This window comes from Bacillus cereus group sp. N6 (assembly GCF_016483705.1).
Lineage (GTDB): Bacteria > Bacillota > Bacilli > Bacillales > Bacillaceae_G > Bacillus_A > Bacillus_A wiedmannii.
The window spans coordinates 1-48096 of the sequence record NZ_JAEHBI010000042.1 but is presented as its reverse complement, the minus strand read 5'-3'; the positions used below and the strand labels follow the sequence as shown (position 1 = coordinate 48096).

Below are 48096 nucleotides of genomic sequence, written 5' to 3'. Positions count from 1 at the left end.
ATTTTTTTTCATGTTTTCAAATCGGAAACATGTATTTGGCCTGCTTTTTTGTCTGAAAAAGCTGAGTAGTTACGTTTATATTTCCAATCGACACGTCTTTTTGATAATCATTTATCACTAATTCTAATACATTCATAAATCTCTCTTTATGCAATGCTAGTTCCGTATCACTATATACTAACGGATTCGCATCAAAATGAATCATTAGCTCATTTTGATCAAAACGTTTATATACATTTATCGATAAATCATCGACTGGTCCTGCTGATAAATTATGTGTAATACCACGATTCCCAGCAAAATTAAGCCCATAATCAAAAGGCATCACATTCACTAACGGCCCGTATAACCTTTGATTTTCACCTAGTAACTTTAAGTCTCTTCTTAATTCCTCATGACGGTATTTATGATGACGACGTACTTCTCGAATCTCTTTAGAAACTTGCTGTATGCATTCCGCAAGAGTTATATTTGGAGTTACTGTAATACGAAGTGGTACTAAATTCATTACCATGCTCGGTGTATAAATAGATGCAGAACCGAGACGCCCCATCATTGGTAAACCTAAAACAATATCATTTGCACCTGTTAATTTATGCATGTAAATACTTGTTACAGCTACAATAAATTCCGGCCAACTTGTTAAAGAAACATTAATATCTTCTAGTAAAGTTTTCGTGCTAGAACTGGATAAATAAGCTGTTTCTCGTAAAAATCCATTTGATGTTCTCGGCGCTCGTTCTGCTAAACTTATGACATCCGGTTCATCTGCAAATTTTTCTAACCAAAAAGTACGATCTTCTTGAAATTGTTTAGACTCACGATACTCCATATCTTCTTGTACAATTTTTGCAAGAGAACCAAATGGCTTTTCATTCTTTCTTGTTTCTTCTATAAGTGATGTACACTCTTTCGCTACCTTTTGGCTTAGAAGTGAAAATCCATAGCCATCCATCACAATGTGATGGATGCGCTGATACCAAAAGAAACGATTATTTTCAACTTGAATAAGTGCTTCAGTAAATAAAGTATCTCTTTTCAAATCGACTGGCATAGATAAATCATTTTTCATCCATACTTTAGCAGCTTCTTCAGGATTTTCTTCTTTACGAACGTCAATAAAATACATATGAAACTGTAATTCTTCAATAACTTGCCATGGACCAATTTCATCCTCTTCGAAGCGAACATGTAGTGCTTCTGCTTCTGTTACAACTTTACGTACTGCTAATTGGAAAATTTCTTGATTAATATTTCCGTTTATTTCAACATATTCCCCAGTATTATAAATCGGATTAAGCGGATCTAATTGCTGTGCAAACCACATACCAGTCTGCGCAGATGATAACGAATGACGAACCTTTTGACTATTAGGCATTCTTTACTACCCCTTTATTATGTAGTCTATTTGTTACAGCACCTGTGCTGTCTGTGAAGATAGTAAACTGTACCAATCGGAAACAGTTGGACGTTCTGCTAAATCTGCAAAAGTTATTTCTTTCCCTTCACGACGCCACATCTCTACTAAACTCATAATTCTGACCGAATCAAGTCCTCTATTTAGTAAGTCCTCATCAATATCAATACTCTCTACTGGCTCACGAAGTAGTTGTGCAACTAGTTCATGCACTTCCTGTAAAGTGATTCCTTCACTCTCATCACTTTTTACACTTTGTAAATCTTTTAACAGTAAGTTTGTTGATGTCGTTACTGCACATCTATTAGATGCATACTCCAATGCTTGTTTATGATGGTCTATTGAAAAATCAGCAACTGCATCTGCTACAAAAAATGATTCTATACCATCCATAAATGCTTCGCAAGCTGTTAAAAGGCAGCCGATATGCGCATAAATACCGCAAATAATAAGTTGATCTCTTCCCTGTTCATTTAAAATTTCTAATAGATTTGTCTTTTTAAATGCACTATATCTCCATTTTGTTAAGAATATATCATCTTCATTAGGAGTAAGTTCATCGACAATTTTCTTTTTATCTGGTCCAGCAGGAATACCGTCACCCCAGAAGTCTTGTAATAATCCACGTTGTTCTAACGTTTGTCCACCTGGTTGTGCAGTATAAACAACTGGTATACCAAGTTCCTTACATTTTTCTCTTATCACCTTAATATTTGAAATGAGTTCTACTTTGGGTGATTCTTTATCGCTATATGCATCAAGAAAATATTCTTGCATGTCATGGATTAAAAGAACCGCACGTTTCGGATCTGGCATCCAGTTCACTTTATTTTTTGGTAGTTCTGATTCAACTGGCATTTTGTATACTGAAATAGATGGGATAGCCATCTAATCACTTCCTTCCAATTTTTATTTTTTTATCGCTTTACCGTAATAAGTTTTTCCGTAATGACTTTACGTAACTCTTTTTTGCTTACCTTTCCAACACCTGTTTGCGGGAATGAATCAATAAATTCAATTCGATCTGGAATCTTATAAGCCGCTATACCCCGTTCTCTTAAAAACATTTTTAATTCACTTACTGTCGGAGCTTGTCCACGAGCTATTACAAACGCACAAGTACGTTCTCCTAAATAATCATCAGGCATTGATACGATGGCTACATCATGTACTGCATCATGTGCTAATAAATGATTTTCAACTTCTTCCGCAGCAACTTTCTCGCCACCACGGTTAATTTGATCTTTATCCCTACCTTCTACAATGATGTAACCTTGTTCATTTACTTTTACAAGATCACCTGTGCGATAAAATCCATCCTTTGTAAATGATCGTGCATTATGCTCTTCTGCTTTATAATAGCCACGAATTGTATAGGGCCCTCTTGTTAATAAACTACCTACTTCACCAGGTTTTACATCGTTATCATTTTCATCAACAACCCGTACTTCATCGAATGTAGACATCGGTCTACCTTGTGTATGAATAATGATTTCTTCCGGATCATTTAATCTCGTATAATTTACTAACCCTTCTGCCATACCAAACACTTGCTGTAACGTACATCCAAATGTAGGGCGAATACGCTTCGCAACTTCGGCACTAAATTTCGCACCACCTACTTGAATCACTTCTAGGCTCGATAAATCGTTATTACGGGAAGATGCAGCATCAAGCCAAATCATTGCTAATGGTGGAACGAGCGCTGTAATCGTTACTTTTTCTTTTTCTATAAGAGCAAATGCCTCATCTGGGCTCCCTCCAGTTGCTAACACTACTTTTCCACCCGCATAGAAAGTTCCAAATGTCCCTGGAGAACTCATCGGGTAATTGTGTGCTACTGGAAGAACTGCCATATAGACACTTTCTGCATTTAAATTACAAATTTCAGCGCTAACACGTAAACTATAAATATAGTCATCGTGTGTTCTAGGAATTAATTTAGAAAGTCCTGTTGTCCCTCCTGATAATTGGAGAAACGCAACATCACTTGGCTGAACTTCTGGTAATGGAACGGGATCTATATACAGATCACTTATGTTCACAAACTCTTCTTCTTCTCCCACTACAATTACATGTTGTAAAGTTGGTACTTTCTCTTTCACTTCTCTTGCTAGTTTTCGATAATCAAAGCCAAGAGCCTTATCTGAAATAACGTAAGCACTCGCCTCACCAAACTCACAAAAATAACTAATTTCACTGCTTCGATGTGAAGGTAGTGCAAAAACAGGAAGTGCTCCAATTCGAAATAGCGCAAAGCATATTTCGAAAAACTCGATAATGTTGGGTAACTGTATTACAACCCGGTCCTCTTTCTTTATTCCTAAATTCAGTAAACCTGAAGCTAAGCACTCTACTTTTTTATCAAGCTCACTATACGTTATATGCGTATTACCACTTACAACTGCAATTTCATCTCCATGCTTTTCAGCACGTTCTCTTAACAACGAACCAAATGTTTCTCCAAGCCAACATCCTTCTTCTCGATAACGATTTGCAAATTCTTCTGGCCATTCCGTGAAACCTGCTAACATTCTTTCTTCCCCCTATTTTTCATTCAGCGAATTATCACTTAACCCTAGAGCCTTCAGCATTGTTTGGAACTTAGCTGATGTTTCTGCTAACTCATCTTCTGGTTTTGACTCAGCAACAACTCCCGCTCCTGCATATAAACGAAGTGTATTTTCTTGCACTTCAGCACAGCGAATTGTAACAATCCATTCACCATCTCCATTTAAATCGCTCCATCCTAGCATTCCTGTAAAGAATTCACGGTCAAATGGTTCAATTTTTTGAATCGCCTCTCTCGCTTCTTCCATCGGTGTTCCGCAAACTGCTGGCGTAGGATGAAGAGCAATTGCTAATTCCAAAGAAGTAGTATTCGGATCCTTTAGTTCACCTTTCACTTCAGTAGACAAATGCCACATCGCTTCACTATGAATAACGGATGGTTTTTCCGGAACATGTAATGTATGACAGTATGGACGAAGCGCAGCAGCAACCGCTTCCACTACTACCGCATGTTCATGTAAATCTTTCGGAGAAGAAAGTAATTCCTCTACTCTTCTCTTATCTTCTACTGGATCATCACTACGTGGTCTTGAACCAGCTAACGGATTAGAAATAACTTGCATACCATTACGTGAAACGAGTAATTCAGGACTTGCTCCAATTAATGTTTTATTACACTCGTTTTCATCTTCCGGTAAATTCACAGCAAATGTATAACCACGCTTATTATGCTCTGCTAATTCTCGAAGAAGTTTTTGCTTATCAATCTTTTCGGAAGATTCAACATCTAATGATCTGGATAGAACGATTTTCTTTAAATCGCCGTCCTGTATTTTTTTGATCCCTTGCTTTACACCATTCATATAAACTTCAGGATCTGGTACAGGCGTCATTTCAAATGCCAGTTTCTCATTTCGTTTTATCTCATTTGTTGTCTCTAACTGTAAACGCTCAGTAATTCTACTATGTTCTGGTACGATAAGTTGAACTTCTTTTCTACGATCAAAAGGCAAAGCACCAACAACGATAGGATTCGGATTTCCAGCTTGTTTTGCATTACGTAATACCGCTTGTACAAGTTCTATAAAACTTTCAATTTCATGATGTTTTACTGTAGTAAACTCTCCTTCTGTCAATATCGTTCGAGTTGGTGAAGCAAAAAAGAACGAAGATTCAGTTTTATAATCTTCTAATAATTTTTCCGACAGTTCCTTTACGGCTATAAGTTCATTCATAGTATTAAAACCTCCTGAATTTTTTATTAAACTCCTAATGTAGCTCCGCCATCGACACATAAATTGTGCATTGTAATATGACTCGCTTTATCAGAGGCTAAAAACAATACTGCTTCAGCAATTTCTGAAGGTTGTGCGATTTTTTGTAACGGAATACCGAGTCTATATGTATTTTGAGAACCAGCAATTATATTTTCAGCTCCATTCTCATCAGCCCATAATAATCTTTGCATTTCAGTTTCAGTAGAACCTGGAGAAACTAAGTTACAGCGAATATTGTATGCTGCAAGTTCTAACCCTAAACATTTCATAAACATCGTCGTTGCAGCTTTTGATGCAACATACGCAGCCATCTCCATTCTCGGAGTATTTGCCGCATTTGAGCCAACTGTAACAATTGCCCCTGACTTTCTTTGCATCATATATTTACTTACTGCTCGGCACATATAGAAAACTCCTGTAGAATTTACAGAGAATGTTTTATTCCAATCTTCATCACTTAAAGAGTGAATCGCTCCCATACGTAAAACCCCTGCAACATTTACTAATATATCTATCGGTGCTATATCATTTTCAATCCGTTCTACTACTTCTTCAACAGCGGCACTATCACTCACATCTAAACGAAACGTTTTCACACGTGTTTCATTTAATTCATTTTGATTTAAGAGTACGTTTAACCCCTCTTCAGTTTGATCAGCCCCAATAACTGTAGCTCCTCTTTCTAAAAACATGTTTGCTACAACACTACCTATACCTTGCGCTGCACCAGTTACTAAAACCGTTTTCCCATCAAATTCCCCTATGTTCATTTCCTCTATCCTTTCATATAAAAATTAATCCAGTTTAACATCATTAATGATAACGATTTTCATTATCACTGATGATGTAAAAAATAATACACTTACTAAACTAATTGGTCAAGTGTACTTTTCATCAAAATATTATTCATTGATAATGTTTTTCATTTAACATTCTTACAGCTAAATGATAATCTTTCTCAATAAACTTGTCAACCTATTTTTATTTTTCAGATAAAATATTTTGGTGATTCTCAATACAATTACATCTAAAAGCATTAATAAGTACTTACATTACACATTTAATTCATACTCCTCTTTTTAAACTTGTAGAAGACTAACTGTAGATACCTTCATTTACAAAGCCTTATCAAAAGCTCAAGTATATATTTTCTCAACATTTTTCTGAAAATACCGAGAAAATATATCTTGCAATTATTGATGTATGTCTTGTTTATATTTTAAGATTTAATACGTATTTCGGATATAATGTATCATTTTTTAATATTCCAATATAATCCAATTGGGTATTTCACTCGCTTTTTTGTCTCGAAAATCCCAAAGATTATATAACCTCCTTGCAATCATTCATAAAAAAAACACCCTATTTAATAGGATGCTTTTTCGTATTTATAGTGTGATAGAAGATTTATATACTTATGCTACGCTGCTATACTCTTCTTCTTGTTCTTTTTTCTGCTTAGGTGCTTGAATTAAAATTGCGATAACAAATGATACGACACATAATACACCGATCACCATGAAGGTTGGTTTGAATCCACCTAGAAGTGCACCGATAAAGGAACCTGCAAGTGCTCCAAATCCAAATCCTTGATACACAATTCCGTAGTTCTTACTATGGTTTTTCATACCGTAGAAATCACCAACGATAGCTGGGAAAATAGTGATATTTCCACCAAAGCAAAACGCTACGCTTGCTACACATACGAAGTAGATACCATAATTTAAATCTACGAAACTTAAAACCAAGACTGAAGCTGCCATAACAACAAATGTACCAGTAACGATTTTTAAACGGCCGATTTTATCTGATAACGGTCCTAAAATAATACGACCTAATGTATTGAAGATTGCAACCATAGCCACCGCATTAGCTGCTGTCGCTGCGCTAAGCTCTACAAGTTGAACACCAATGTCTTTTACCATACCAATTAAGTATAAGCCACTCATACATGATGTAAATAACATAATAAATAATAAGTATACTTGTTTTGTGCCTAACATTTCTTTCGTTGTATATTCCTGAGTTTTTGTTTCATGAACTGCTCCTTGATCTGCAGCTTGATGGATTAAACAAGCGCCAAATACAATCATAGCTGTAACAATTAAACCCCAGTATATAAATGCTTGTGATACACCAACTGATTCAATTAACTGTGCGTTAACATATTTAAAGATTAAGCTACCCGAACCATATGCAGAGACAGAAATACCAGCAATTAAACCTTTACGCTTTGGAAACCACTTTATTAAATTGGATAGTGAAGTGATATATGCTGTACCATCTGCATAACCTACAACAACCCCTGCTAGTACATAAAGCAATATTAATGAGGAAGCTTGTGAACTAAGTATTAATCCTAGTCCTAATGCTAGTCCAGCTATCATAATAAGTTTACGAAGTCCCCATTTTTCTTGCAATTTACTCGCAAATAAAGTCGAAAACGCTAAGGAAAGACTAGTAATTGAGAAAGTTATAGCAACTGCGTTAAGACTCCAACCGTATTTACTAACTAAAGGCTGATTAAATAAACTCCATGTATAAATCGTTCCAAGTCCCATTTGTACTATGACTGTACCAAGGACAACAAGCCATGGATTAACATTTGATTTTTTCATACCTTTCCGCCTCCTCTTTCTATTTCAATGCTATTCGCTAAATTTTCTTTTTTTATGTTCATATTGGCCACCTCATTTGATTTAACACCTTCATTGTATAAGATGTTTCCGTTTATGTAAGCACTTACAAGATAGAGCGTCAAAAATATGGAATCAGTTACAGAAAACGAAGGACGAAATACAAAAACGAATTATTAAATACGTAAGTAGCTATTATAATGTTTTGCATCAGTACGACTTACAGCTGTTTTATCATCTCTCTTTATAAAAATTATGCCTCAAGTTATACGATACCTATATTGCAATATTTTGATTTCCTTATACAAACAGAAAAAAACTATTTTCACACTACAATGCACTTTATTTTTTATAAAATAAAAAATATTTTATTGATAAACAAAACTAAATATTCACTAATATATCTATACGTGGTTTAATATATATAATAAAAAATATTTCTGTCTTTAATGAGGAGGTACTATGAAAGCAAACGTAGGGGATACTATACTTTTTCAACGAAATAATTTAAAGATTACAGGATCTGTATTAAAACTTTATACTGAATCGGTCTTAGTTGAAATTACAAATGTAAGCGGTGGTACTTTTGAATTTGATCGAACGATTGTAAATCATAAAAACTATAAAATTTTAAATACGAATACATAAAACAACAAAAAATAGCCCCTGCTCACCAGCAGGGGCTATTTTATATGAAAATACTTCATTAGTTTATATATCCTAAAACACTTACAATCTTACTCGCTTTTAAATTATTAATATGATAATAAATTTCTAAACCTCTTCTCTCAGCTCGTAACACTTTACCTTTCATTTTTGATAAATGTTGCGAAACAGTCGATTGTGGAATATTTAGTAATTCTGTTAATTGTGTTACATTACAAGTTTTTCTCGTACTTAATTCATTTACAATTTGTAATCGGATTGGGTGCGCCATAATTTTCAAAATATCTACATCTTCTTCTGAAACTAAACTTTTTCTCATTTCACTCGTATATGTTGTCATAAGACATTCCCCTTTTATATGAATTCCTCTTATTTAGATCTATTTCCAAAATATTTAAAACTCCGATGTGAAACCTTTATATAAAAATAATAGAATTTTAAATTTTTAAAAACAGAACGAAATACAATTCACTTTATTTATTTGGTACATACACATAATACAATGTTAATATGTGCTCTATGTGAAGTTAGCATATATTTATAATGAAGATTTTTCAAACAATTCACATCTAACTATATACTCCCTCCTAACACTATCCAGTGATTTTAACATATTTTAGGCGTTTGTATATACTATCTACAAAATAAATGTTGTTTAGGGGGATTTCAAATGCCAACAATGTTACAAGAAGAAGTTGAAGAAGCTCGTGAAACATATGTCAGTCGTATCATATTAGTCAGTGGATCAGCTTTATTTTTAGTAGGTGGTGTTATATCGGCAATTTCGGCTTTTAAAGCTTATAATCGTTTGGAAAATACACCGCCTTCTCCAGATAACTCGTAGGTGAATTGTTTTATATTGAATAACAAACAAATGCCACCTCTATTAAGAGATGGCATTTGTTTTATCATAAGTTCTATACTAGAAACCCGCAAAGAATGCTTTAAGTATGAACTACACTTGAACTTACTTCACCACAAACCTCGTCTGACTACACCCATCCTTCTGCTTCGTTACTTCTAATACAGCCGGCATTGCGTTTTTCAGCTCTTGAACGTGTGAAATGACACCGATAAATCGGCCTGATTTTTGTAAGTCAATTAAGGCGTCAACTGCTTTTGTTAATGATTCCTCATCTAAAGAACCAAAGCCTTCGTCGATAAACATCGTTTCGATGGAAATACCGCCTTCATACGCTTGAATGACGTCTGCCATTCCGAGCGCTAAACAAAGTGATGCATTAAATTTCTCGCCACCAGATAATGTTTTTACATCGCGTGTTTGGCCAGTATATGCGTCGTATACATCTAAGCCTAATCCACTTTGACGATTTCTCTTTTCAACTCGTTCACTTCGTTTTAAATAAAATTGTCCATTTGATAATTTACGTAAGCGTTCGTTTGCAATTTGAACAATTTGTTCTAAATACTCAATTAAGATGTAACGTTCAAATGATATACGGCTTTCGTTATCGCCTTTCATTACTTCATATAAGTCAACAAGTTCCTGGAAAGCTTTTTCTTCCTCATGAATTTGTTCATCAATACGCCTAATATTTTCATGTAAATCAGAAATATATGTTACCGCATTTTGCGCACGTTGACGTTTTTCTTTAATGATATCAAGATTGATTTCTAAATCTTTTATATGTTCACCTAAAGCTGTAATATCCATATACTCTTTATCTTTTAATTCAGCACGTAACTCTTCAATTTGTTTTGCAAGTACTTCAAGAGATGAATAATAGCTTTGAATTTCTTTTTGTAACATATCCCTCTCAGCATCACTTAATTTAGCTTCTTTATACGTAATTTGATCGGTAAATCCGCTCTGCTCAAGCTCTTTCATAAAGCGCGTAAACGTCTCTTCTTTCTTCAATTTTGTACTTTCAAATTGATTAGAAGCACTTTCCTGTTCTGCTTGAATACGTATATTTTCATTTTGCCAATGTTGATACGCTTCCTGCACTTTCTTCCATTCGTCCTCCATTAATTTGAGTTCATGCATAGCTTGGTCAAACTGGACTTTCCAAGCTTGGACTGTTTGTAAGTTTTCAGGAATATTTTTCTTATCATGTTCATATGACGTACGAAGCTGCATACACTCCATTTCTGTACGGTGCTGTACTGTTTCTACCTCACGCTTTTGTTTCTGAAGTGCATCTACTTTTTCTTCTACACTCTTTATATTCACAGCAGTTTGCTTACGCGTTTCTTCACTCGCTTTTAGCGTATTTACTTCAGTTGCTAATTGTTTTCCTTTTTGAACAAGTGCACTGTATGTTTCAACTAATTCCTCTGAGCGATAGCCTCGCTTCTTAACCTCCTCTATTACCTGTTCATATTGTAGGTGATAGAAATTCCATTTCTCCTCTAATTGAACATGTAATTTTTCAGCAACATTTTTCTTTTCTCTTAAATCATTTAACTCTTTTTCATCGATCGCATTACTTTGCTCTGTAGCTTTTTTCGGATGGTTCGTACTACCACATACTGGACAAGATTCGCCATCATGTAGATGAAGAGCTAATATACCAGCTTGTTCACTTAACCAGCGACGTTCCATATTTTCATATGCGTTAACTGCCAATCGCATCTTATTATATGCCGCTTCTTTTTCTTTCTCGAATTTTTGCTTTTCTTGCCAAACATCATATGCTTGCTTTAAAACTTTGGCATCTTCTCGCATATTCGTTAGTTCCTCTACTTTAGCTACATATTGCTCAAGTGCTCGTTCTAATTGCTGTAATTCATCAGACATTAGCTGTTTTTGATTTGTATGCTCATCTAATTGTCGATCTAAGTTTTGCATACTTTCTTTTAATTTCCCTATTTGAATTTCTGCATTTTGTAAATTCAACTGTTTCTCAGCTAATGATGCAATAATCGGTTGTAACTCTTCTAATCTTTGAACAAGTTTTTTTGCATTTTCTCTCTCAGGTTCTTTATTCTTTACCGCTTCATATTTCTCCTGAGCAAGTTCAAAGCTTTTCGTTACATTTTCTTTTTTAGCGATTATTTGTTTTAATAAACTTTCAGCCTTCTGCTCATTTTGCATTGCTTCTTCGTACCATTGTTCAAATGGTAATAAGCGCTTCGCTTCTTCCGCACGTTTAAAAGATTTTTCTTTCATTTCAATAACTGTACGATTTTCTTGTAAAGTGTTATATTTCTCATTCTTTTGTTGTAAATCTATAAATTTCTCATTTATGGATTTCGCTGCATGAAAACGTGTTTCAGCATCCTTTAATTGCTTCGTTTGAACATCTTGTTCTACTTGTAATTGCTCCACCTCTGCCTTATACACATCTGTTTCTTGTTCTAATGCTTCTACTACTTGATGCGTGTTTACATGTTCTTGTTCCACCAATGTCTCTAATAATGCTCCATCGCGGATTGGTAATTTGAAAACATTACGGAAGTATAGCTCTCGCTCTTTCTGTTTTTCTTGTAAAACGTCTTTCCATTGTTTTCGTTTTTGATCAAGTAACTCACGCATTAACTTATAACGATCCGTTTTAAAAATACGACGTAAAATTTCTTCTTTGTTTTCTGTCTCAGATGTTAATAGTTTTCGGAATTCCCCTTGTGGTAACATAACAATTTGGCTAAATTGATGTTTACTTAAACCAATTAAATCTTCCACTTTTTTATTTACATCCGTTACATGGAAACGATCAACAGCTGGAACATTCTCTTCATCAATCACTTCATATAGTTCTACTGCATGTCCCGTAATTGTCTTGTTCCCTTGTTTTTTATGTCCAAGTTGTCGTTTTATTTCATAACGTTTCCCTTTTAACTGAAAGGTTAGTTCTACACTTGTATACATATTATCATCAGCAAATTGACTGCGAAGCATGCTCGTATCACTACGTTCTTCTCCGCTTGCCTCACCATATAACACATAACAAATCGCATCAAAAATCGTTGTCTTTCCAGCTCCTGTATTCCCAGAAATGGCGAAAATACGATGATCTCCAAGATCATTAAAATCGATTACTTCTTTCTGTTTATATGGCCCAAATGCTGTCATAATTAGTTGAATCGGTCTCATCCTCGTTCACCTTCCCGTTCTTGCACTGTTTGTAGTACTTCTACAAATAGACGTTCTTTCTCTTCTGATAAATCTAAGCCTTTCATTTCTTTATAAAAAGCCTTTAATAACGATAAATCATCCGTTTTATGTCTTGAAACAGTTACTTCATTTGACTCTGTGAACTCTCGTCTTTGAATAGATCTTTCAACATGCATTGCATTTGGATATACAGATCGTATTTTTTCCATTGGCTGCAAGACAGGATTTTCATCTAATAATTTTACAAACACATAATCTTCACTTACTGGATGTTGTAATAATTCATCTATTTTCGCTTCTACTGTTCGCATTTTACGACGTGGTGCAAGTAACCTTTTTTCAATTGTTGCTTCACCTTGCTCGTCCAGTTCCACAATATAATATCCTTTTTTATGTTTTTCTTCAGAAATAGAATATGCAAGTGGAGAACCTGAATATCGAATTGTCTCATTACGTACAAAATGCGCTTGATGTAAATGTCCAAGCGCTGTGTAATGAAACTTATCAAAATAATGACTATTTACGTATTCAGCACCACCAATTGAAAGTGGTCGTTCTGCATCACTTGTATTCTCTTCCGCTTCTCCCGCAGAAGTTACGAATGCATGACCAACAAATACGTGTCTTGCTTCTTTATCCATTGTTTCAGAAAGCTCATTCATAAAAATACGCATCGCATCATCATGAGAACGTACATCTTCGTTTTTCAAAACATGTCTAACTATGCTTGGATCCGCATATGGAACGAGATGGAAGTGAACCTCGCCATATTCATCATTTAATATAATTGGCTCATATGGAAATTGAAATTGTCCCACAATAAATAATCCTTGTTTCTTCATTAAACTACTTCCAAAATGAATACGATCTGGACTATCATGGTTTCCTGCAACCGCAATAACTGGTGTTTGTAAATCAATGACTATTTTTTGTAAAACATCATTTAATAAGTCTACTGCTTCCGTAGGTGGAATTGCTCGGTCATATAAATCCCCTGCAATAATTACGGCATCTGGTTTTTCTTCTTCAACAGCTTGTACAAACTGATCTAATACAATCTTTTGATCTTCAGTCATATACACGCCATGAACGAGCTTTCCTAAATGCCAATCCGCTGTATGAAATAACTTCATAGTTTCCTGCTCCTTTTAATTTACTGATTTTAGTGATACGAGTTGATAGTTTATTGTAGTTTTTCCGTTTTCCCACTCTAACTTTTGTATCATTGCACTACCAATTCTTTCTTCATTTGATTTATATAAAGGCAATATTTCTTGAACTGTAAATAAGTGATAACCATCCAATTTTAATTGAAATATGTTTTCTTCTATATGTAATCTTACTTCTTTTTCATTTGAAATAATTTTTGTGTGCATCTCAAATTTCATGACAGATACAACCCCTTTTTCTAATCTCTACACTATTAATAGTATATTGGCTATGCAAGATTGACAAGTAAATACACGGCAAAGTACACACTTTTCTACCGCTATATGTTTTTTATTTTTATATATAATACGGTATGTGAAATTTTATTTATTGTAAAAATAAAAATGTCTAATGTGACATCTTTATTTTTGTATAAAGTCTTTCATTACATAATATAAAACTGTAATGAAAACGATCGCTACAAAAAATGAAAATACTGCGATAATGTACCCATCCTTATTTAATAAAATGCAAAAAGAAATAGATATGATAAAAATCGGAAATACAAGTCGTACTTTATCCTTCACTTCCTCTGTCGTATCTGTATGATGAAAATACTGCGTTATCCCTATCATTAAAGAAGACAAAATAATCACCGACAATAGTAAAGGTCCTGGCATTCCGATTTCTCCTTTCTCTATTTCTAATGAAAAGCAATTTTTCTTTCATCATAATCACTTCAAATACTCTTTTTGAAGTAATTATGCACAATTTACACATATATAATAGCGTGTTTATCATGATAATTTCAAATAATTACAATTACAGTAATGTTGTAATATTCATTTTCAACCTTCAAAATCCTGCAAATATAACTCGTCAAAATATGCAGTGTCGAAATTAACACGCACCGTCAAGTTTAGACAAAATTTATAAAGGACATTTCAGTACGTATCAAGAATTAAGAATAAGAAGATATGTAAGGGAGGATGAATTATGACTGAACACGTTTTATTTTCTGTTAGCGAAAACGGCGTTGCATCAATTACTTTAAACCGCCCAAAAGCACTTAATTCTTTATCTTATGACATGTTGCAACCAATTGGGCAAAAACTGAAAGAGTGGGAAAATGATGAGCGAATTGCGCTTATCGTATTAAAAGGAGCTGGCACAAAAGGTTTTTGTGCAGGTGGCGACATTAAAACTCTTTATGAAGCACGTTCGAATGAAGCTACATTACAGCATGCGGAACGTTTCTTTGAAGAAGAGTATGAAATTGATACATATATTTATCAATATAAAAAACCGATCATCGCTTGTTTAGATGGAATTGTAATGGGTGGTGGTGTCGGTCTTACAAATGGTGCGAAATATCGAATTGTAACGGAGCGTACGAAATGGGCAATGCCAGAGATGAATATCGGATTCTTTCCAGATGTCGGTGCTGCTTATTTCTTAAATAAAGCTCCAGGTTTTGCAGGCCGATATGTTGCTTTAACAGCATCTATTTTAAAAGCTGCTGACGTATTATTTATAAACGCTGCTGATTACTTTATGACATCTGATTCCTTACCAAATTTCCTTACTGAACTTGAAAATGTAAATTGGCATAAAGAAGATGATGTACATACTAATTTAAAAGAAGTTATTCGTACATTTGCAACTGCTCCAAAATTAGAAAGCGAGCTTGCTCCTTCATTAGAAGAAATGAATACTCATTTTGCTTTCGATACAATTGAAGAGATCGTCCATTCATTGGAGAAAGACCAAAGTTCCTTTGCTTTAAAAACGAAAGAAACACTATTATCCAAATCCCCTATTTCGTTAAAAGTAACATTAAAACAGTTTATTGATGGACAAAATAAGTCCGTTGAAGAATGTTTCGCTACTGACCTTGTACTTGCTAAAAATTTCATGAGACATGCAGATTTCTTTGAAGGAGTACGATCTGTTGTCGTTGATAAAGATCAAAATCCGGATTATATATATAAGCAGTTAAGTGATGTTTCAGAAGAAGATGTAAATCGATTCTTCAACTTACTTAACGCATAAGTGGTGGGGCGCCCGTTCATTCGGGATAAACATGAGGCTATATAGTAGTGGAATTTCACTACTATATAGCCTCTTTCTCATTTAATAATTTTTAATAAAATTTAATTTTATTAAATCAAAAATGTGTGCTACACTATTTTTAATCAAATATTCTAAAAATAAAAAGGAGGAGCAACTATGATTGAAAATTATTTTCTTTTCATCATTATGTCTATTTGTCTTATTATTTTACCCGGTCCTGATACTGCAATGGCGACGAAAAATACATTGGTTGCCGGTAAGGTCGGTGGAGTGAAAACAGTGTTCGGTACATGTGTTGCACTTTTAATTCATACTTTAGCAGCAGTAATCGGACTTTCCGCAATTATTGTAAAGTCAGCTCTTTTATTTTCTATTTTCAAGTACGTTGGAGCTCTGTATTTAATTTATATTGGCATTAAAGCCCTTTTAGCGGTAAGAAACAAAGAAGGCTTTGATACGAACGATATATCTTTAAATAATGAAGATGAACACACTTCTTGCTTTCGCCAAGGGTTTCTTACGAATTTATTAAACCCTAAAGTTGCAGTCTTCTTTTTAACCTTTTTACCTCAATTTTTAAATCCAAATCATAATACGTTTATTCAACTTCTCGTAATGGGTCTTACTTACCTCGTATTAACAGTTATTTGGTTCGCTTTTTATATATTTTTAATTGATAAAATTAGTGCTTTTATGAAAAAACCGAGGACGCAACGTTATATTCAAGGCTTAACAGGAATCGTCTTAATTGGCTTTGGTATTAAACTAGCTTTTGAAAAAAATAATTAACAAGATGAAAAACACCACATCTTCAGAGTGGTGTTTTTCATTTAACAACTGTTTTGGCTGTTTACTCTCTATTAAAACCAGCGCTCTGTTACAACTTTTTTACGTGTATAGAATTGAACACCATCTGTACCATTTGTACCTAAATCACCAAAGAATGAAGCTTTATTTCCTGCAAATGCGAAAAATGCCATTGGTGCTGGAACGTTTACGTTTACACCGATCATACCAGCATCGATATTATCACGGAACGTTTGTGCATGTTTACCATTTGACGTATAAATAACCGCGCCATTTGCAAATTTAGATTGATTTGTTAATTTAATACCTTCTTCTAAATCTTTAACTCGTACAATGCTTAATACTGGAGCAAAAATTTCATCTTGCCAAATTTTCATTTCTTGATTTACACCATCAAAGATTGTCGCACCTACAAAGTAACCTTCTCCAACTTCTTCCTTAATTTTGCGACCATCAACTAATAAAGTTGCTCCATCTGCTACACCGCTATTAATATAGCCTAATACGCGCTCTTTATGAGATTCACGAATTAATGGTCCAACATAATTATCTTCGTGGAAACCGTCACCTACTTTTAACTTCTTCGTCTCTGCTACTAGTACGTCGATGAATTCATCAGCAATTTCATCAACTACTGCTACTACTGAACATGCCATGCAGCGCTCTCCACTACTTGCGAATGCAGATCCAATTACACCTTGCACTGTTTTCTCAAGATTGCAATCAGGCATTACAATCGCATGGTTTTTTGCACCAGCTAACGCTTGTACACGTTTCCCGTGTTTCGTACCTGTTTCATACACGTAACGAGCTACCGGCTCAGATCCAACGAATGAAATAGCTTGAATATCTTTACTTTCTAAAATGCTATTTACAACATCTTTTCCGCCTTGTACTAAATTCAATACCCCTTTTGGAAAACCAGCTTCATAGAATAACTCTACAAGTCGCTCTGCTAAAAGTGGCGTTCTTTCCGATGTTTTTAATACGAACGTATTACCGCAAGCAATTGCAAGTGGGAACATCCATAATGGAATCATCATTGGGAAGTTAAACGGTGTAATACCAGCAACAACTCCAATTGGGTAGCGCCAAATCGATCCATCAATGCCGCTAGCAATATTCGGAAGAGCTTGTCCCATCATTAAATTTGGTGCTGATGTTGCAAGTTCTACCGCTTCAATCCCTCGCTGCACTTCACCAGTTGCATCCGTTAATGTTTTACCATTTTCTAGCGTAATGATTTTAGCAAGCTCTTCTTTGTTTTCTTGTAAAAGCTGTAAATATTTATATAATTGTCTTGAACGATTCGGAACTGGTACTTTAGACCATGTTTCGTATGCTGCTTTTGCCGCTTCAACAGCTTTTTCAACATCTTCTTTCGGAGATAGCGGAACGTAAGCGATAATTTTTCCAGTCGCCGGATTCGGAACTGCTTCTACTTCTGTACCAGTAGATTCTACCCACTCACCATTAATATGATTTTTTACTCGTTTAATTTCAGTTGTAATCATTATATTCTCTCCTTTTTTATGATGTATATAAGTCTATTATTTTTGATTAGAAATTAACTGTTCACTAACTTTCTTATATAAAGCAGCCATATCGTTTTCACCATATCCTGCCTCACTTGCTTCTTCATATACGTTTAATAGCATTTCGCTTACTGGTAAGTGAAGTTCGCTTTTTTTCGCTAAATCTACTGCAAATCCTAAATCTTTCTTTAATAAATTCACAGTAAATCCTGGATCGTAGTTTTCAGTTGCAATGAAACTTTTATAATTACGCTCATAAATTCTACTTTGACCGTAACTTACATTTAAAATATCAAACATTTTATCTAAATCCATATTATTCTTTTTCGCTAATGTTAAAGCTTCACTCACACCAGCTGTATAAAAACCAATTAATAGGTTATTAATTAATTTAACTGTTGTGCCACTATCAATCTGCTCACTAACATGGAAAACATTCGCACCTAGTACGCCCATGATAGATTCCGTTTTCTCATATACTTCTTTCGATCCACCAACCATAAACGTTAATGTACGGTTTTCAGCTCCAATTACCCCACCACTAACAGGCGCTGCTAAAAAGTCTACTTTCTTTTCCTTTGCAGCTTCCTCTAACTGTTTGTTTAATTGTGGAGATACAGTACTTGTATCAATTAAAACTACATTCGAGTGGCTATTTTCAAATAATCCTTCTTCCCCAAAATACACCGCTTCAACAGCGCGAGGTGAAGGTAAACTTGTAAAAATCACATCGCATGTTTCTGCTAGTTTTGAGATTGATAAGCCAATAATTCCTCCTTCATTTTCAAAGGAAGCTTCGGCCTCTTTATTTAAATCCACACCGTATACTGTGTAACTCGATTTAACTAAATTTTTAGACATCGGAAGACCCATATTACCTAAACCGATAAAGCCAATCTTTTTCATATCGCTTTCCTCCTATTTACACAATATACTTTCCACGATTTATAATAGCTTTCGCAATTTCTCTCTTTTTTGTAAATACGTTCGTGTATAAAGGCACTAATAATTGACGAATTCCAGCTAAAATTACGTGTCTATCTTGTTCTTCTGTGACAGCCGCTGCAAGTATAGAAATCGCTGCTTCTTCTACTTTACGATAGCCTTCTTCACAAATAACATCAGTTATCATTTGTTTCGTACGCTCTTTCTCTTCACCATTTTTACTAATTGCTTTACTCGTGCGTAAAAATGCTGATTCCATGACGTACACGTCCGTTAACATATTTGATAATACACGTGAATATTCTTGTTCTTGGTCAATTTTTAACCCTGGAGTTTTAGAGAGCGTTTTCAAAGATTGTTTCAACAATTTTTTCGCTAATAAAATGTAACGATGGTTTCTTTCAACATTTGCTACATCAACTTCTACTTCAGTATCTTCAATTTGTTCCATTTGCTTCATTAACATTTTAGCAACTGTTAATCTATTAATTTCGTTCGTTCCTTCAAAAATACGACTAATTCTAGCGTCACGATATAATCGTTCTACCTCGTACTCTTGCATATAACCGTAACCACCATGAATTTGTACAGCTTCATCTACGATATGACCAAGTGTTTCAGAAGCATTTACTTTATTAAGTGCACATTCAATTGCAAATTGAGACATTTTCTTCATAAGATCTTCATCACTCTCATGAATTGCTTCATCAATTACACCTGCTGTACGGTAGGCTGCACTTTCTGCTCCATATGTAGCAATGATCATATTTGCAATTTTCTCTTGAATCATCGTAAAATCTACTAATTCCGTTTGGAACTGTTTTCGCTCTTTTCCATATTGAACCGACAAACCAATTGCTTGTTTTGCTGTTCCAATATTTCCAAAAGCCAGCTTTAGTCTAGCGAAGTTAAGAATATTAAGAGCTACGTGATGCCCTTTTCCAACTTCCCCTAAAACATTTTGAGCAGGGATGACAACATCTTCTAAAATTAGGGTAGCCGTTGAAGAACCTTTAATCCCCATTTTCTTTTCTTCTAGTCCAATGGATACACCTTCACATGTTCTTTCGACAATAAACGCTGTCATTCCTTTATTTGTCTTCGCAAAAACAACGTATACATCTGCCATATGAGCATTTGTAATCCACTGCTTCTCACCATTTAACTTCCAAGCAGTACCATCTTCATTTAATACTGCACTTGTTTTTGCACTTAAAGCATCAGAACCAGCATTTGGCTCAGTTAAAGCATAAGCCCCAATCCATTCTCCAGACGCAATTTTCGGCAAATATTTTTCTTTTTGTTCTTTCGTTCCGTAATATATGTAAGGCAATGTACCTACACCAGCATGTATATTAAAGGAAACACTAAATGCACCAGCGTATCCCATTTTTTCTGCTACAAGCCCTGAAACTGCCTTTCCTAACTCAAATCCGCCGTACTCTTCTGGGACTTCGATACTTAATAATCCAAGTTCTCCAGCTTTCTCAAATAATTGACGAGAAATTTTATAGTTATGTTGTTCTATATTCTCCATTTGTGGAACAATTTCTTGTTTAACGAATTGTTCTGTCGTTTTTGCGATTAAATCTTCATCTCCTGAAAAATCTTCTGGCGTAAAGAAAGTATAATTCACATCTTTATTAAGTGAAAAAAATTCATCCCACGGTAACTTTGTTTTCTCCATCTGAATCCCCCTATCATTTCGGCCTTACTTGCTACTACGTATGCTCGTCTACGATGAGTGGAATTTCTTATTTTTGAAAACAGAAGGCGATGAATTGTCACATCAAGCAGTTCATTTTGCCAAAGATGTATTCTCATCGCCTTAGTTGTTTTATCTATTGATCCTCTGATAATACTGTTTTTGCAATTCCAGTATCTAGTTCTTCAAAGTCATGATATGAAATTGTTTCATATAACTCACTTCTCGTTTGCATACTTGAAAGTGCATCTTTTTGAGAACCTGTTTCCTTAATTAAAGTAAACACATTCTCATATGCTTTCGCTGCAACACGAAGTGAAGTTACAGGATAAATAACCATTTGGAAGCCCATATTTGCAAATTCCTCTGCACTATAATACGGCGTTTTCCCGAACTCAGTCATATTCGCAAGTAAAGGCGTATTTACTTTACTATTAAATAGACGGAACTCTTCTTCTGATTGAAGCGCTTCAGGGAATATTGCATCTGCACCTGCTTTTACATAAGCGTTCGCTCTTTCGATTGCTTCATCTAAGCCTTCTACACCGCGAGCATCTGTACGTGCCACAATATATAAGCTTGGTGCAACTTCTTTAATCGCTTTAATCTTTTGAACTAACTCTTCTGTAGTAACAAGTTTCTTACCATTTAAATGTCCACATTTCTTCGGTAATTGTTGATCTTCAATTTGAACAGCCGCAACTTTTGCTTCCACCATTTCTACTGCTGTTCTCGCTACGTTTAATACACCGCCAAATCCTGTATCAATATCAACAAGAACTGGTAAATCTGTAGCTCTTACTATATCCCTTGCTCTCTCTGCTACTTCAGTAGACGTCACGATTCCTAAATCTGGTAGACCTTTACTTGCAGTATAAGCAGCTCCCGATAAATATAAAGCTGAAAAACCTGTAGTTTTCGCAACAAGAGCAGCCATTGCATCATGAGCACCTGGAATTTGCAAAATCCCATTTGCTTCTACTAAAGCTCGGAAGCGATTCGCAAGCTCCTCTTGTGTTGACTGTTTATTCACAACCCAAGCCATTCTAAATTCCCCCTATTATTAATTTAAGAATAGATCTACAAATTCGTTTACATTCATATTTTCTAGTTTTTCTTCATTTAGACAAACTTCATGAATTTGTTCTTGTTGCTTACTAGAATAATGACCTGCCATATTTGCAGTGAATTTTTGAACAACTTTTGGAATTGCTTCGTCTCTACGGAAACGGTGACCAAGTGGATATTCACATTCCACATTTTCTGTTACAGTGCCATCCTTGAAATGAACTTGAACAGCGTTGGCGATTGAGCGCTTGTTCGGGTCAAGGTAATCTAAACTGTACTGTTTGTTTTCAACAACAACCATCTTATTACGTAATTCATCTACACGTGGATCATTTGCTACTACATCCTCATAATCATCCGCAACGATATCTCCTTTTAACAAACCAATTGCCGTAATGTATTGTAAGCAATGATCACGATCAGCTGGGTTATTTAATGGACCTTCTTTGTCGATAATACGAATTGCTGATTCATGAGTTGTAATCGTAATACGATCAATTTCATCTAATCTTTCTTTAATTTCTGGATGTAATTTCACAGCACACTCTGCAGCTGTTTGTGCATGGAACTCTGCTGGATATGAAACTTTAAATAATACATTTTCCATTACATAAGACTCTAATGGTCTTGCTAACTTTAATTCTTGTTTATTGAATAATACATCTTGGAATCCCCAGCCTGGTGCAGATAATGCTGTTGGATATCCCATTTCACCTTTTAGAGCAGTCATTGCAAGATGAACACCGCGGCTTGTTGCATCACCTGCTGCCCATGATTTACGTGAGCCTGTATTTGGTGCATGACGATATGTACGAAGACTAGAATTATCAATCCATGCATGTGATAATGCATTAAAGATTTCTTCACGTGTTCCGCCGAGCATTTTTGCAACTACAGCAGTTGTTGCTACTTTTACGTATAATACATGGTCAAGACCAACACGATTCAAACTATTTTCTAAAGCTAGTACACCTTGAATTTCATGCGCTTTAATCATCATTTCTAATACTTCACGTACTTTTAATGGTTCTTTTCCTTCTGAAATACGAACACGGCTAATATAATCTGCAACTGCTAAAATACCGCCTAAGTTATCAGATGGATGTCCCCACTCTGCTGCAAGCCAAGTATCGTTATAGTCTAACCAACGGATCATACATCCGATATTAAATGCACCTTTCACTGGATCAAGCACATATGACGTACCTGGTACACGTGTACCATTCGGCACGATCGTTCCTGGTACAACTGGTCCTAGTAATTTCGTACACTCTGGATATTGTAGTGCTAAAATTCCGCATCCAAGTGTATCAAGTAATACGTAACGAGCAGTACTGAATGCTTCTGCGCTAGTTACCTCTTTATTTAATACATAATCCGCAATTTCTTCTAATAATGCATCTTTTTGTTTAATTTCATTTGTTTTAATCATACTATTCTTCCCTTTCTGTCGAAAATTCGTTATTATTAATGATGGGTGTCGGTCAAACACCCATCTAGCGGGCGGCGCTAACAACTCCCCAGTTGTTCTTATTTACTAAGTACATGTCGCTCGCCAACATAATTTACACGTGGACGGAACAATCGATTGTTCGCATGTTGCTCAATTACGTGCGCGCATAGTCCTACTGTTCTAGAGCTAAAGAAGATTGGTGTGTAAAGTTGAATTGGAATACCAAGCATCCAATATACTGGAGCTGCATAATAATCAAGGTTCGGATAAATTCCTTTTTCCTTCTCCATAATCTTTTCTCCAGCTTCACACATTTCATATAGTGTATAATCGCCTTTTACATCACATAACTGCTTTAAAGCTTCCTTCATCATCAGTGCTCTTGGATCCATCTTCTTCATATACACACGATGTCCAAAGCCCATAATTTTTTCTTTGTTATATAGTTTCTTCTGTAACAACTCTTCAAACTTCTCAACATTACCAGCTTCTAAAAGCATGTACATAACCGCTTCGTTTGCACCGCCGTGTAAGCTACCTTTTAAAGATGCAACTGCACCTGTTAAAGCACCATATAAGTCCGATTGCGTTGATGCAATAACGCGCGCTGTAAATGTAGAGTTTGGCATTTCATGTTCACTATATAAAACAAGGGAACGATCAAAGATCTTCTCCTCAAGTTCAGTTGGTTTTTTACCTGTTAACATATAGAAGAAATTCGCGCTATATGTTAATTCCTTAAGAGGTTCGATTGGGTCTTCATTATTTAAAATATGATAGCTATTCGCTACAATGTTTGGTACTTTACTCAATAATTTGTACCCGCGGCTTTTGTTTACTTCTAACGAACGGTTTTCGATATCATTATCATAACCAGCTAATGCGGACACACCTGTACGCAATCCATCCATCGGGTGCGTTTCTTTCGGTAATGCCTTTAATACGTTGAATACACCTTCTGGTACCGCGTATTCTTCTTTTAATTTCTTTTCGAGTTTTGCTTTTTCATCCTCATTTGGTAGATGTTCTTCCAATAAAAGGTGCACAATGTCTAAATACTCTTTTGTTTTTGAGAGTTCGATTAAATCATACCCTTGAATTACAATTTCACCTTTCACTGTGTCAAGAAACGAAATTTTCGTCTCCGCTGCCACTATACCATCTAATCCCGGGGAAAATTTTTCTTCAGCTTTCATCATTATTTCCTCCAATCCTAATAGATCTTCGTGCACATAACTGTAAGCCTTTACAAAATCGTGAAACTACATTTCTATTTCAATGTATCAGAGTTTTCAGAAGATTTCAATTTATTTTATAATGATAAGTTTCCTATACTTTTACCGATGTAACAATACAATTTTTCAAAAATAATTTTCATATTTTATAAAGAAAGGACAGACTTCTTTGTTCGCCTTATTAAAACAAAATATAAGGATGAATCAGAAAATCCTACAGAACATATCATTCTCCCATTTTTTTTAAGAAAATAAAAAAACGAGCTGTACACATATACAACTCGTTTCTTCATAATATTTATTTCACTATCTCTTCAATATAATTCTTATATAAAACTTATTTACTTTTAAAAAAGTTATTATTTTACATAATTAAATTAAATTCCTACGTTTCCCCGTACAAACCTACAACTAAATGATAGTTTTGAAAGTGCTAAAGATCATCAACTTACATAATTTACCACATAATTTCCTAAAGACTATTCCTAAAGAATATCCAGGCTGAATTGGACTATTAACATGCTATATTCAGAATTCTTCCTTAAACCATTGTAGAGCGTCATGTTCAATTGAAATTTTGATCTTTGTTCCTCTCGTTTACGCAAATTCTTTTTTACCTAATCGCTGTTTTACAAAAATGACAAAAATAATGAAAGCGATTAGTCCTGAAATTGCACTACCTGCAAATAAAATACGGTAACCGAACATTTGCGAAACAACTCCAAGTAAAATCGCACCAAGTCCAATTCCTAAATCAAATGCGGTAAAGAATGAAGCGTTAGCAACTCCTCTTTTACTCGGATCAATAATTGTAAGCATCGCTGCTTGTAATGCGGGCTGTGCTGAACCGAATCCAACACCGTATAATGTAGCTGCGATAACTACCCCTATTAAACTATTTGAAATCGTTAATACAACTATCGCGATAATCGTAATACATAGTGCCGGGAGTATAATAAATACTTCTCCATACTTATCTAATAGTTTTCCTGAAATTGGTCTTACAATCGTTAAAGCAACTGCATATACAAGAAAGAATGTCCCAGGATTCACATCTATTGAAGATGCAAATAGCGGTAAAAACGTCGTAATTCCTCCATATGCAAATGATAAAAAGAAAACTACAATTGTTATGGAGAGAACCGATTTTTCAAACAACTGCATTTTCCCTTTTTCTTTTTGTGGTGTGAATGGCATTTTCGTCATGAACGATAATAGGACTGCCATAAAGGATAAAAGAGTTGCCAACAAGAATAGGCCGTGAAATGAATAATGTTGTACAACCGATAATCCAATCATTGGGCCGATCGCCATTGCAATTGTCATAGCCATCCCGTACCAACCCATACCTTCACCACGGCGTGAATCTGGAATAATATCAGTTATCGCTGTTCCAACAGCTGTTGTAGAAACAGCCCATGTCACGCCATGAATAACCCGTAAAACAGCTAAAAGAACAATAGTCGATGCTAAATTATAAGAATACATCGTTATCCCAAAAAAGACGAGTCCGAAAATAATAAAAGATCTTCTCCCATATTGATCTAACATTCCTCCGATAATCGGTCGTATTACAACTGCTGCTATTGTAAACATTCCCATCATAAGTCCAACTTGTGATTCATTGCCGCCTATCTCTTTAATAAAGAGCGGGAGCGTTGGTACAAGTAAATAAAATCCTGTAAATAAAAATAACATTGCGAAAGTCATTTGAATAAATGATTTCGTCCATAATCGTTCCATTAAAATTCCTCCATAAACACGTATATTCTTGCAATTAACACCTCCATTTTACATTTTCTTAGTCCCTTTTCCCTCCGTAAATAGACGTAACTTTTTATAATAAATGGTCCACCATCAATATAAATTGGTCTTACAACTTTATAAGTATACATTAGCCTAAAGTCCTATCTATATGTACCTTTATACGCGTGAAAAGAATATACTATTTTATTATCACAACTTAGGAGTGATTATGTTATGTGGGTATCTTCAAGAGTAACAGCCGTCGTTCCTTCGACTCCTGGGATACACGTTCCAGCCGTTCATACAGCTAGTTCCGATGTAGGAATTGAACTTCCTGCAACTTGGCAACAATATCAAATTCCAGGTCAAGTTACTCCCTCATTTTGGCATCATGGCGCACATCCAAGTAGTACTACCTTTTACAACCCCAGTTATACTCCATTGCCTCAGGCTCAAGTTTTTTATCATTTTCCATCAATTTATTTTCAAAATTTCTACGGTACTTTTAACATTTAAATTTAAACGATAAAAAGCACTTAAGATTGTAATTTTTACAAATCTTAAGTGCTTTTTTGTACTTTTTATTAACTTCTCTTATTGTCCATTATTGACAGGGGCTTCTCCTGCATTCCCGCCAGTATCTGGTTGTGTGGTCGCTGGAGGTGTTGTATTTCCTTGACCTCCTCCATTATTTGCTGGAGGTGTTGTATTTCCTTGGCCTCCTCCATTATTCGCTGGAGGTGTTGTATTTCCTTGGCCTCCTCCATTATTCGCTGGAGGTGTCGTATTTCCTTGGCCTCCTCCGTTATTCGCTGGAGGTGTTGTATTTCCTTGGCCTCCCTCGTTATTTGCTGGAGGTGTCGTTCCTTGGCCATTTCCATTATTTTGTTCATTTTGTTTCTTTTCTTCTTCTTGTTTCTTTTGTTCTTCTTGCTTCTTCAGTTCCTCTTGTTGCTTTTGTTCTTCTTGTTTTTTAAGCTCTTCTTGTTTCTTTAATTCTTCTTTGTTTTTCTCTTCTTCAGTTTTTTGCTTTTGATCTGGTTTTGGTTGTTCCGTTGTATCCGGTACGCTCGTATTTGGTGAAGAATCACGTTTTTCACCTTTTATACGTAGCTCACTACCTTCTTGAATAACACTACTTGGCATTTTAAAGCGTGATTTGTCAGTAGCAAACTCACTCATCATTTCTTTAAAGATCAACTGTGCAATTTTCGTATTTTTACTACTAATATACTCGTCTTTACCATCTTTCATATATCCAGTCCATACCGCCATCGTATATTGCGGCGTATAACCTGCAAACCAACTATCACGAGTCGCACTTTCTGGAATGTTATATTTCGCTAGTTGTTTTGAATCATAGTTTGTTGTACCTGTTTTACCAGCTACATCTAAAGAACTTATATTTGCCGCTGTACCAGTACCAGATGTTACTACTGAACGAAGCATATCAGTAATCATATATGCTGTAGAGTCAGCTATAACTTGTTTTGGTTTTTGCTCAAAACTTTGTGACTTGCCGTCTGGATAAACTACTTTCTTAACAAAATGCGGTTTTGCATACTTTCCACCATTACCAAATGTCGCATAAGCACCCGCCATTTCAGTTGGTGATACTTCGTTTGTACCAATAGCGGTAGATTCTTTCGGTGCTGAATTAAATGTAATACCTAATTTCTCAGAGAATTCCTTTGATTTATTAAGTCCTACTTCTTTTGCAGTTTTAACTGCTGGAACGTTACGTGACATTTTTAATGCTTCACGCATAGTAATTGGGCCTAAATGACTTCTGTCCGCATTTCGAAGTTCTTGTCCAGTTGAATATTTAAATGGAGAATCATCAATTTGATGGTACGTAGCCCATTTTAAATATTCAATAGCAGGACCGTAATCAAAGATTGGCTTCATCGTTGAACCAGCTGCACGATCTAATTCAATTGCCATATTATGCCCTTTAAATACTGCTTTATTTTCACCACGCCCACTACCTATAGCACGAACCTCACCTGTTTTCGTATCCATAAATGTGAAAGCACCTTGGAATTTATCATTTGGATAATTAATAATATTTTCATTTAATATCCTATCAGCAGACTTCTGTGCATCTCGGTCTAAAGTTGTATAAATTTCTAAACCGTCAGAACCAATGTTAGCATCTGGCAATTCTTTTTCAACTTCTTTCACAACCGCATCCATAAATGCAGGATATGGCATTGCCTGAACAGTTGCAGTTTTAAGTCCATCTGTAACTTTAACTTTCGAAGCTTCTTCCATTTCTGCCTTCGTAATATAACCATGTCGATTCATTAATTTTAGTACAACATCTCTTCTTTCTGTTGCTCTTTGAATATTGTCCGTTTTCGTTGGATCATAGTTATTCGGTGCTTTCGGTAAACCTGCAAGCATCGCAACTTCTGGTAATGTTAACTCTTTTAATTCTTTACCATAGTAGTTTTGTGCTGCTGTTGCGATACCATATGAACGGTTTCCTAAATTAATTTTATTTAAATACATTTCTAAAATTTCATGTTTTGAATATTGTTGTTCTAGCTTATACGCTAAATATATTTCCTGAACTTTACGTTTTGATGTTTTTTCCATCGATAAGAAATAGTTTTTAATAACCTGCTGCGTTATCGTACTTCCACCTTGTGAGCCGTAATCTCCTTTAAGGCTCACCAACACAGCACGGGCAGTACCTTTAAAGTCTACTCCACTATGCTCATAAAAACGTGAATCTTCTGTTGCTAAAAATGCATTTTCTACTAATTTAGGAATTTGATCATACGTAACATTCGTCCGTTTTTCTTTCCCGTATTCATATACCAAATCGCCATTTTTATCATAAATTTTTGAGGATAACGGATTAACAAGTTTTGCTTTCTCAAGTTTTGGTGCATCCTTAATCATTACGAAGAAGGTAGCAACCCCCGCCACTAAACCAACAATACCAAGTAATAAACAAGTAATTAAAAACTTACGAAAGAATGAAGTTTTCCCTTTTGGTTTTTGTGTTTTAGAAGCTGGCTGTTTTTTCTTTTTAACTTGTCGTCGTTCCTCTCGAGAACGATAATTTTCTGACATGTTACTTTCTCCTGCCTTTCAATTCTCCCGTTGATTTACTTAAAAATATTGAGGTCACTTTCTAAACTGAAGTTAATTAAGAAAGTATATCGACCTGGAGCATTCAATATTTTCCTAATTCACAGATTATAAATTTTAGAATACTTCTTATACAAACTATTTTCACTTCTATTTTTCCTAATAATGCTGCCCCTTTAAGCATAGAATGTAAAAAGTGAATTTTTAATACCTCGTATAAATAATATACCTTTTTTTCAAATGGTCAATATTTTCTTATTTATAAATCAAAGGTGAAATAAAAATAGCACAACGATATGTACTTCGTGTGAACTTCCTTATAATTACGTATAACGAACATTTAATATATTGCATATAAGTATAATACCTCTTTAATTATAAGGATTTCAACACCACAACCTCAACATCTACAAGAAATTATTAAAAATGAGAAGTGAGGAGTTGCGTAATGATGAAACTATCTCCCGTGATTTCAAAAAATATAGTTGCTGTTGGCTATAATCCTTTTTCTATGATTTTGCGCATTCAATTAAAGAATGGAATGTATGATTTCTTTAACGTGCCTGAAAACATTTACACCGGTTTATTAAGCGCACAATCTAAAACTAATTATCACAATACTTATATTAAAAATTCTTACCGCTATACTAAAATTTAAACTTAAACAGAATGAAAAAAGAAAGGAGGTAGTCCCCCTTTCTTTTTACAATCATTTCACGACTTAGCTATCTTCTATTCCTCTTATTCATTTCATCATATGCTTCAATTTGTTTTTTTAATCTCCGGTCTGCTTTTTTATCATGTACAACTAATATCGCATGTATAACTCCTGGAACCCAAAATATTAATGTTAATAGGAAGTTAATTATTGCTTGAAATGGTTTTCCACAAAATAATACGGCTACTGGTGGTAGTAGAATTGCCAATAAATACATCATCTCTTGAAAACTCCTTGTTTTGTATTTTTTATCTCTCTTCTTTTCATACGCTCACAAAACCAATTATTTTTATATTTCATAAATTCCAATTAAGCATGAAAAACTTTTCTACTCTTATATATTCTATTCAAATGCCTAAAAACCTACTACTTCAATCTTACCACGTATGTAAAATTAAAATCCCCCTTCCTTTATCAAATGTGTATTTTCATATTTTTATTTTTTCTAATCTGTCTTCTTTCTCTATTATAGTTAATCCAATCGCAGAAATAATAGTTCCTATTGCTTGTATCCAAATACCAATGAGTGCTATTATCTTCTCATTCTTCTTATCAACCATACTGCCTTCATTTTCTATTTCGTTCTTTGATACATTAATAATACCTTGATACGCTTGAAGTCCAGCACCTAAACTTTGCAAAGAATTACCTAGTATTATAATTCTCTGTATTGCTTTCATCTGAAGTAAAGCTGCTTCTACTCCTAAAAAAGCACCAATCGATTGTAAACTGTTCCCGATAATTATGAGATAATCATTCTCTTTCAATTGTTTATTTATATTAAAATATGTTCCTATTACATTTGATATATTCCCTAATGCTAATAATTCAATGCCCATTTTATCAAGCATTTCACTTTTATTCTCCAAACACATATTTTGATTTTCTCTTTCAGCTTCATTTCCGGTATCATTACTCGCTATTATTTGTAATATATAACCGAGGGCTTGTAATGAGCTTCCTACAATTACAAGATCTGATTCAACTTTCTCTTCTCCAATAAATCCTCTTGTCGTCCCAATAGCCGCAGTAAGATTTCCTCCTACTTGAAACCATGCTCCTGTCACTTTTAAACCGCTTGGATTCATTTTTATCACCTATTTAGAAATTTTCTAGTGCTTTTTTCGCCATAAACAAATGACATCCTTTATCTCATATTTATTTTCTATATGTAATTTTGTGCATTCTAAAATGTGTTAATCATACAAAAAAGCACCTTTAAGGTACTTTTTTTAGACAAAGCGTATATCACTGAAAATATGCTAATTAAAAGATACGTATACAATTCAAAATATATTTACATACATTCTGGGCATGTCAATGAAGCTCCATTTTTATCTATTGTTATATTTAATATATATTGAATCGCATGATGTGACCACATTTCAGGTGTGGGTGATTCATTTACATACTGTGGTGCACATGAATACAGCATTGGGCTCCTAATACTTCCGCCCGGATCTAAAGCAACTACAGCCATACCATAGGGTAATTCAAGTGCCATAGATTTCGTGATACCTTCAATTGCAAACTTTGAGGCACAATATGGCGCCAGCTCAGCTTCTCCCTCTCGGCCCCAACTAGAACTCATATTAATAATCATTCCTTCTTTCCTAGCTACCATCGCTGGGACAAATGCCCTAATTACATTTACTACACCATTTACGTTTACATTCATTACATTTTCGAATTCTTGAGCTGTTACTTTCCACAGTGGCGCATTTTTATTAACAATCGATGCATTATTTATTAACAAGTCAGGTGCTCTATATCTATGAAGTATATAACTCGCCCAATTACTTACTTGCTGGGAGTCTGAAACATCGATTATTTGAAAATCATGTATATTACCGTAATATTTTTTCAATTCTTCAATTTTATCTTTTGAACGTCCACAGCCATATATATTCCATCCCAATTCATGAAATCGATCAACCATTGCACGACCTAATCCTTGCGTCACTCCTGTAATCATTACAACTTTTCCAGTTTCGTTTCGCTGCATATACCTCTCCTCCTTTATAAAATTTTACACTCTCCCTTTTCATTCAGCCATTTACTAAAGTATCAACTCATTTCATACTTTAGTAGGAGTTTTTATGTAAGCAAAAAGAGTAACCATAACAGTTACTCTTGCTTATATATCAAAAAAGTCATTATTTATTTCGTTATTGCTTTTATATTTCAGCTTCTCTTTCCCGCATTTCTCACACAATATATAAAAGTTACACCTAGATTACCTCTTTTAAAATCTTCATTATCCTTAATAAAACCATATTTATGCTTACAGTGAGATTCATCTAAAAAAATTTTAAACCATTTTTTCAACATAGAACAGTTAACCTCTATGAAAGAATCTTCATCTATTCTGATTACCGATTTTTATTTAAATTCTCAATCTCATTTTGCAACTTTTTGAATTGTTCAAAATGCATAGTGATAGATTGACTATTTCCATAATCAACACTATGCTTCACAAATAAAACACCAGTGTCATGAAAAATTGCTTCCAGTTCTTTTCTGATGGATACTTTCATTATATGTGCTGTTTTAATAGCCGATAAAATTGCAATTTCATTAAACTTTAATTTTATTTCATTTGGACAAAATGCTTCTTCAACCAATATAACTTCATTGCTATAAATAAGTGCAACAAGATTACTTGATTTTGCATCTGTTAAATCTACTTTTTTTATAACATTATTCATTACATTTTGCCTCCTTTGATTTTGTATATATTAATTATACAATTGTTTTTTAAAATTAATCGACCTTACATTAATTTTAACATACTTTTATTGTAGGATTAAGCTACACTTCAAACGTTTTACTATTCCACAATTTTTGTTACATGAACCATTTGGACTATAAGGCCATATAGTAATGTTAACAAATGATTGTAAAGCGGGTGAAAACTATGCCCTCAGTTGTAGGGAATTTAGTTGTACAAAATAGTAACGGTTCATTTAACTTAGGCGATTTCTACAACGTTTCTCCGAAAGAAAATACGAAGGCTTATAATGGATCTGGTGCTTCAAACGTTGGTTTTGTTGTTAATACTTTTAATGGCGTGAGCGCGACTAATACGTTTGATTCTGACCTTGCAGATCAAAACCAAGTGGGTACAGCCTAATCCTATTTTTTCATCGTTCTGTTTAGGAATTTTAAATTTGTCTATACTATAATTAGGCTGTTACACAGCTATTATTGATTTTTGGAGTACCCTATCTTTTTCTCCCTTTCCCTGGGGCTCAGCAGCTAGTATGAAGCTAGCTGCTTTTTCGTTTCATTATTTATATCCCTCATCTAAAATAACGTAAAGGAAGCTAAAATTGAAATTTCAGCTTCCTTTACGTTATTTCAATAATATCAGAAGTATTAAATACGTAAGTTTTATAAAATGCGTCCGTACATATTACAATGCGCTTTAGCGGGTTTATATGCACTACTGTCATATAACTTGTAAGGATGTAACCATCTTCAAAATATGTCACCAATACTTCTTTCTCAGACAATAATGACGTTAATAATTTATCAGAAATTCTCTCTTTTGCTTCGTTTGTTAAGAGCGGTTTTTGTACTTTAAACTTCTCTCCAATAACCTTTCGCAAACTTAACAACTGTTCCGACATTACTGTAAATGGAACCCATTCTCTTTCTATTTTCTGCACCTTTACATCATTCATTTCTTTATCTCCTTGATCATTTATCCATTCAATTTCACACATAATGGTACTCAATTATTCTTTCATAATGCTAGGCTCATATTTATCCGGCATTAACAGGTAGTGAAGCTCCTACCTCAAAATCCGCTATATGCGAGGAGGTAAGACGAAAATCAACTGCCCGTTAACGCTTAGTTGGTGAAAGCTAATAAATAACGGACGATGAACACCCTGCTTATTAAAGTTTCACTTTATTTCTTATTCGTATACTATCTACACATACAAGAACATTCGTTCTAATTATACACGAACTTACGTTCTTTTGGAATGATTTAAATTATATTTTTATCCATCATTTATTTTTTCTTCATCAAGTGAGCTTTTCACTTCTTATATAATAGGCCGTCCACATATCAACAGAAAAAGCGACTTCATACAAAGTGAAGTCGCTTTTTTCTAATAACGTATATTTCCATATTTATTTTTCTATCCTGACAAGCGTTCTTTCCGGGATACAAATCTCATCTATATTAAAATGATTTATTTTTAATTTTAATTCTCCCACTCGTTCCTGATCTTCATCACCAACCCAACAACTGAATAATTCAAAATAGTCCCCCTCATTTAAATAACCTTCCATAATCGAGCATAAAGCTAATAGCTTTTTTTTAGCTTCTTTCTTCTCCTTTTCACTTTGCCACTCAACAAGTTCAATGCCCCAGCTCGTTGAAACTTCATACGTGTAACTTGTTTGAAATTGAAACTCTTGTACAATTTCAAGCATACTTTCATCTGAAAAGCACGACCCAAAAACAATTACATCATTAGAATCTGGATCCGTTAACGGAATTTCTACATTGCACCCTATATAACTTGCTAAACTCATTTTTACTCCTCCAATATTCATATACAAAATACTTTATATGAATATTTATCTACTCGAATATAAAATCCCTGCCTAAACTAAAAAGTTTTAATTTTTCAAGTTTATTAACCAACTATAAATGAAAGCATATATTATAAAGAACGAACTCACAAAATTTAAGGAATTTATAACGAACCACAATTCATTCCTTATGAATTTCTATGAAAAGAGAGCAATTTAAACACTCTCTTTTCGTACATAATGTATAAAACTATTTATAAATAATTGCCCCTTATTATTACATATATTTTGGTTGTACTATTATATGTAACTCCCTCTCTGTTACTGCTTTTTTTGGGTTACGAAAATACTCTAATTCGTATTTTAATACTTCATACTCAACCATCCCAATCTTGATCCCTTTCGTTTCTTTTAAAATAGCTAATAAGTTGCTTATATCTTCATCATACGATTCAAAAACCTTCCCTCCACCTTCTCTTTGAAAAATTACTTTCATATTTTCTCCTCCTACGTAATATATTTATCTATTAAATAATTTCTTTAAAAGCATTCTTTCCTCTGAAAATTTCATACTAAAAAGAACATTCTTTTTTAGTAGAATGCTCTGCTTTTCACTTCATTTAACATCAATATTTTTTCAATACTATTGTATGTTTCATTCTGCAAATTATGTTTATCCACTTCAATAAAGAAAAACTTAAATCACTTCAGGTTTTAATTAGCCCGCGCCAATCAGACTACATGCAAATAGTGGAATGAAATTAAGCAAACGAAACATTATAATATCAACATTCTATGAAGCATTGATCATTCCAATTTTTAAAAAATACATAAATCCCCATTGTAATTCTTAATATTTAAATGTAATATTATATTGTCTTACTATCTATTTATAACACACACACTAACTAGAAAAGGGAACCTATATAGGTTCCCTTTTCTAATTACAATCATTATTTCTTTTCTAGAAATTCAAATGTATTTTTAAATTCTTTATCATTCACTTTAATACCAGCATCTTTCAATAAATCATTAACTACTTGCTGTTTCCATTTACCTGTCGTATCTTGTAGTCTTTGCTGTTCTAAATCTTTACGAATTTGATCTTTTACTTCATCAAATGGCTTCAATTCTTTTTTATCTGTCACTTTAATAATATGGTACCCGTAAGTTGTTTTTACTGACTCACTTACTTGTCCTGCATTTAATTTATATGCAGCTTCCTCAAATTCTTTCACCGTTTGCCCTGGAGCAAAACCAGTTATTTCCCCACCTTGTTCTTTTGAACCAGTATCCTCTGAATATTGCTTCGCTAAAGCTGCAAAATCTTCTCCATTATTTACTTTCTCTTTCACTTCTTTAGCAGTCTTTTCATCTTTCACTAAAATGTGACTTACCTTCATTTCTGGTTTATAGTTATCTTTTACATCTTTTTCTGTGACAGTCGCTTTAATCGCTTTCTCAAATGCGATTTCTGGCTTCATTTTTTCTTTTAATTCATCTTCATTTTTCAATCCAACTTGCTCTAAAGTCGATTTGAAGTTGTCACCCATTTTATCTTTTGCTTCTTCTACTTGTTTTTTTGCTTCCTCATCTGAAACTTTATATTTATCTAGCAACGCCTTACTTAACACCATTTGGTATAAAGTACTTTCCCCATATTTTTGTCTTAACTCTTTACTTAACTCTTTCTCTGTAACATTTCCTACTTTTGATGTTACTACATTGTCTGAGGAACCACATGCCGATAATGCCAGTAGTACGCATGAAATAATTGTTCCTAAAAATAGCTTTTTCTTTTTCAATTCAAAATACCTCACTTTTATTATTATATAAGAATAACTATACAATGTACTTGTGTTAACAATGTGTTTTCCACATGTAATTCATTTCATTTGAATAAACTATGTATCTTGTTCTTTTTTGTTCAAATATTAAAGGTCATCTTACTATTTATCAGTAAAATGACCCTTTACGTATTCCTATAGATTCTTAATAGTTACATGTTCTTCCAGTATCCAATTATTTTGCCCGATATCTACTGCATTTTTGGCTCTTCCCCACACACGAAAAGATTTTGATCCATCAATATTTCCTTTATAATTTATACATTCAGGCTCTGCATAATAATTCACTCCATACCCAACAGGATATTTTGAAACTGCATAAAACCATTCTACATCAAAATGTTTTACATATACCCACTGTTTATCATTGCCTAAGCAAATCATATCTTTATCTGCGTCTTCCCAATAACCATGTAAGACTAAATATGGATTTTTTTGAGTGATTGTACCTGTAAACTGAGGATTCGTAGGATTTTCATATACGTTTATGCCATATCCATCAGGATATTTTGAAACTGCAATACCAATACCATTTGATTGCTGTGTATTCTCTTTGTTAAATTGAATAGATTGATTTACTTGATCCGAACCTATAAACCAAGAAAGCGACTTATTTCCTATTAATTGATTTAAATCACATTTCCCAATACCAGGAACATTTCCCGCATCAGTATATTGCCAAATATCACACGGATATGCTGGCTTATTTCCTCCATAACGAGGAATCCATACAAAATCAACTTCAATATTACGTGCTCCAAATGATACATACGTGTGATGCCCCACGTATAGCCCTACTTTTTTCGCACCTAAACGGCGTAATTCATCTATAAACGCTTGTGTCCCCCCTTGCATATCCATCATCGTTTGAATTTCTACGTCCACCACCCAAAACTTAGCAGATTTATCGCCACGACTCCAAAAATCTTGTGCCTCTTTCCTTGCATCAGCAATAGATATAAAGCGACAAAATGCATAATTACCAAATGGAATACTGCGTTTCTTCATTTCATTCACATAATTTTGATACATAAAATCTACCGTATTCGAGCCATCTTGAACTCTAGCAATAACTAAATCTAGCCGAGATGCTGCAATATCCCAATCAATAGTTCCATTCCATTTTGAAATATCGATAATATACCCCACTACAATTCATCCCCTTTTTAATATCATATTCAAAGCTTGTCTTATTGAAAGCCCCTTATGCCTAATACTAGCTATTTATAATATAAATAAGGAGAATCTATATTATTTTTCAAAACATATAATCTTTTAATTAAACTTCCACTAATTTTATTTATTTTTCATACAGCTCATTCACAAATTCGAGATATGCACTATCATCTATTAGTAAATAATATCAATTAATTAACCTTTCATTAGCGCTATTATTAGAAACGTTTTCATTATTACTACTCATCGATATTAATCTTCTTTAGACTAATAAACAAATGTATGACAGCTAACTTACTGTGTTTCTTGCGATTATTCTATATTCACGAAAATGATTTCCCTCACATTTCTTATATATTTTCAATTCAAACAGACTACTTTTACATACTATATGAAATTCTGTAACTCTTTCATCAGTGGCAGTTTCGTTCATTATTCACAGCTTGTTAACCTGTAATTAGCTAGACAAAGTAACGTTTATGCATACAAAAAAGACATTTTCTATTAATGAAAATGTCTTCTTACAATTTAGTAAAACAGTTTTGGTGTCAACTCTGTATTTTGTAATTGTGCACTCTCACCGCTCGGAACACAGCTTGTGGAGAATAAAATTGGGATATCACAAATGTCATCGTTCATTACATCATGAAATACATTTGCAGCAACATCAGTAAATGTTTGACATAAATTTGAAATATCATCATTAAAAAATTGAATCACTTGCGCAGTAAAAACTGGAAAGACAACATTTGATCCACCAGGAAGCTGCGGCTGTACAACAACTTGTTCAAAATAAGGATTATTTTCTAACGCCACTTGAAATAAATGAGCAATTTCAAATGCATCTAGTGGACATGGAAGTGGATTTACAATGTTATTTTCATTATTAGTTACAATAACTGTTACACTTACATTCCCAAATTCTACAAAAGATTTTAGAAGCGTTGCTAACGCTATCGCTTTTTCATTACTTAACGCATGCACTAAAATAATATAATTCCCGCCAACTGGAATTAGCGGACCAACTGAAACAGTTGGATCAGCACCAATTGAATTTTTTAACTCATTGAAATATGTGATCCACGGTGGTGAAAGCTGAGCTTGTACATTTTCTTGCACTCTTTCATTACCTCCTAATACAATTCTTACTACTATAATATGTATCAAGGAAAAAAGTGTATTAGATAAATTACTTATTTTTTGCTTTTACCTATTATATCGATTAAACATTTTATAGAACATTCTCAGTTTCCTATGCATTTCCCACATTTTCACCACGGCATAAAACCCCATATTATTATCAACTCAACTAAAATTTCATATTATATTAATACGCCTTTATAATCTGAACGAAAAAGTGCATAATAAGATGCTGCATATGAGGAGCTGATTTTATGAAAAAAAAACCTATCGTGGTTAAAGTTCCACCAAACTCAAAACTAAAAATCACATTTTTCGGTCCATGTAACGAGGTAATTACAAATGTTTCTATAATTAACCAACTTTCCACACCTAAGTGTCAAACTATTACGCAATATCCAAACTATAAGAAATACGAAACTGAAGTACGATCATTATCCAGTTGTTAATCCATTCTATTCACAATCCTTACAATTTGGTTAGCTCCGCGACTACGGGAATAGACCAAAATTACTCATTTCATGTTATTCCATTGATAATCTATTGATTTTTCACACGTTTTTATTAACCGAGCATATATTATCGTATGGAAATTATCCACTCATAAAACCTATCTTTCTTTAGAGCGTACTTTTTATGTATGCTCTTTTTTTTATTTATCTCTCATTCTGTAAACATAAACCTGCTCACTTTTATATTTCACGGGCGATCAACATATCTGCTGCTTATAAACAATTTAATCAATGTGTAATCAACAATACTCCTTTATTTATTATACGTTCACTATTCTGTTAAATTAGTGTATTGATTCAATCATCATTCATTAATATATTCCCCTTCTAAATTGACCAAATATGTATTAAAATTCTTTATATACTCAAGGAGGTCAAAAATGTTCAAGTTGCATCCCATACTACTCATCTTAGGATTTATTTTATTTTTATATAGTGTAATCGTCTTAATGTTTTTCCTTTCTATACAATAGCAATACCTACACAAACCTATGTTAAATATGTAATTTCTATATAGTAAAGAAAAAGCCCATAATTATACGGCCTTTTATGTATTAATAAATTTAGATATCTTTTCTATTCCATAAGACTACTAGCAAATGTAATGCCTAAGAACTTTCACAACCATGTTACTTGTTTCGTTGTACTCTTTTTATTACCTGCAGAATATCTAATACTCATAATAAGCTAGCACTTTCAACCTTACATCCTAGCATGTGAAATTCTCCTGAAACAAACTATATTTAGCCTATTTACTTATATATTTTAGAAAAATAATAATAATCCCCCACCATTTGGTGTAGGGGATTAACTAAACCTACTGAAAAGTATTTTATTCTCTTCGTTATTTAATTGGAGAAGGAAATCTTGCAGCTTCAAAATGTGAGCCGTCTTCTGAAGGACTTAAAACTCCGTCTATGCTACTTTGTGCATAAACCTCAACTTGATCTCCTTCATTCAATTGAATAATCGTCGAAACACTTACTACATTTCCAAAACCTATTGGACCGAAAAAGTCATTATCTATAGCTATTGCTGCGTTTCCATTTACACGAATTTCTACACGAGCTCTATAATTTAAACTAGGATCGTTTGGAAAGAAACCAATCGTTCCAATAATAGAGTAAACTCCCCTAGTCTTCGGAATAAAAATAGACGTTACTGGATTATACTCATTTGCTAAATCAAATTGTTCATTTTGGAACAATACCTTTACAAAAGTATTGGCAGGAACCGTTTGATTCACCGTATTTCTAGCTCTAAATGCAGATGCCCTAACAAGCTTCTCCTCGTTGTCATTACACTTACTCGTGCTCTTACAACAATCATGCTGTTTCTTTTTATACTCTTTACAATACTTACAGTAGTAATAGCAAGACATGCTAGTTCCCCTTTCATGCTTATTACCACATATTATGTAAGGGGGATTCGCAATGTTTGGACGAGCTATTGTTTTAGCACTATACTTATCGCCTATTTATATACACTTGAGAGGAAAACATATTAATAAAAACACAACCTAGATGTATCGTGCAATCCATTCAAATTTAATGGATTCTTCACTTAGCTATTTCACTTTCAATACAAAAAAGAGCGAATCTACATTCCCTCTTTTTTTATGGCCCAAAGCTTATCATCCAACCTAACATAAATCCAAATACAGCAAACAACAGCATAAAAACAAATAAACTACATGCCCACAATGCATATTTTCGACTTTTGCTTTTTGTGATCATACCTACGACTGAGCACACCACGCCAATACCAACTATTTGCAGAAAACCTTTACCTATAAATGTTTCTTGAGTAAGCAATATAATGTTCAAATACAATAACGCTAGAAAGGCGATAATTAATGAAATAGTCCCCATCCACGTTTCCTGTTTATACATATGATTCTTTCTTTTTTTTAAGAATGCCAATTCCATAACCTCGCTTCACCTACTTTCAATTTTCTAACTTTTTCGTGGCTCATCAATTTTTCAACTTCTACTTTAGGCCCAGTTACAACTGCCCCGTATGTTTTCACCCCATTTTTTTCAAGGAAAGAAATACGCTTTGACAACTCTAATACTTTCGCTCTAGATAGCTTCACAGCTAAATCTTCATGCTTCTGTAATGACTTTAAAACATCAATAAATTGTTCCTCATGAGGTGAATCACTTTCAAAAGCACCACTTGGCCTTGAAATCATTTCTGCTGGAAAGCCAATCGGGGCTACATACATACCCTCTTCATTCGTTTGCTTCTCCTCTAATCCTGTATTAATGGCATACCACACAATATCAATAGTAGGAAACATATCCGTTACCTCTTGTACACTTAATAATTCTCTAAAAGATACAAATGCTTCTACAACAGATTCTTGCGGAAGACCCTTTAATACTTGCACTTCTTCGCTACTATTATAGGACGCATTATAATTATTAGGATGAGACAATACTTCGTTGTCTATATACGGGATTTTCGGAATTTTTTCATCTGTTGTATATTCACGGCTTACTTTCGTCGCTCTACTAAATACATAATCTGTTTTCTCTTCTCCTATTCGAATATCTTTCTTTCCTACTCTTTTATACAAATCAAAATGCAATTGCAAACTAAGCGGTAACAACGTTTGCTCCATGTCCCTATCTTTCAAAAATACATTTGGTTCTGTTACACTTAACGTTTGATTTACTACATTCCGTATCTCCATTGCGTTTGTAGGTGCCAATGTATAATATAAGAGTGTTGATATATATATAATAGGTTGAATAAGTAATAAAAAAGTAAATACAATTAAAACATTCGTAATACGTGCTCTTTTTTTACCTATTTTCAACAATTGCTCTTGTTTTCCATCAGATAGTGAAGCCGGTCTTTGATGAATAGCTTCTTGTAACAGTTCTTTATAATCATCTTGTTCAGAATGAGGTTTATCATTTGTCATTTTGACTCTTTTCCTCCTTTAACAATTCTTTTAATCTCTTTCTCCCGCGAAACATGTGACTTTTATACGTATTTAACTTTAAATCTAATACAGAAGCACCCTCTTCGTACGTTAATTGATGTACGTCACATAATAAAATAGCTTGTGCCTCTATTACCGGTAAAGTATGAATAATCTGAATTAACTTTTCATAACTATTTTTTGCGACTACATACTCTTCTGTAGATTCCTCCGCTTGTATTGTCTCTAATTCCTCCGTTCCTACAAAGGTTACTTTTTTCTCTTTCCTAACATAATCAATAAACGTATGATATGCCACTTTAAAAAGCCATGATTTTACCTTTTGATTTTCATAGTCTTCTAAATAAAGATACGCTCGATAAAAAGTCTCTTGCATCAAGTCCTCCGCTACGTGATGGCTACGAGAAAGGGAAAATAAATACCGGTACACATCGTTTATATAAACCTTATATATTTCTTCAATCTCCATCCCCCTCCTCCTTTCATATATAACACGAATAAACAAATTCAAAAGTTGCATTATTTTTCCTTTTTTCTTTTTTATTTATAAAAAAACATCTTTTATACATTTTAATAACTATTTACAATTATAAACAAAATACTAGATATTATGGCTGTAAATATCTTTCAAAACCAGTAAAAAAACGATTCAGATGTTCTCCTGCTTTTTGTAAGTTGATAGTTATATGACAATCATCCTGTACGATATACCCGCAGATAGGACTTCGTTGTTACATCTGAATCTGGTCCGCGTAAATAAATGTTCATGTATCCTTTCATACAGAGCCACTAACCATCATTTTTCATGATAAATTAATCCCCACTTTTTCTTTAATCGGTATCATCTCATCAAAAAACATTTGTAGTATGTACGGAGATTATCTCATCGGCTATTTACAAATTGTAGGTGAGGACTATTTGACGCTTACATATCCCCCTCTCCATTTGTGGGTAATAAGACTCCAAAAAAATTTCGGAACATGCAAGAAAGGTAGGTAGGAGCCAGATCGTCCGTATATGTCCAATTGGCGAGGACTAATAATCGGTTTGGGATACCTGCCCCCTACTGATTAAACTTTCAATTTATAGATTAAATACAGTTCCATATGGGATAGTAAGAAAAGAACTTCCATACGGTGTGATTTGATGCACTGGGTAAAAATACTCCATAGATGAATAATACGGCTGGATACCTTGTTGCTGCATTTGCATTTGTTGTTGCATTTGTTGTTGCATTTGTAATGCTTGTTGAACAGCTTGAACTGTACTTTGTGCTCCACTAAACGTTATTGATGTACCATACGCTGGTCGCATACCAGCTTGAGTAGCAAAATAAGAATAAAACATTACTTTCATCTCACTTCCCTAAAAGTAATTACAAGTTATGTTATGATTCTTTATTTCAGTGGGTGCGGAGAGTTAATCTATTAGCTTTGATTAGGTTTAAAGATTTTTATTATCTGTTACACTTTCATATTTCATTTACAAGGTTCATCTACTAATACTAATTTAATTTTTGAAGGGGCATTTCATTAACAAGTTTCTGATAACTATTTTTTAAATTCGACTACTTTCAAAATTTTAGAAATGAATGTTTAAGATTACTAAAAATAGATTACTTATCTATACAACCTTCACAAAATAAAAACACCCTAAACGGATGCTTTATTTTTCACTACTTTTATTCATTAACAATAATTCAATTGTCCTCGTATTTCACCATTAGAATGTTGTGCTGTATGAACATTAATATATATGTTTCCAGATATGATTTCATTTACAAGAGTACCTAATGTTTGACCCGCTAACGGCCCGACCAAATCTTCTTGAGTAATCATTCCCGTAAGAGTTGCACACTCTATTGAAACTGGATTTGTTATAGGTCCAAATAAAAAAGCTACAACAGGACCGTTCGTTCCTTTTGACCCAAGATGCAGATGGGCAGCTACTACATCCTCTATATCGAATAAATCTAGCTTGAATTTTAAGCTAAGCTTGTCCGGGCTTAATTTAAAGAAAGCCTCTCCTCGAGCACCTGTTTCTACTGGTGGAACTTCATTCCTACCGCGTAACTTTGCAAAGAACATATTTACCACTCCTACGTTGTTATATACTCCTAATATATTCTTGTCCTTCATATATAGTGTTAATAAATCAGGTATTAGTCTACTTAATTTTTTTATACCATAGGTTAAATTATCAATTTCTATTAAATCCATTAATCTGACTATTACGTATTTGAATTTTATTCATATACTATATTAGATTACTCGGAAGGAGGCGAAAGTATGGAAAGCTGTGTTTTGTTCGTTAATGGACAACCTCTTTTAGTGGTCTCAGTCGCTGGAATCGAAATTGCTAGATTAGAACTTTCTCTTCAAGTAGCATTGACCTTAATAGCATTAGGAATTCCAATCTGTGCATAAACGTTAGGTATCTATTCAAAAGAGAGCTTAGGCTCTCTTTTTTATTTATATCTTTCCTTCACAACAAAAAAAGACACCACTAAAAGCACGGCATCGCGTAAAATAACTGCTATTTGTTTAATCATTTCTTCACTAGCAACCCTAATTCATGTAGAATTTCTGAGAACGAATAGCCATATGCAAAACCTACAATACGAATCCCTGGAATCCATCTATGTTCTAAATTTTCATTGTATGTTTTCTTATAATACTTTAATTTAGAATCTATACTGTATTTGTCGTTAATAATTACTTCATCGCTATGAAATCCATCCATTTCAATCTGAACAGCTACGTACTCTGCTCCCTCAATAAAGGCTTTGTTATAACACTTTTCTAATTCTTCTAATGTCACTCCCATTATTAACCTCCTTTCCAAATGGGTGTTTTGTTCAATAAAAAAAGAGCATCTAAATCAGTAGATGCGAAGATATATATAAGGTAAGCTCTTGGAGTATTTAATAGATTATAAACTGGTTGCTTGTCCTACAATATATTATATGATTTTCATATAAAAATGGTTCATCAAAAAACAAGGTGAAAATTACTCATTGTCATTTTAGAAAATAGTTACATTTTACTTTTTTAAACTAGTCTATCAATCGCTCCCTTCCAACTCCTCATTTTCTTCACTTATTTGTCCAATTAATGAAATTACGGAACCGACGGCTTGTATCCAACTTCCTGCAATTTCTATCAGCTGTCTTCCTTTATTTTTTCATTCGGTTCGCTATTTATTTGAGTGTTTAAATTTTTTCCATTTATATTACTTTTCCTATAAAACAAAGTAGTTTTTGCAAATAGATGATTTCTTCACTAAAACACTTAATAAATTACTCTTTTATGTTTTAAGTTAATAAAAATATATTTCCATTTTGTTTTCTAGCCTTACTTACACTTCTTGTTAATAACCAAGTATTAATTATACGTCCCATAAGAACGTCTTGATTTTCTAAACATATACTTAGAAGAAAAATATTCCTGAACATTACACAAATACTTACAAATCCTTTAAATGCAGAAGAAAATACAAACTCTTAAAGCATACTTAACGATGATAAAGTTTTAAAAAGGAGGTAATTATGAAAAATAATCAAAACTCAAACGATCCGTGCAAAAAATTCCAATTTCCCTGTTTTATTTCTATATCCCCTTGTGATCAAAGTAATTGTTGTACACCTGTTTTTTTCTCATTTTCTCAGCAACAAGAATTATTGTCCCTAATTAACCAATTAAATCAAGCTATCCTTTCTTTCTTTACCACGCCAAATCCGACAACTATACAAATACTCCAATCATCATTACAAGCGTTAAATGATTTAATCATTGCAGTACAACCAAATACTCCAAATAAAAATTTAGTTATACGAACTATCACTCAATTAATCAATTCTTTGCCCACTGCATCTCTTACTCAAATCTCTGCGTTATTCCAATTTCTATTCCAAAATTTATCTTCGCTCATTAGTTGTTCCAATATATCGGACCCATTGTTACAACAAACATTCAACTTAATTTTGCAAGGAATATTGAATAGTTCTCTATTAAATATTATCGGAATACCCGGTCCTACTGGAGCGACAGGACCTAGAGGATTTTCAGGACCTAAAGGAGCTACTGGTCCTCAAGGTGTGCAAGGCATTCAAGGGCCAGAAGGACCAGAAGGAGCTACTGGTCCTCAAGGTGTGCAAGGGCTTCAAGGACCGGAAGGACTTGCAGGAGCTACTGGTCCTCAAGGCGTGGAAGGGCTTCAAGGGCCAGAAGGACCGGAAGGACCGACTGGACCCCAAGGTGTGCAAGGGCTTCAAGGACCACCTGGACCACCTGGACCCACTGGCTCTGGGACTGGAATGGGAGTTCCTGGACCCCCAGGACCGACTGGACCTCAGGGAGTACAAGGAATTCAAGGGCCGGAAGGACCAGAAGGAGCTACTGGACCTCAAGGTGTGCAAGGCATTCAAGGGCCGGAAGGACTCGAAGGGCCGACTGGACCTCAAGGTGTGCAAGGTATTCAAGGACCGGAAGGACCAGAAGGGCCGACTGGACCTCAAGGTGTGCAAGGTATTCAAGGACCGGAAGGACCACCAGGACCGACTGGAGATTGTGAGTGTCCAACAGGACCTACGGGACCGACTGGGCCAACCGGCCCCACTGGACCTGCATGTAATTTCCTTGTTTATGTTACAAACGCAGGAGCCATAGACGATCCCACAGATGATACAGTATCTGTAATTAATACCGGAACAAATACAGTTGTTGCTACAATTACTGTAGATAATGCTCCTCTTGAAGTAACCGTTTCACCAAATGGGACTCGCGCTTATGTTACTAATATTTTTTCTGATACCGTATCCGTTATTAATACTTCTACAAATTCTGTTATCGCTACCATTCCTGTTGGAAGCGACCCGATTGGTGTAGCTGTTTCTCCAAATAATACAACTGTTTATGTTGGAAATCACGGTAATAATACTGTTTCTGTTATAAATGCTGCTACTAACACAGTTGTTGCTACCATTCCTGTTGGTAACGCTCCGCAAGGAATCACCGTTTCTCCAAATGGAACCTTTGCATATGTCGCAAACGAATTAAGCAACACAATTTCTGTTATTAATACTGCTACTAATACAGTTAGCGCTACTATTCCTGTTGGCATTCGTCCTAGAATAATCGTCTTTACACTAGATGGCACTCGTGCCTATGTCACAAATCAAAACAGCAATACTGTTTCTGTTATTGACACCGCTACTAATTCCGTAATTAATACAATTAACGTAGGTACTGAACCGGTTGGTATAGATATTACACCAGATGGCACACGTATTTACGTTGTAAATAAAGTTAGTAATAATGTATCAGTAATAAGCGTGGCGACAAATACTGTAATTAATACAATTCCTGTTGCCTTATCCCCGGATCAAGTAACCATCATACCAGATGGCACTCTCGCCTACGTTACAAACCAAGGTAGCAATACTGTTTCTGTTATCAATACTGCTACAAATATGGTTATAGATACTGTTCCAGTAGGCGTTGCTCCAACTGGTATAGCAACTGGAACTATTTGTGAATAAAAAAAACAGAGAGACAAAAATATATGTCTCTCTGTTTTTTTCGTTCCTTAAAAACTTCATATTCAAAGTCCCCCTTGTATGAAATGAAGTAACTGCTTAACTTTACGAACGTGAAAAACAGTCACAAATTATCTATATCACGCTCTAATCATATTTTCTAATCTTCTAAAATTCTTTTATAAAATAAACAATCATGACTTTACAGTCCCACCCATATATGAAAAGGGGTGGGACTATTTATTTTCCAAGCTTTCCAT

45 protein-coding genes and 3 pseudogenes are annotated in these 48096 nt (G+C 34.2%); 10 read left to right on the top strand and 38 right to left on the bottom strand.

All coding sequences use genetic code 11. The features are described 5' to 3' along the window. Positions 1-67 precede the first annotated feature (67 nt). The 6 genes and pseudogenes from JDS99_RS23430 to JDS99_RS23405 form a co-directional block, all read right to left on the bottom strand. Positions 68-1378 (bottom strand): annotated as a pseudogene (locus JDS99_RS23430) (condensation domain-containing protein); the annotation flags it as partial. A gap of 33 nt (positions 1379-1411) precedes the next feature. Then, a complete protein-coding gene (locus JDS99_RS23425; protein WP_199695806.1) occupies positions 1412-2305 on the bottom strand; it encodes an isochorismatase family protein in 894 nt (297 codons plus the stop codon). A 29-nt stretch (positions 2306-2334) separates the two neighbouring features. Beyond that, positions 2335-3951: a (2,3-dihydroxybenzoyl)adenylate synthase gene (locus JDS99_RS23420; protein ID WP_199695805.1), complete on the bottom strand. Its 1617-nt coding sequence runs from the start codon at positions 3949-3951 to the stop codon at positions 2335-2337. Positions 3952-3963: 12 nt separating this feature from the next. Further along, a complete protein-coding gene (gene dhbC, locus JDS99_RS23415) occupies positions 3964-5163 on the bottom strand; it encodes an isochorismate synthase DhbC (protein WP_199695804.1) in 1200 nt (399 codons plus the stop codon). 26 nt (positions 5164-5189) lie between these two features. Beyond that, complete coding sequence (gene dhbA, locus JDS99_RS23410; RefSeq protein ID WP_001020440.1) at positions 5190-5975, bottom strand: 2,3-dihydro-2,3-dihydroxybenzoate dehydrogenase; 786 nt, start codon at positions 5973-5975, stop codon at positions 5190-5192. Positions 5976-6620: 645 nt separating this feature from the next. Next, complete coding sequence (locus JDS99_RS23405) at positions 6621-7823, bottom strand: L-lactate MFS transporter (RefSeq protein ID WP_199695803.1); 1203 nt, start codon at positions 7821-7823, stop codon at positions 6621-6623. 480 nt (positions 7824-8303) lie between these two features. Between JDS99_RS23405 and JDS99_RS23400 the strand changes: the two genes are divergently transcribed. Further along, a complete protein-coding gene (locus JDS99_RS23400) occupies positions 8304-8489 on the top strand; it encodes a YkvS family protein (RefSeq protein ID WP_000646791.1) in 186 nt (61 codons plus the stop codon). A gap of 58 nt (positions 8490-8547) precedes the next feature. Here the strand turns inward: JDS99_RS23400 and JDS99_RS23395 are convergent, their stop codons facing one another. Beyond that, positions 8548-8847, bottom strand: a complete 300-nt coding sequence (locus JDS99_RS23395; RefSeq protein ID WP_000214798.1) for an ArsR/SmtB family transcription factor — start codon at positions 8845-8847, stop codon at positions 8548-8550. A 330-nt stretch (positions 8848-9177) separates the two neighbouring features. Here JDS99_RS23395 and JDS99_RS23390 point away from each other — a divergent pair, with 330 nt between their 5' ends. Further along, complete coding sequence (locus tag JDS99_RS23390; RefSeq protein WP_001142749.1) at positions 9178-9351, top strand: hypothetical protein; 174 nt, start codon at positions 9178-9180, stop codon at positions 9349-9351. Positions 9352-9474: 123 nt separating this feature from the next. Here the strand turns inward: JDS99_RS23390 and JDS99_RS23385 are convergent, their stop codons facing one another. The 4 genes from JDS99_RS23385 to JDS99_RS23370 all read right to left on the bottom strand — a co-directional run bounded on the left by JDS99_RS23385 (position 9475) and on the right by JDS99_RS23370 (position 14414). Further along, on the bottom strand, positions 9475-12564 hold the full coding sequence (locus JDS99_RS23385; RefSeq protein ID WP_199695802.1) for an AAA family ATPase: 3090 nt from the start codon (positions 12562-12564) through the stop codon (positions 9475-9477). Beyond that, positions 12561-13718, bottom strand: a complete 1158-nt coding sequence (locus JDS99_RS23380) for an exonuclease SbcCD subunit D (protein ID WP_060488683.1) — start codon at positions 13716-13718, stop codon at positions 12561-12563. Before JDS99_RS23380 ends, JDS99_RS23385 begins: the two co-directional genes overlap by 4 nt. A 15-nt stretch (positions 13719-13733) precedes the next feature. Beyond that, positions 13734-13973, bottom strand: coding sequence for a DUF2584 family protein (locus tag JDS99_RS23375; protein WP_000667347.1), 240 nt, complete (start codon positions 13971-13973; stop codon positions 13734-13736). A gap of 183 nt (positions 13974-14156) precedes the next feature. Continuing rightward, on the bottom strand, positions 14157-14414 hold the full coding sequence (locus JDS99_RS23370; protein ID WP_046955733.1) for a hypothetical protein: 258 nt from the start codon (positions 14412-14414) through the stop codon (positions 14157-14159). 316 nt (positions 14415-14730) lie between these two features. Between JDS99_RS23370 and JDS99_RS23365 the strand changes: the two genes are divergently transcribed. Both JDS99_RS23365 and JDS99_RS23360 read left to right on the top strand, forming a co-directional pair. Next, the gene (locus tag JDS99_RS23365) at positions 14731-15786 is read left to right on the top strand and encodes an enoyl-CoA hydratase/isomerase family protein (protein ID WP_199695801.1); all 1056 of its coding nucleotides are present in this window, start codon (positions 14731-14733) and stop codon (positions 15784-15786) included. 177 nt (positions 15787-15963) lie between these two features. Beyond that, entirely contained in the window at positions 15964-16596 is a 633-nt protein-coding gene (locus JDS99_RS23360) for a LysE family translocator (RefSeq protein WP_000572331.1), read from the top strand. A 71-nt stretch (positions 16597-16667) separates the two neighbouring features. On the opposite strand, the gene JDS99_RS23355 is transcribed toward JDS99_RS23360, so the two are convergent. From JDS99_RS23355 to JDS99_RS23325, 7 genes are all read right to left on the bottom strand, one after another. Continuing rightward, a complete protein-coding gene (locus JDS99_RS23355; protein WP_060488680.1) occupies positions 16668-18128 on the bottom strand; it encodes a CoA-acylating methylmalonate-semialdehyde dehydrogenase in 1461 nt (486 codons plus the stop codon). Between the two features lie 36 nt (positions 18129-18164). Continuing rightward, entirely contained in the window at positions 18165-19055 is an 891-nt protein-coding gene (locus tag JDS99_RS23350; protein ID WP_199695800.1) for an NAD(P)-dependent oxidoreductase, read from the bottom strand. 16 nt (positions 19056-19071) lie between these two features. Continuing rightward, positions 19072-20781: an acyl-CoA dehydrogenase family protein gene (locus JDS99_RS23345; protein ID WP_137015013.1), complete on the bottom strand. Its 1710-nt coding sequence runs from the start codon at positions 20779-20781 to the stop codon at positions 19072-19074. Between the two features lie 154 nt (positions 20782-20935). Next, entirely contained in the window at positions 20936-21844 is a 909-nt protein-coding gene (gene prpB / locus JDS99_RS23340) for a methylisocitrate lyase (protein ID WP_199695799.1), read from the bottom strand. An 18-nt stretch (positions 21845-21862) separates the two neighbouring features. After that, positions 21863-23299: a 2-methylcitrate dehydratase gene (prpD, locus tag JDS99_RS23335; RefSeq protein WP_000598118.1), complete on the bottom strand. Its 1437-nt coding sequence runs from the start codon at positions 23297-23299 to the stop codon at positions 21863-21865. Positions 23300-23397: 98 nt separating this feature from the next. Further along, positions 23398-24519 carry a citrate synthase gene (gene mmgD, locus JDS99_RS23330; RefSeq protein ID WP_137036222.1) on the bottom strand — a complete coding sequence of 374 codons (1122 nt, stop codon included), beginning with the start codon at positions 24517-24519 and terminating at the stop codon, positions 23398-23400. Between the two features lie 633 nt (positions 24520-25152). After that, on the bottom strand, positions 25153-26298 hold the full coding sequence (locus tag JDS99_RS23325; protein ID WP_199695798.1) for an MFS transporter: 1146 nt from the start codon (positions 26296-26298) through the stop codon (positions 25153-25155). 237 nt (positions 26299-26535) lie between these two features. Between JDS99_RS23325 and JDS99_RS23320 the strand changes: the two genes are divergently transcribed. Beyond that, positions 26536-26817, top strand: a complete 282-nt coding sequence (locus JDS99_RS23320; RefSeq protein WP_060488674.1) for a hypothetical protein — start codon at positions 26536-26538, stop codon at positions 26815-26817. Positions 26818-26895: 78 nt separating this feature from the next. Here JDS99_RS23320 and JDS99_RS23315 read toward each other — a convergent pair whose 3' ends face one another. Continuing rightward, positions 26896-29385, bottom strand: coding sequence for a PBP1A family penicillin-binding protein (locus JDS99_RS23315; protein ID WP_199695797.1), 2490 nt, complete (start codon positions 29383-29385; stop codon positions 26896-26898). A gap of 466 nt (positions 29386-29851) precedes the next feature. Here JDS99_RS23315 and JDS99_RS23310 point away from each other — a divergent pair, with 466 nt between their 5' ends. Then, entirely contained in the window at positions 29852-30061 is a 210-nt protein-coding gene (locus JDS99_RS23310; RefSeq protein WP_131933606.1) for a KTSC domain-containing protein, read from the top strand. A 67-nt stretch (positions 30062-30128) separates the two neighbouring features. Here the strand turns inward: JDS99_RS23310 and JDS99_RS23305 are convergent, their stop codons facing one another. The 5 genes and pseudogenes from JDS99_RS23305 to JDS99_RS23285 form a co-directional block, all read right to left on the bottom strand. Continuing rightward, a complete protein-coding gene (locus tag JDS99_RS23305) occupies positions 30129-30341 on the bottom strand; it encodes a YqaE/Pmp3 family membrane protein (protein WP_000990228.1) in 213 nt (70 codons plus the stop codon). Between the two features lie 208 nt (positions 30342-30549). Beyond that, positions 30550-31209, bottom strand: coding sequence for a DUF6944 family repetitive protein (locus JDS99_RS23300; RefSeq protein WP_088063293.1), 660 nt, complete (start codon positions 31207-31209; stop codon positions 30550-30552). A 209-nt stretch (positions 31210-31418) separates the two neighbouring features. After that, positions 31419-32126 (bottom strand): SDR family oxidoreductase, encoded by a 708-nt coding sequence (locus JDS99_RS23295; RefSeq protein ID WP_088063292.1) that lies wholly within the window; start codon positions 32124-32126, stop codon positions 31419-31421. 132 nt (positions 32127-32258) lie between these two features. Beyond that, positions 32259-32452, bottom strand: a pseudogene (locus JDS99_RS23290) (hypothetical protein). 41 nt (positions 32453-32493) lie between these two features. Continuing rightward, the gene (locus tag JDS99_RS23285; protein WP_001066867.1) at positions 32494-32829 is read right to left on the bottom strand and encodes a hypothetical protein; all 336 of its coding nucleotides are present in this window, start codon (positions 32827-32829) and stop codon (positions 32494-32496) included. A gap of 209 nt (positions 32830-33038) precedes the next feature. Here JDS99_RS23285 and gerPF point away from each other — a divergent pair, with 209 nt between their 5' ends. Beyond that, complete coding sequence (gerPF, locus tag JDS99_RS23280; protein ID WP_001141565.1) at positions 33039-33254, top strand: spore germination protein GerPF; 216 nt, start codon at positions 33039-33041, stop codon at positions 33252-33254. 217 nt (positions 33255-33471) lie between these two features. Here the strand turns inward: gerPF and JDS99_RS23275 are convergent, their stop codons facing one another. The 6 genes from JDS99_RS23275 to JDS99_RS23250 form a co-directional block, all read right to left on the bottom strand. Then, positions 33472-33807, bottom strand: coding sequence for a YolD-like family protein (locus tag JDS99_RS23275; protein ID WP_199695796.1), 336 nt, complete (start codon positions 33805-33807; stop codon positions 33472-33474). Between the two features lie 457 nt (positions 33808-34264). Beyond that, positions 34265-34672: a hypothetical protein gene (locus JDS99_RS23270; protein ID WP_087980344.1), complete on the bottom strand. Its 408-nt coding sequence runs from the start codon at positions 34670-34672 to the stop codon at positions 34265-34267. A gap of 277 nt (positions 34673-34949) precedes the next feature. After that, positions 34950-35168: a hypothetical protein gene (locus JDS99_RS23265; protein WP_087980343.1), complete on the bottom strand. Its 219-nt coding sequence runs from the start codon at positions 35166-35168 to the stop codon at positions 34950-34952. Between the two features lie 457 nt (positions 35169-35625). Continuing rightward, entirely contained in the window at positions 35626-36477 is an 852-nt protein-coding gene (locus tag JDS99_RS23260) for a peptidylprolyl isomerase PrsA (RefSeq protein WP_088063290.1), read from the bottom strand. 177 nt (positions 36478-36654) lie between these two features. Continuing rightward, positions 36655-37668: a glycoside hydrolase family 25 protein gene (locus JDS99_RS23255; RefSeq protein ID WP_088063289.1), complete on the bottom strand. Its 1014-nt coding sequence runs from the start codon at positions 37666-37668 to the stop codon at positions 36655-36657. A 555-nt stretch (positions 37669-38223) separates the two neighbouring features. Next, a complete protein-coding gene (locus JDS99_RS23250; protein ID WP_088609402.1) occupies positions 38224-38814 on the bottom strand; it encodes a hypothetical protein in 591 nt (196 codons plus the stop codon). Positions 38815-39089: 275 nt separating this feature from the next. Here JDS99_RS23250 and JDS99_RS23245 point away from each other — a divergent pair, with 275 nt between their 5' ends. After that, the gene (locus JDS99_RS23245; protein ID WP_060488666.1) at positions 39090-39284 is read left to right on the top strand and encodes a hypothetical protein; all 195 of its coding nucleotides are present in this window, start codon (positions 39090-39092) and stop codon (positions 39282-39284) included. 907 nt (positions 39285-40191) lie between these two features. Here JDS99_RS23245 and JDS99_RS23240 read toward each other — a convergent pair. From JDS99_RS23240 to JDS99_RS23215, 6 genes are all read right to left on the bottom strand, one after another. After that, positions 40192-40728: a C1q-like domain-containing protein gene (locus tag JDS99_RS23240; protein ID WP_001278094.1), complete on the bottom strand. Its 537-nt coding sequence runs from the start codon at positions 40726-40728 to the stop codon at positions 40192-40194. 235 nt (positions 40729-40963) lie between these two features. Beyond that, the gene (locus JDS99_RS23235) at positions 40964-41275 is read right to left on the bottom strand and encodes a hypothetical protein (protein WP_088063285.1); all 312 of its coding nucleotides are present in this window, start codon (positions 41273-41275) and stop codon (positions 40964-40966) included. Next, on the bottom strand, positions 41257-42279 hold the full coding sequence (locus JDS99_RS23230; RefSeq protein ID WP_106383268.1) for an anti-sigma factor: 1023 nt from the start codon (positions 42277-42279) through the stop codon (positions 41257-41259). The genes JDS99_RS23235 and JDS99_RS23230 overlap by 19 nt, the downstream gene beginning before the upstream one ends. Continuing rightward, entirely contained in the window at positions 42269-42769 is a 501-nt protein-coding gene (locus JDS99_RS23225) for a sigma-70 family RNA polymerase sigma factor (protein WP_088609400.1), read from the bottom strand. The genes JDS99_RS23230 and JDS99_RS23225 overlap by 11 nt, the downstream gene beginning before the upstream one ends. 614 nt (positions 42770-43383) lie before the next feature. Next, entirely contained in the window at positions 43384-43647 is a 264-nt protein-coding gene (locus JDS99_RS23220; protein WP_098115247.1) for a DUF3947 family protein, read from the bottom strand. A 341-nt stretch (positions 43648-43988) separates the two neighbouring features. Continuing rightward, complete coding sequence (locus JDS99_RS23215; RefSeq protein WP_199695795.1) at positions 43989-44387, bottom strand: CHRD domain-containing protein; 399 nt, start codon at positions 44385-44387, stop codon at positions 43989-43991. A 201-nt stretch (positions 44388-44588) separates the two neighbouring features. On the opposite strand from JDS99_RS23215, the gene JDS99_RS23210 reads away from it, so the two are divergent. Continuing rightward, positions 44589-44726 (top strand): DUF3956 family protein, encoded by a 138-nt coding sequence (locus JDS99_RS23210; protein ID WP_000443219.1) that lies wholly within the window; start codon positions 44589-44591, stop codon positions 44724-44726. Positions 44727-44847: 121 nt separating this feature from the next. On the opposite strand, the gene JDS99_RS23205 is transcribed toward JDS99_RS23210, so the two are convergent. After that, on the bottom strand, positions 44848-45126 hold the full coding sequence (locus tag JDS99_RS23205) for a hypothetical protein (RefSeq protein WP_000539238.1): 279 nt from the start codon (positions 45124-45126) through the stop codon (positions 44848-44850). A gap of 237 nt (positions 45127-45363) precedes the next feature. Beyond that, positions 45364-45533, bottom strand: a pseudogene (locus JDS99_RS32820) (DUF6944 family repetitive protein); the annotation flags it as partial. 314 nt (positions 45534-45847) lie between these two features. On the opposite strand from JDS99_RS32820, the gene JDS99_RS23200 reads away from it, so the two are divergent. Further along, positions 45848-47839, top strand: coding sequence for a collagen-like repeat preface domain-containing protein (locus JDS99_RS23200; RefSeq protein ID WP_088609399.1), 1992 nt, complete (start codon positions 45848-45850; stop codon positions 47837-47839). The last annotated feature ends 257 nt before the right edge of the window (positions 47840-48096 follow it).

Coding starts and splice junctions, on each gene's coding strand:
- JDS99_RS23205 (WP_000539238.1), bottom strand. CDS start 45,126: ATGGGAGTGACATTAGAAGAATTAGAAAAGTGTTATAACAAAGCCTTT.
- JDS99_RS23405 (WP_199695803.1), bottom strand. CDS start 7,823: ATGAAAAAATCAAATGTTAATCCATGGCTTGTTGTCCTTGGTACAGTC.
- JDS99_RS23370 (WP_046955733.1), bottom strand. CDS start 14,414: ATGCCAGGACCTTTACTATTGTCGGTGATTATTTTGTCTTCTTTAATG.
- JDS99_RS23270 (WP_087980344.1), bottom strand. CDS start 34,672: ATGAGTTTAGCAAGTTATATAGGGTGCAATGTAGAAATTCCGTTAACG.
- dhbC (WP_199695804.1), bottom strand. CDS start 5,163: ATGAATGAACTTATAGCCGTAAAGGAACTGTCGGAAAAATTATTAGAA.
- JDS99_RS23355 (WP_060488680.1), bottom strand. CDS start 18,128: ATGATTACAACTGAAATTAAACGAGTAAAAAATCATATTAATGGTGAG.
- JDS99_RS23305 (WP_000990228.1), bottom strand. CDS start 30,341: ATGATGTATTTATTGGCAATTCTACTACCACCAGTAGCCGTATTATTT.
- JDS99_RS23295 (WP_088063292.1), bottom strand. CDS start 32,126: ATGCAGCGAAACGAAACTGGAAAAGTTGTAATGATTACAGGAGTGACG.
- JDS99_RS23300 (WP_088063293.1), bottom strand. CDS start 31,209: ATGAATCCAAGCGGTTTAAAAGTGACAGGAGCATGGTTTCAAGTAGGA.
- JDS99_RS23215 (WP_199695795.1), bottom strand. CDS start 44,387: ATGTTCTTTGCAAAGTTACGCGGTAGGAATGAAGTTCCACCAGTAGAA.
- prpD (WP_000598118.1), bottom strand. CDS start 23,299: ATGATTAAAACAAATGAAATTAAACAAAAAGATGCATTATTAGAAGAA.
- JDS99_RS23350 (WP_199695800.1), bottom strand. CDS start 19,055: ATGAAAAAGATTGGCTTTATCGGTTTAGGTAATATGGGTCTTCCGATG.
- JDS99_RS23375 (WP_000667347.1), bottom strand. CDS start 13,973: ATGAAATTTGAGATGCACACAAAAATTATTTCAAATGAAAAAGAAGTA.
- JDS99_RS23245 (WP_060488666.1), top strand. CDS start 39,090: ATGAAAAAAAAACCTATCGTGGTTAAAGTTCCACCAAACTCAAAACTA.
- JDS99_RS23320 (WP_060488674.1), top strand. CDS start 26,536: ATGTGGGTATCTTCAAGAGTAACAGCCGTCGTTCCTTCGACTCCTGGG.
- JDS99_RS23235 (WP_088063285.1), bottom strand. CDS start 41,275: ATGGAATTGGCATTCTTAAAAAAAAGAAAGAATCATATGTATAAACAG.
- JDS99_RS23200 (WP_088609399.1), top strand. CDS start 45,848: ATGAAAAATAATCAAAACTCAAACGATCCGTGCAAAAAATTCCAATTT.
- JDS99_RS23365 (WP_199695801.1), top strand. CDS start 14,731: ATGACTGAACACGTTTTATTTTCTGTTAGCGAAAACGGCGTTGCATCA.
- JDS99_RS23240 (WP_001278094.1), bottom strand. CDS start 40,728: ATGTCTTGCTATTACTACTGTAAGTATTGTAAAGAGTATAAAAAGAAA.
- JDS99_RS23395 (WP_000214798.1), bottom strand. CDS start 8,847: ATGACAACATATACGAGTGAAATGAGAAAAAGTTTAGTTTCAGAAGAA.
- prpB (WP_199695799.1), bottom strand. CDS start 21,844: ATGGCTTGGGTTGTGAATAAACAGTCAACACAAGAGGAGCTTGCGAAT.
- JDS99_RS23285 (WP_001066867.1), bottom strand. CDS start 32,829: ATGAATAATGTTATAAAAAAAGTAGATTTAACAGATGCAAAATCAAGT.
- JDS99_RS23225 (WP_088609400.1), bottom strand. CDS start 42,769: ATGGAGATTGAAGAAATATATAAGGTTTATATAAACGATGTGTACCGG.
- JDS99_RS23385 (WP_199695802.1), bottom strand. CDS start 12,564: ATGAGACCGATTCAACTAATTATGACAGCATTTGGGCCATATAAACAG.
- JDS99_RS23380 (WP_060488683.1), bottom strand. CDS start 13,718: ATGAAGTTATTTCATACAGCGGATTGGCATTTAGGAAAGCTCGTTCAT.
- gerPF (WP_001141565.1), top strand. CDS start 33,039: ATGCCCTCAGTTGTAGGGAATTTAGTTGTACAAAATAGTAACGGTTCA.
- JDS99_RS23345 (WP_137015013.1), bottom strand. CDS start 20,781: ATGGAGAAAACAAAGTTACCGTGGGATGAATTTTTTTCACTTAATAAA.
- JDS99_RS23230 (WP_106383268.1), bottom strand. CDS start 42,279: ATGACAAATGATAAACCTCATTCTGAACAAGATGATTATAAAGAACTG.
- JDS99_RS23325 (WP_199695798.1), bottom strand. CDS start 26,298: ATGGAACGATTATGGACGAAATCATTTATTCAAATGACTTTCGCAATG.
- mmgD (WP_137036222.1), bottom strand. CDS start 24,519: ATGATGAAAGCTGAAGAAAAATTTTCCCCGGGATTAGATGGTATAGTG.
- JDS99_RS23220 (WP_098115247.1), bottom strand. CDS start 43,647: ATGTTTTATTCTTATTTTGCTACTCAAGCTGGTATGCGACCAGCGTAT.
- JDS99_RS23420 (WP_199695805.1), bottom strand. CDS start 3,951: ATGTTAGCAGGTTTCACGGAATGGCCAGAAGAATTTGCAAATCGTTAT.
- JDS99_RS23390 (WP_001142749.1), top strand. CDS start 9,178: ATGCCAACAATGTTACAAGAAGAAGTTGAAGAAGCTCGTGAAACATAT.
- JDS99_RS23275 (WP_199695796.1), bottom strand. CDS start 33,807: ATGAATGATGTAAAGGTGCAGAAAATAGAAAGAGAATGGGTTCCATTT.
- JDS99_RS23210 (WP_000443219.1), top strand. CDS start 44,589: ATGGAAAGCTGTGTTTTGTTCGTTAATGGACAACCTCTTTTAGTGGTC.
- dhbA (WP_001020440.1), bottom strand. CDS start 5,975: ATGAACATAGGGGAATTTGATGGGAAAACGGTTTTAGTAACTGGTGCA.
- JDS99_RS23360 (WP_000572331.1), top strand. CDS start 15,964: ATGATTGAAAATTATTTTCTTTTCATCATTATGTCTATTTGTCTTATT.
- JDS99_RS23315 (WP_199695797.1), bottom strand. CDS start 29,385: ATGTCAGAAAATTATCGTTCTCGAGAGGAACGACGACAAGTTAAAAAG.
- JDS99_RS23400 (WP_000646791.1), top strand. CDS start 8,304: ATGAAAGCAAACGTAGGGGATACTATACTTTTTCAACGAAATAATTTA.
- JDS99_RS23265 (WP_087980343.1), bottom strand. CDS start 35,168: ATGAAAGTAATTTTTCAAAGAGAAGGTGGAGGGAAGGTTTTTGAATCG.
- JDS99_RS23310 (WP_131933606.1), top strand. CDS start 29,852: ATGATGAAACTATCTCCCGTGATTTCAAAAAATATAGTTGCTGTTGGC.
- JDS99_RS23425 (WP_199695806.1), bottom strand. CDS start 2,305: ATGGCTATCCCATCTATTTCAGTATACAAAATGCCAGTTGAATCAGAA.